The 57671-nt window shown below is 59.0% G+C and carries 48 protein-coding genes and 1 riboswitch (2 of these 49 cut by a window edge); of the genes, 34 read left to right on the top strand and 14 right to left on the bottom strand.

The window, feature by feature from the left end; translation table 11 throughout:
• Nucleotides 1-84, bottom strand: partial view of a hypothetical protein gene (locus tag GXP70_RS29585; RefSeq protein ID WP_192043364.1) — the 5' portion only. It extends 63 nt beyond the left edge of the window; the window shows 84 of its 147 coding nt (coding positions 1-84); it begins with the start codon at nucleotides 82-84; its stop codon lies off the left edge, out of view.
• Between the two features lie 289 nt (nucleotides 85-373).
• Here GXP70_RS29585 and GXP70_RS17360 point away from each other — a divergent pair, with 289 nt between their 5' ends.
• The 13 genes from GXP70_RS17360 (at nucleotide 374) to GXP70_RS17300 (ending at nucleotide 15906) form a co-directional block, all read left to right on the top strand.
• Complete coding sequence (locus GXP70_RS17360; protein WP_162357995.1) at nucleotides 374-1438, top strand: Gfo/Idh/MocA family protein; 1065 nt, start codon at nucleotides 374-376, stop codon at nucleotides 1436-1438.
• A gap of 164 nt (nucleotides 1439-1602) precedes the next feature.
• Nucleotides 1603-2709: a Gfo/Idh/MocA family protein gene (locus GXP70_RS17355; RefSeq protein WP_162357994.1), complete on the top strand. Its 1107-nt coding sequence runs from the start codon at nucleotides 1603-1605 to the stop codon at nucleotides 2707-2709.
• Nucleotides 2710-2899: 190 nt separating this feature from the next.
• Nucleotides 2900-3703, top strand: a complete 804-nt coding sequence (locus GXP70_RS17350; RefSeq protein WP_162357993.1) for a sugar phosphate isomerase/epimerase family protein — start codon at nucleotides 2900-2902, stop codon at nucleotides 3701-3703.
• A gap of 23 nt (nucleotides 3704-3726) precedes the next feature.
• On the top strand, nucleotides 3727-5175 hold the full coding sequence (locus GXP70_RS17345; protein WP_162357992.1) for a sulfatase family protein: 1449 nt from the start codon (nucleotides 3727-3729) through the stop codon (nucleotides 5173-5175).
• On the top strand, nucleotides 5168-6166 hold the full coding sequence (locus GXP70_RS17340; RefSeq protein WP_162357991.1) for a Gfo/Idh/MocA family protein: 999 nt from the start codon (nucleotides 5168-5170) through the stop codon (nucleotides 6164-6166). Before GXP70_RS17345 ends, GXP70_RS17340 begins: the two co-directional genes overlap by 8 nt.
• Before the next feature lie 31 nt (nucleotides 6167-6197).
• Nucleotides 6198-6758 (top strand): adenylyl-sulfate kinase, encoded by a 561-nt coding sequence (cysC, locus tag GXP70_RS17335; RefSeq protein WP_162357990.1) that lies wholly within the window; start codon nucleotides 6198-6200, stop codon nucleotides 6756-6758.
• A gap of 1 nt (nucleotide 6759) precedes the next feature.
• Nucleotides 6760-8184 carry a sulfatase family protein gene (locus GXP70_RS17330; RefSeq protein WP_162357989.1) on the top strand — a complete coding sequence of 475 codons (1425 nt, stop codon included), beginning with the start codon at nucleotides 6760-6762 and terminating at the stop codon, nucleotides 8182-8184.
• A 69-nt stretch (nucleotides 8185-8253) separates the two neighbouring features.
• Nucleotides 8254-9138: an AraC family transcriptional regulator gene (locus GXP70_RS17325; RefSeq protein ID WP_162357988.1), complete on the top strand. Its 885-nt coding sequence runs from the start codon at nucleotides 8254-8256 to the stop codon at nucleotides 9136-9138.
• 19 nt (nucleotides 9139-9157) lie between these two features.
• Nucleotides 9158-10588: a sulfatase family protein gene (locus GXP70_RS17320; RefSeq protein ID WP_162357987.1), complete on the top strand. Its 1431-nt coding sequence runs from the start codon at nucleotides 9158-9160 to the stop codon at nucleotides 10586-10588.
• A 983-nt stretch (nucleotides 10589-11571) separates the two neighbouring features.
• The gene (locus tag GXP70_RS17315) at nucleotides 11572-11847 is read left to right on the top strand and encodes a YqkE family protein (RefSeq protein WP_162357986.1); all 276 of its coding nucleotides are present in this window, start codon (nucleotides 11572-11574) and stop codon (nucleotides 11845-11847) included.
• Between the two features lie 835 nt (nucleotides 11848-12682).
• A complete protein-coding gene (gene abc-f, locus GXP70_RS17310; protein WP_162357985.1) occupies nucleotides 12683-14521 on the top strand; it encodes a ribosomal protection-like ABC-F family protein in 1839 nt (612 codons plus the stop codon).
• A 138-nt stretch (nucleotides 14522-14659) separates the two neighbouring features.
• The gene (locus GXP70_RS17305) at nucleotides 14660-15385 is read left to right on the top strand and encodes an alpha/beta hydrolase family protein (RefSeq protein WP_162357984.1); all 726 of its coding nucleotides are present in this window, start codon (nucleotides 14660-14662) and stop codon (nucleotides 15383-15385) included.
• 122 nt (nucleotides 15386-15507) lie between these two features.
• Nucleotides 15508-15906 (top strand): GNAT family N-acetyltransferase, encoded by a 399-nt coding sequence (locus tag GXP70_RS17300; RefSeq protein ID WP_162357983.1) that lies wholly within the window; start codon nucleotides 15508-15510, stop codon nucleotides 15904-15906.
• A 205-nt stretch (nucleotides 15907-16111) separates the two neighbouring features.
• Here GXP70_RS17300 and GXP70_RS17295 read toward each other — a convergent pair whose 3' ends face one another.
• The 4 genes from GXP70_RS17295 to GXP70_RS17280 all read right to left on the bottom strand — a co-directional run bounded on the left by GXP70_RS17295 (nucleotide 16112) and on the right by GXP70_RS17280 (nucleotide 21448).
• Complete coding sequence (locus tag GXP70_RS17295; RefSeq protein WP_225442456.1) at nucleotides 16112-16927, bottom strand: 3'-5' exonuclease; 816 nt, start codon at nucleotides 16925-16927, stop codon at nucleotides 16112-16114.
• A 321-nt stretch (nucleotides 16928-17248) separates the two neighbouring features.
• Nucleotides 17249-19390: a molybdopterin oxidoreductase family protein gene (locus GXP70_RS17290; protein ID WP_162357982.1), complete on the bottom strand. Its 2142-nt coding sequence runs from the start codon at nucleotides 19388-19390 to the stop codon at nucleotides 17249-17251.
• Nucleotides 19391-19423: 33 nt separating this feature from the next.
• On the bottom strand, nucleotides 19424-20668 hold the full coding sequence (locus GXP70_RS17285) for a nitrate/nitrite transporter (RefSeq protein WP_404822260.1): 1245 nt from the start codon (nucleotides 20666-20668) through the stop codon (nucleotides 19424-19426).
• Between the two features lie 210 nt (nucleotides 20669-20878).
• The gene (locus tag GXP70_RS17280) at nucleotides 20879-21448 is read right to left on the bottom strand and encodes an ANTAR domain-containing response regulator (protein ID WP_225442455.1); all 570 of its coding nucleotides are present in this window, start codon (nucleotides 21446-21448) and stop codon (nucleotides 20879-20881) included.
• 308 nt (nucleotides 21449-21756) lie between these two features.
• Here GXP70_RS17280 and nirB point away from each other — a divergent pair, with 308 nt between their 5' ends.
• The 5 genes from nirB (at nucleotide 21757) to GXP70_RS17255 (ending at nucleotide 28054) form a co-directional block, all read left to right on the top strand.
• Nucleotides 21757-24249 carry a nitrite reductase large subunit NirB gene (gene nirB / locus GXP70_RS17275; protein ID WP_162357981.1) on the top strand — a complete coding sequence of 831 codons (2493 nt, stop codon included), beginning with the start codon at nucleotides 21757-21759 and terminating at the stop codon, nucleotides 24247-24249.
• Complete coding sequence (gene nirD, locus GXP70_RS17270; protein ID WP_162357980.1) at nucleotides 24246-24578, top strand: nitrite reductase small subunit NirD; 333 nt, start codon at nucleotides 24246-24248, stop codon at nucleotides 24576-24578. Before nirB ends, nirD begins: the two co-directional genes overlap by 4 nt.
• A gap of 15 nt (nucleotides 24579-24593) precedes the next feature.
• Nucleotides 24594-25427 carry a uroporphyrinogen-III synthase gene (locus GXP70_RS17265; RefSeq protein ID WP_162357979.1) on the top strand — a complete coding sequence of 278 codons (834 nt, stop codon included), beginning with the start codon at nucleotides 24594-24596 and terminating at the stop codon, nucleotides 25425-25427.
• 540 nt (nucleotides 25428-25967) lie between these two features.
• The gene (locus tag GXP70_RS17260) at nucleotides 25968-26858 is read left to right on the top strand and encodes a permease (protein WP_263864139.1); all 891 of its coding nucleotides are present in this window, start codon (nucleotides 25968-25970) and stop codon (nucleotides 26856-26858) included.
• Nucleotides 26855-28054 carry a TIGR03943 family putative permease subunit gene (locus GXP70_RS17255; protein WP_162357977.1) on the top strand — a complete coding sequence of 400 codons (1200 nt, stop codon included), beginning with the start codon at nucleotides 26855-26857 and terminating at the stop codon, nucleotides 28052-28054. Before GXP70_RS17260 ends, GXP70_RS17255 begins: the two co-directional genes overlap by 4 nt.
• A gap of 13 nt (nucleotides 28055-28067) precedes the next feature.
• Here GXP70_RS17255 and GXP70_RS17250 read toward each other — a convergent pair whose 3' ends face one another.
• The 4 genes from GXP70_RS17250 to GXP70_RS17235 all read right to left on the bottom strand — a co-directional run bounded on the left by GXP70_RS17250 (nucleotide 28068) and on the right by GXP70_RS17235 (nucleotide 30479).
• The gene (locus GXP70_RS17250; protein ID WP_162357976.1) at nucleotides 28068-28280 is read right to left on the bottom strand and encodes a hypothetical protein; all 213 of its coding nucleotides are present in this window, start codon (nucleotides 28278-28280) and stop codon (nucleotides 28068-28070) included.
• 210 nt (nucleotides 28281-28490) lie between these two features.
• A complete protein-coding gene (locus GXP70_RS17245; RefSeq protein ID WP_162357975.1) occupies nucleotides 28491-29009 on the bottom strand; it encodes a C40 family peptidase in 519 nt (172 codons plus the stop codon).
• Nucleotides 29010-29261: 252 nt separating this feature from the next.
• The gene (locus GXP70_RS17240; protein ID WP_162357974.1) at nucleotides 29262-29726 is read right to left on the bottom strand and encodes a cupin domain-containing protein; all 465 of its coding nucleotides are present in this window, start codon (nucleotides 29724-29726) and stop codon (nucleotides 29262-29264) included.
• A 195-nt stretch (nucleotides 29727-29921) separates the two neighbouring features.
• Entirely contained in the window at nucleotides 29922-30479 is a 558-nt protein-coding gene (locus GXP70_RS17235; protein WP_162357973.1) for a superoxide dismutase family protein, read from the bottom strand.
• Between the two features lie 171 nt (nucleotides 30480-30650).
• Between GXP70_RS17235 and GXP70_RS17230 the strand changes: the two genes are divergently transcribed.
• The 5 genes from GXP70_RS17230 (at nucleotide 30651) to GXP70_RS17210 (ending at nucleotide 35597) form a co-directional block, all read left to right on the top strand.
• Complete coding sequence (locus GXP70_RS17230; RefSeq protein ID WP_162357972.1) at nucleotides 30651-31625, top strand: Gfo/Idh/MocA family protein; 975 nt, start codon at nucleotides 30651-30653, stop codon at nucleotides 31623-31625.
• 187 nt (nucleotides 31626-31812) lie between these two features.
• Nucleotides 31813-32250, top strand: a complete 438-nt coding sequence (locus tag GXP70_RS17225) for a DUF2203 domain-containing protein (protein ID WP_225442454.1) — start codon at nucleotides 31813-31815, stop codon at nucleotides 32248-32250.
• A gap of 203 nt (nucleotides 32251-32453) precedes the next feature.
• Nucleotides 32454-33677, top strand: a complete 1224-nt coding sequence (locus GXP70_RS17220; protein ID WP_162357971.1) for a glucosaminidase domain-containing protein — start codon at nucleotides 32454-32456, stop codon at nucleotides 33675-33677.
• 98 nt (nucleotides 33678-33775) lie between these two features.
• Nucleotides 33776-33872, top strand: a riboswitch (purine riboswitch).
• Nucleotides 33873-33987: 115 nt separating this feature from the next.
• Nucleotides 33988-34971, top strand: a complete 984-nt coding sequence (locus GXP70_RS17215; protein WP_162357970.1) for an EamA family transporter — start codon at nucleotides 33988-33990, stop codon at nucleotides 34969-34971.
• 80 nt (nucleotides 34972-35051) lie between these two features.
• Nucleotides 35052-35597, top strand: a complete 546-nt coding sequence (locus GXP70_RS17210; RefSeq protein ID WP_162357969.1) for a DUF1697 domain-containing protein — start codon at nucleotides 35052-35054, stop codon at nucleotides 35595-35597.
• Between the two features lie 235 nt (nucleotides 35598-35832).
• On the opposite strand, the gene GXP70_RS29580 is transcribed toward GXP70_RS17210, so the two are convergent.
• The gene (locus tag GXP70_RS29580) at nucleotides 35833-36003 is read right to left on the bottom strand and encodes a hypothetical protein (RefSeq protein WP_192043363.1); all 171 of its coding nucleotides are present in this window, start codon (nucleotides 36001-36003) and stop codon (nucleotides 35833-35835) included.
• Nucleotides 36004-36228: 225 nt separating this feature from the next.
• Between GXP70_RS29580 and GXP70_RS17205 the strand changes: the two genes are divergently transcribed.
• Nucleotides 36229-36933: an SDR family oxidoreductase gene (locus tag GXP70_RS17205; protein WP_162357968.1), complete on the top strand. Its 705-nt coding sequence runs from the start codon at nucleotides 36229-36231 to the stop codon at nucleotides 36931-36933.
• Nucleotides 36934-37120: 187 nt separating this feature from the next.
• Here the strand turns inward: GXP70_RS17205 and GXP70_RS17200 are convergent, their stop codons facing one another.
• The 3 genes from GXP70_RS17200 to GXP70_RS17190 all read right to left on the bottom strand — a co-directional run bounded on the left by GXP70_RS17200 (nucleotide 37121) and on the right by GXP70_RS17190 (nucleotide 39776).
• Complete coding sequence (locus GXP70_RS17200; protein WP_162357967.1) at nucleotides 37121-38587, bottom strand: DHA2 family efflux MFS transporter permease subunit; 1467 nt, start codon at nucleotides 38585-38587, stop codon at nucleotides 37121-37123.
• A gap of 91 nt (nucleotides 38588-38678) precedes the next feature.
• The gene (locus GXP70_RS17195; RefSeq protein ID WP_162357966.1) at nucleotides 38679-39323 is read right to left on the bottom strand and encodes a thymidine kinase; all 645 of its coding nucleotides are present in this window, start codon (nucleotides 39321-39323) and stop codon (nucleotides 38679-38681) included.
• Between the two features lie 165 nt (nucleotides 39324-39488).
• Nucleotides 39489-39776 (bottom strand): hypothetical protein, encoded by a 288-nt coding sequence (locus GXP70_RS17190; RefSeq protein ID WP_162357965.1) that lies wholly within the window; start codon nucleotides 39774-39776, stop codon nucleotides 39489-39491.
• Nucleotides 39777-39999: 223 nt separating this feature from the next.
• Between GXP70_RS17190 and GXP70_RS17185 the strand changes: the two genes are divergently transcribed.
• The 8 genes from GXP70_RS17185 to GXP70_RS17150 all read left to right on the top strand — a co-directional run bounded on the left by GXP70_RS17185 (nucleotide 40000) and on the right by GXP70_RS17150 (nucleotide 51317).
• Nucleotides 40000-41100 (top strand): threonine aldolase family protein, encoded by a 1101-nt coding sequence (locus GXP70_RS17185; RefSeq protein WP_162357964.1) that lies wholly within the window; start codon nucleotides 40000-40002, stop codon nucleotides 41098-41100.
• A 730-nt stretch (nucleotides 41101-41830) separates the two neighbouring features.
• On the top strand, nucleotides 41831-43156 hold the full coding sequence (locus GXP70_RS17180; protein ID WP_162357963.1) for an FxLYD domain-containing protein: 1326 nt from the start codon (nucleotides 41831-41833) through the stop codon (nucleotides 43154-43156).
• 12 nt (nucleotides 43157-43168) lie between these two features.
• Entirely contained in the window at nucleotides 43169-44317 is a 1149-nt protein-coding gene (locus GXP70_RS17175) for a S1C family serine protease (protein WP_162357962.1), read from the top strand.
• A 174-nt stretch (nucleotides 44318-44491) separates the two neighbouring features.
• On the top strand, nucleotides 44492-46045 hold the full coding sequence (locus GXP70_RS17170) for a spore germination protein (protein WP_225442453.1): 1554 nt from the start codon (nucleotides 44492-44494) through the stop codon (nucleotides 46043-46045).
• Nucleotides 46042-47163 carry a GerAB/ArcD/ProY family transporter gene (locus tag GXP70_RS17165; RefSeq protein ID WP_162357961.1) on the top strand — a complete coding sequence of 374 codons (1122 nt, stop codon included), beginning with the start codon at nucleotides 46042-46044 and terminating at the stop codon, nucleotides 47161-47163. The genes GXP70_RS17170 and GXP70_RS17165 overlap by 4 nt, the downstream gene beginning before the upstream one ends.
• Nucleotides 47160-48284 (top strand): Ger(x)C family spore germination protein, encoded by a 1125-nt coding sequence (locus GXP70_RS17160; RefSeq protein WP_225442872.1) that lies wholly within the window; start codon nucleotides 47160-47162, stop codon nucleotides 48282-48284. Before GXP70_RS17165 ends, GXP70_RS17160 begins: the two co-directional genes overlap by 4 nt.
• 176 nt (nucleotides 48285-48460) lie before the next feature.
• Nucleotides 48461-49270, top strand: coding sequence for a DUF2935 domain-containing protein (locus tag GXP70_RS17155; protein ID WP_404822362.1), 810 nt, complete (start codon nucleotides 48461-48463; stop codon nucleotides 49268-49270).
• A 490-nt stretch (nucleotides 49271-49760) separates the two neighbouring features.
• Nucleotides 49761-51317 carry an ABC-F family ATP-binding cassette domain-containing protein gene (locus tag GXP70_RS17150; RefSeq protein ID WP_162357958.1) on the top strand — a complete coding sequence of 519 codons (1557 nt, stop codon included), beginning with the start codon at nucleotides 49761-49763 and terminating at the stop codon, nucleotides 51315-51317.
• A 209-nt stretch (nucleotides 51318-51526) separates the two neighbouring features.
• On the opposite strand, the gene GXP70_RS17145 is transcribed toward GXP70_RS17150, so the two are convergent.
• Complete coding sequence (locus GXP70_RS17145; RefSeq protein WP_162357957.1) at nucleotides 51527-52387, bottom strand: helix-turn-helix domain-containing protein; 861 nt, start codon at nucleotides 52385-52387, stop codon at nucleotides 51527-51529.
• 156 nt (nucleotides 52388-52543) lie between these two features.
• Between GXP70_RS17145 and GXP70_RS17140 the strand changes: the two genes are divergently transcribed.
• On the top strand, nucleotides 52544-55360 hold the full coding sequence (locus tag GXP70_RS17140) for an alpha-L-rhamnosidase-related protein (RefSeq protein ID WP_162357956.1): 2817 nt from the start codon (nucleotides 52544-52546) through the stop codon (nucleotides 55358-55360).
• Nucleotides 55361-55436: 76 nt separating this feature from the next.
• Nucleotides 55437-57671, top strand: the 5' portion of a protein-coding gene (locus GXP70_RS17135; RefSeq protein WP_162357955.1) for a glycoside hydrolase family 95 protein. The gene runs 183 nt beyond the window's last position; the window shows 2235 of its 2418 coding nt (coding positions 1-2235); its start codon is at nucleotides 55437-55439; the stop codon falls past the right edge of the window.

Here is a 57671-nt window from a genome sequence, read left to right as displayed (position 1 = left end):
TGCCGCGTCGTTCTCCGCCTGACTGTCCTTCGCCCGCATTCCCTTCATTTTATCCGGAATCGCTTGATTGTCATGCCGTCCCATATCGATCCCTCCTTACGTTCGAATCTTGGCGCGCGGCGCCCTCGCCGCATGCCTGTTTAGGTTGCCCAGCAACGGTGCAGGGACATGCAGGCAATGCCCGAAGCGCCCAAAATGGTCCAAATCGGAGAAATCGTTGTCCAGATCAGCCATGAAACGCATGTTCAGGACCGCTATGATGAGGGTAGAAAGCGTTTACCATTGGATGAAATCGATCATCATCGTCGAAACAGAGCGCAGGCATAGGTTTCATCGACACATTCGAAGTTCAAATACGTGATGGAGGCTGATTATGAACGAAACCATCGGCATAGGGATTCTGGGTTTTGCCCATGGCCATGTGAACGCCTACTGCGAAGATTGGCAGCAGACGGACCGGGGCGTCCGCGTTGTCGCGGGCTGGGACCATGATTCCGCAAGGCTGGCGCAAGCCGTAGAGGCCTACGGCCTGGAAGGTTACGGCGACGCGGAAGCGCTGCTCGCCCGCGAAGACGTGCAAGCCGTCGTCGTCTCTTCGGAAACGTCGCGGCACGCGGAGCTGGTGGAGCTTGCCGCCGCAGCCGGCAAAGCGATCATCCTGCAGAAGCCGCTCGCGCTCAACATGGCCGAAGCGGACCGCATCGTCGGCGCCGTCGCGAAGCATGGCGTGCCGTTCACGCTCGCTTGGCAAATGCGGGTCGATCCGCAGAACGTACAGATGAAAGCGTGGCTGGAGGACGGTACGCTCGGCCAGGTATTCATGGTACGCCGCCGCCACGGCCTGAACGTGGGGCTGAACGCGGATTTCGCGAACAGCTGGCATGTCGATCCGGCCAGCAACCGCGACATCTGGGCGGATGACACCTCGCATCCGGCCGATTTTCTTCACTGGCTGCTCGGCGAGCCCGAGAGCGTGACGGCGGAGATCGCCTCGCTCTACAATCCGCGCATTCCGAACGACAACGGGATCGCGATTTACCGTTACGCGGACGGCCCGATTGCCGAGGTCAGCTGCTCGTTCACGTGCCACGCCATTCAGAATACAACGGAAATCATCGGCGAACGCGGCACGATCGTACAGAACTACGGTGACGCGCCGAGCTGCAACGCGCCGAGGCCGGACGCCGGCGCGGGTCTGCGCCGGTTCGATGCGGCGGCCAATGCATGGGTGGACAGCGACCTCGCATCGCCGTCCGGTCATTACCAACGCATCCGCGGGCTTGCCGAGCCGCTGGCGGCGTTCCTGCGCGGCGAGCGCGGGCCGATCGCGACGGCGGAGGAAGGCAGAACGTCGCTGCGCATGGTGCTGGCCACGTACGTGTCTTCGCGCGAAGGCCGCCGGGTCGCGTTGAACGATCCCGCCGTTAACGACGTGTAGGTTCGATCAACATCGGGATTTTGGGATAGATCAGAATCCTGAACAAGACCAGGCAGGCTCAGGAACAGGCTTAACGTCAGAATCAGGTACGACTTATTAAGGTAGACAGTTATGTTCGGTCTTCATTCTGCAAGGCTCAAATTCATAATCGGGAGTGATAGGAAATGGCAGTTAAAATCGGATTGGTCGGCTTGAACGGAATCGGGAATTTGCATGCCGCTTGTTATCAGGAAGAAGAGCTGGCGGATTTGGTCGCCGTGTGCGACGTCGTGAAGGAACGCGCCGACGCCACCGCGGAGAAGTACGGCGTGAAAGCCTATTACAGCTTGAAAGACATGATCGAGAACGAGCCCGACATTGAAGTCGTCGATATTACGACGGGCGGCATCGATAACGGCAGCTGGCATTTCGAGCCGGCCATGGAAGCGATCGGTTACGGCAAGCACGTGCTCGTCGAGAAGCCGCTCTGCCACGATATCCGCGAGGCGAGAGAGCTCGTCGCGTTCGCGGAGAAGCAGCGCGTCTACCTCGGCTGCAACCTGAACCACTTCTTCACGGAGCCGGCGGAGAAAGCGAAGCAGTACGTCGACAACGGCGACATCGGCGAGCTCGTGTACTGCATGGCCAAGATGGGCTTCAACGGCGGGGTGGACAACTACGGCTTGGCCGGCAGCCCGAAAGTGAAAGGTCATCCGTATTTCCATATGAAGGCGTTCCTGACGCATCCGTTCAGCGTCATCCGCCACTTCTGCGGCGACATTACGCATATCCAAACGTTCTCCGACCGGCCGGGCTTCCGCCGCAGCGCGGGGGATGTCATGGTCTCGATCAACAGCATCCACATGAAATTCGCGAACGGAGGCGTCGGCTACCTGCTTAGCCAGCGCGGCGACGCGGCGTACGGCCTTGGCGGCTGGTGGAGCCTCGAGATGGCCGGTTCGAAGGGCACGTTCTGCATCGAGAACTGCGTCGAGAAGGTATCTTACTGGAAAGCCGAGAAAGGCATTCCGGCCATCAGCCAACAGCCGGAGCCGGTCGTTACCGATTTCGGCACGACGGATTTCAACCGCACGTTCAACAACCGGCTGCACGCGTTCCTGGAGGACGTCTCCAACCGCGTGCCGCTCGATCAATTGCGCGCCAACGGCCGCGATGCGCTGGCCGTGCTGGAATATACGTTCGCGGTCATCGAATCGTACGAAAGCGGCGGCGAGCTCGTTCGTCCGCATCCGCTGCCGCCGCTGCACGGCGACCCGCTGTTCATGAAATAATCAACCGCTGGAGGCGCGTTAGCAAGCCGTTCCGGTAACGGTGCGGTTTGCTTCCGGCCGACATCGGTGCGGCTTCGAATGGCCGATATCAATGCGATCTGGCCATGCTGGGCGGTCTGCCGCCTTAATTCATCCCTATTTCGAGCATCAATCAGCATTCATTTCTTGCCATTACAGGAGGTTATCGTTCATGATTTCATTAGGCGTCAATTCCGTCTTGTTCAAAAACTACGATTTCGCCGAAGCGGCCCGCCTCATCGCGGCTTGCGGTTACGACGGCGTCGAAATATCCGCGATTCAAGGCATGTGCGAGCATCTCGACCTGAGCCGCTGGGAAGAGCAGAAGGACGAATTGCAGCGCATCGTGCAGGAGAACGGCTTGAAGTTCCTGTCCATGGAAGTCGCTTCGCTCAGCGACGAGCGCCTCATTCCGGCATTCAAGGCCGCTGCCGCGATCGGCATTCCGGTCGTCAACGTCGGCCCCGGCGGCAAATCCGGCGTCGAGGAAGACCTCGCGAAGTCCATCTCGGAGCTCGCGCGGCTGTCCGGCATCGCCGCCTCGTACGGCGTCACGCTCTGCGTGAAAGCCCATGTCGGCAACGCGATCTACAATACGCCGACAACGCTGGCCGCGATGGAGCAGATCGCTTCGCCTGCCTTCGGCATCGACATGGATCCGAGCCACGTTCACCGCTCCGGCGAGAACGCCGAAGAAGCGCTGCCGGCCGTTCTGAGCCGCGTGAAGCATGTTCATATCCGCGACTGCAAAGGCCGCGAGCAAGGTCCGGGTCCGATCCAGCTGCAAGCTTGCGGACGCGGCGACATCGATCTGTACGGCTATTGCGCCGCCATGGTGGAAGGCGGTTATGACGGCCCGGTCGTGCTCGAAGTCATCGGCGCGACGCCGGAGCATACGATCGAGCAAGTGACCGCAGTCGCGGCCGAATCCTACGGCTACCTGAACGCCTGCCTCAAAAAATTAGGAGCGCGCTAATCGCCGCCAAGGAGGAACTCCCGATGTCCGCTAAAAAACCGAATCTGATTCTGTTCGGCATCGACAGTCTGCGCCGCGACCATATGAGCGGTTACGGCTACAGCAAGCTGACGACGCCTTATATCGATAAACTTGCTTCCGAGGGCGTGCTGTTCGAGCAGCATTTCAGCCCGAGCATTCCGACGACGCCGGCTTACGCGTCCATGCTTACCGGCATGGACGTGTTCGGCACCGACGTCGTGGCGCTGCGCCACGAAGGCCCGCTCGGCGGCCATGTCAAGACGCTGGCCGAAGTGCTGGAAGAGAACGGCTACAACACGACCTGCGTCGGCTTCACGGGCAACCCGTCGGCGCGCGGCTTCCAGACCTACCTGAACTACGAATCGTGGGTGCCGGACGAGACGACGGGCAGGGCGCCGAAGGCCGAGAACCTGAACGACGTCGCGATTCCGGAGCTGGAGCGCCTTGCGGCCGACGATAAGCCGTTCTTCCTCTTCATGCGCCACATGGACCCGCATTCGCCGTATTTGCCGCCTGCGCCGTTCGAGCGCATGTTCTACGGCAACGACGAGAAGGATCCCGGCAATGCATCGATGGAGCCGGTGTACAACTTCAGGCCGTTCGGTGATTTCCTGAAGTCGTGGATCGGCGAAGACGTCACCGACCAAGAATACGTCAGCGCGCAATACGACGGCGCCGTGGCGTATATGGATATTTGCATGCAGACGATTTTCACGAAGCTGCAGCAGATGGGCATCGAAGAGGAAACGCTGGTCGTCATTACGGCCGACCACGGCGAGACGCTGTACGAGCACGACTGCTTCTTCGACCATCACGGTCTCTACGATTGCACGCTCGTGGTGCCGCTCATCTTCAAATTCCCGGGCCGCGTGCCTGCAGGCAAACGCGTCGAGAGCGTCAGCGTTATCGCCGACATCATGCCGACCGTGCTCGACCTGCTGGACGTCGACACGGGCACGGCCTACGACGGCCGCAACTTGGTGCCGATGATGCAAGGGCGGACCGCTCCGTCGGAAGAGCTGACCGAGCTGTATATCACGGAATGCACGTGGATGCGCAAACACGGCTGGCGGACGCCGGAGTGGAAGCTGATCGTCGCGCTGGAGCCGGATTTCCACGGCAAGCCGGAAGTCGAATTGTACAATTTGATCCGCGATCCGGAGGAGAACGTCAACCTGGCCGAGCAGGAGCCGGAGATGGTCGAATTGCTGCGCGGACGGATGCTGGCTTACATCGCGAAGCGCGAAACGCAGGTGGACCGGACGAATCCGATCTACACGAACACGAACTGGAACGGCCAGAACCGGTACTTCGAATCATCGGAAGACGCCTACAATTCGCTCTACATCGGTTCGATCGTCAACGCCCGTTCGCTGCAGGCGAAAGACAAGGCGAAGGAGCAGGCCGAATCGGCCGAGGAGCAGGAGAAAGAGACGGTCAGCAATGATTAAGGTTGCGGTCGTCGGCGTCAATAATATCGGCAAAATCCATTGCGAGGCCTATCGCCGTCATCCCGATACCGAGCTTGCGGCGGTATGCGACCTGATGCCGGAGCGAGCGGAGGCGGCGGGCCGCCTCCACGGCGTTCCGTCGTATAGCGATCTGCGGGAACTGCTGGCCCGCGAAAGCGTCGATGTCGTGATCGTGGCGACAGCCGGCGTCGAGAAGGGCAGCCATCACTACGAGCCGGCCATGATCGCGCTGGAAGCGGGCAAGGCCGTATTCGTCGAGAAGCCGCTCTCGAACAACATTGACGAAGCGCGCAGGATGGTGGCGTTCGCGCGGGAGCGCAATCTCGTGCTTGCGTGCAACCTCAACCACCGGTTCACGCCGGCGGCTGCCAAAGCGAGAGAGCTGGTCGATGCCGGGAAGCTCGGCACGCTGCTCTTCCTCAATATGCGGCTGACGATCCAGAATCCGCAGGAGGACACGGAATGGCTGCATATGCGCGCGCTGCATCCGCATTCGATCGACGTCATGCGTTATTTCGCGGGCGACATCAAGTGCGTGCAGGCGTTCATGACGAAGGCGCCTGGCCGTTCGTCGTGGTCGACGGCTTCGGTCAACGTGCAGTTCGCTTCGGGCGCGGTCGGCCATTTGACGGGCAGCTACGACATGTCGATGCGCCACCCGATCGAGTTCTGCGAAGTCGCAGGGCACGAAGGGCGGATCATCGTGGACAACGTTTACGAAAGCATGACCTATTATCCGCATCATTCCGATGAGCTGACGGTCGTGCGCAATTCGATTTTCGGCGGAATGAACGGGTTCGACGACACGTTCGGCAGGCGGATCGGCTGTTTCATCGACGAGCTCAAGGCGGGCGTGAAGCCGGAGCGGATCACCGCGTCAGGGGCGGACGCGCTTGCGGCCCAGGAAGTCATCGAGGCTGCGATCCGGTCGCAGCAGCTTGGGGGCGCTCCCGTTACAGTCCCTTCGTAGGGATGCTTCAGGAGAGATGGAGGAGAACATAATGAACAACAGTCATGGCGCGGTACTTTGGTTCACCGGCTTGTCGGGCGCCGGCAAGACGACGACGGCGGAGGCCGTCCTGCAGAAGCTGCGCGAGCGCGGACGCCGCGCGGAGCTGCTCGACGGCGACGAGCTGCGGACCGTCATTTGCAAAGGGCTCGGCTTCAGCATGGAAGACCGGTTCGAGAACGTGCGGCGGATCGCCTATGTCGCCAATCTGCTGTCGCGCAACGGCGTCGACGTGCTGGTCTCGGCGATCAGTCCGTACCGCGCGATGCGGGAATACGCGCAGCAGCAAATCCCGAATTTCGTCGAAATCTATGTCAACTGTCCGCTCCACGTCTGCGAAATGCGGGACGTGAAGGGGCTGTACGCGAAGGCGCGTTCCGGCGAGATCAAGCATTTCACCGGCGTTTCGGACCCCTACGAGGAGCCGCTTCAGCCGAACATCGCGCTGAATACGTCGAGCATGCCGCTGGACGAGAACGTGCAGACGGTGCTGGCTTATCTGGACCAGATGAAGCACCGTTTCCACCATCTGCCGGGAAAGGATGCGATATAGGGTGAAAATCATTCTGATCTCGCTCGATACGCTCCGGGCTTCGCGGATGAGCGGCTACGGCTACGGCAAAAGAACCAGTCCCCATATGGACCGGATCGCGAAGGACGGCGTTCTCTTCGAGCGCGCCTTCGCGGCGGATATTCCGACGGAGGTGGCGCATACGGGCGTCTTCACGGGCAAGATCGGCCTGACGACCGGCGTCATCTCCCACGGTTCCGACTTGACGCAGCTGCCGAAATCGGTGGAGTGGCTGCCGAACCTGCTTCGCACCGCCGGCTTCACGACGGGAGCGGTCGATAACCTGTACCAGCTGAAGGAATGGTTCGCCCGCGGCTTCAATTACTATATCAACACCGTCGGCGGCAATCGCTGGATCGACGGCAGCACGATCAACAAGCTCGCGCTGCCGTGGATCGAACAGCACAAGGACGAATCGTTCTTCCTGTTCCTGCATTACTGGGACGCGCATACGCCGTATTTGCCTCCTGCTTCGTACGTATCGGAATTCTATGACATGTCCAAGGACCCGTACGATCCGGCGAATCGGAGCATGGAGCCCGCCTACAACCATACGGCGTATCCGTTCTTCAAGCATCATCATTACGATCTCGTCGGCCGCGTGACGGATACCGATTATTACGACGCGCTGTACGATGCGGAAATTCGTTATTTGGACGATCGCTTGAAGGAACTCGACGATCATTTAGCGAAGCTAGGTATACAGGAAGAAACGCTCCTCGTGCTGTTCGGCGATCACGGCGAAAGCTTGACCGAGCATGATATCTATTGGGATCATTGCGGTCTCTACGAGCCGACGGTCCATGTGCCGCTCATCATGCGCTGGCCGGGACGGATTCCAGCCGGCAGACGCGTGCCGGGACTCGTGCAGCAGGCGGATCTGCTGCCGACGCTGCTCGAGGCCGTGCGCCGGGAGAAGCCGGCGGGCATCGCCGGGAACAAGCTGGCCGATCCGGCCGGGCTGGACGGCAGCAGCCTGTGGAGCGCGATCGAAGGCGCGGCGGACGGCACGCGCGATACGGTTTACTTGAGCGAATGCGCCTGGCAGGCGGCGCGCGCCATTCGGAACGATCGCTACAAGCTGATCGTCACGTACGATTCCGGTCCATTCCGCAGGCCGCCGCGCGAGCTGTACGATCTGAAGGAGGATCCGCGGGAGACCGTCAACCTGGCCGACGCCAAGCCGGAAATTGCGGACGCGCTGCAGAGCCGGCTGGAGGACTACGTGGCGGCGAAGCTGGACGGCAGACCCGATCCGATGCAGGAGCAGCTGCGGCTCAGGGGATTACCATTCCGCAGACGCATCGAGCAAATCCTGAACGGCGTCGGATTGACGTGGGAGGAATGGGAGCGCAATCCGGACCGTGCCGTATTCGATCTTGCGACCGCCGGCTCGGACGGACATTAACTCCGGTACGGCTTCCATGGAATAAGGTTCATAAATCGCATGTCAGACAGGATTCAGGGGTGGCCGAACATGAGAGAAACGATATTGTCCAGCAACAGCTACATGAAATCGGAGTTTCCGTTCTGGATCACGCGAACGTCGCAAGGCAACATTCAAGAGCACGGCCATGAATTCGTCGAGCTGGTGTACGTCGTTCGCGGGAATGGAACCCATCTGTTCCAGGGCTCGCGCTACGAGCTGCACGCCGGCGACGTGTTCATCATCAATCCGGGCGAAACGCATGCGTACGAAGTGGCTCCTGGCGGGCAGATGGAGATCGTCAACTGCCTGTTCATGCCTTCGTTCATCCCGGATGCGCTGCTGGCCGAGCTGGAGATTACCGATTCCATGGATTATTTCTACGTCCATCCTTTTCTAACCCACGACATGCGGTTCAATCACCATCTGAACTTGAACGGCCAGGAAGCGTCCCACGTGCTGGGGCTGCTGGAAGGGATGATCCGGGAAATCAACGCCCGTTCGACCGGACATAAGACGATCATTCGCCTGCAGCTCATCGAGCTGCTCGTGCTGCTGTCGCGCTATTACACGCTTATGCCGCCGCATCGCGCCCATCCGTCACCACGACAGCTGGACCGCGAGCTGACGGCCAAGCGGATCTATGGCTACCTGGAACGGAATTACGAGAAGAAAATCACGCTGCAATCGTTGTCGCTGCTGTTCAATTCCAGCATCCGGCAGCTGAACCGGCTCATGCGCGAGGAGTACGACCGCAGCGTATTCGAGGTGCTTCACGAGGTGCGCATCGAGCGGGCAAAGCATCTGCTGCTGGAGACGGACGAGAAGGTGATCGTCGTCGCGACGATGGTCGGCTACGAGGATCAGTCGTTCTTCAATCGCTTGTTCGTTCGGCATGTCGGCTGCTCGCCGAGCCAATTCCGTTCAACCGGCTGAAGAAAGGGGAACTTCCACCGTGAATGTCAGGAAACCGAACATCCTGCTGATAACCGCCGATCAGCTGCGTTACGACTGCATCGGCAGCAGCGGCCAATATCCCGTGCATACGCCGAATCTCGACCGGCTTGCGGAACAAAGCACTTTGTTCTCGCAAGCCTATTCCCATATCCCCGTCTGCAGCCCGGCCCGGCAGTCGCTGCTGCACGGCAGACGCCCGGAGACGTTCGGCGCGCTGTGGAATTACAACGCCTTCCTGCCGGTGGGCTGCCTGCAGCCGAACCAATACACGTGGACCAAGCAGCTGGCGGAGAACGGCTACCAGTCGGTGTTCCTCGGCAAATGGGGCGTCAATCCGGAGCAGGATCCGACGGCGTTCGGCTTCGACGCCTACGTCAGCGAAGGCGATTACGCCGCATTCCGGAAGAGCCGGTATCCGGACGTCGTCTATACGAACGGCTTCTTGGGCGAGACGAATCCGATTCCGCTCGAGGATGCGGAGACGCACTGGTTCGCCGGGCGGGCGATCGAGGCGATGGAGCGGATGAACGCGGAAGGCGAGCCTTGGCATATCGCGCTCCATTTCTCGGAGCCGCATTTGCCTTGCCGGCCTGCGGGACGCTTCGCGGAGCTGTACGATCCCGCGGACGTTCCGGAGTGGGAGGGTTTCCGCGAGACGTTCCGGAACAAGCCTTACATCCAGCACCAGCAGCTGCTCAGCTGGGGCATCGAAGCATACGGCTGGGAAGACTGGGCGCCGATCGTGGCCCGGTATTACGGCATAATCAGCCAATTGGACGAGGCGATCGGCAGCGTGCTTGCGGCGCTTGAACGATCCGGCGCGGCGGACAATACCATCGTCGTCTTCACGGCGGACCATGGGGATATGTGCGGCTCGCATCGGATGATGGATAAGCATTACATCCTGTACGACGACGTCGTTCACGTGCCGTTCATGATCCGTCAGCCCGACGGGCGGCAGGCAGGTACGCGTTGCCCGCAATTCGTCTATAATCTCCTGGACTTGGGGCCGACCTTGCTGGAGCTGGCCGGCATTGAAGCCGGGGAGCGCGCGGTGTTCCACGGCCAATCGCTGCTGCCGCTGCTTTCCGGCGGTACGGAGGCCGAAGCGGTAACGGCCGATGCTTGGCGCGATGCCGTCGTCGCTTCGTACAACGGCCAGCAGTTCGGCTTGTTCACGCAGCGCATGATTCGCACGAAAGCGTGGAAGTACGTATGGAATCTGACGGATATGGACGAGCTGTACGATCTGGAACGCGATCCGGCGGAGCTGGACAACGCGATCGGCAGGCCGGATCTGGCCGAGCTGACGGCCGATTTGCGGCTTCGCTTGTACGAGCGGCTGAAGGCGGACGGCGATCCGGCCGTCGGCAACGAATGGACGCGGCGACAGCTGCTCACGGGGGCGATCAGCGCATCGCGGAAGTGAATGGGTTATGCGGGGCGGCATGCCGCAGCGCGGTACTGGGCACTCTCCTAGCGTTGCGCACGAGAACTACCAAAGGCAGTATCGCCTGGTCGATCGATCAAGGGTAGAGTGTCGAGCAAGTCTAAGAGGACTTCTCGGCACTTTCATTATTTAAATAGGTTTCGTCTCATCGGAGAGCGTTTCGATTGAAACGAACGGAGGGACAACATCAAGTTCGGTTACTCGAAGCCTTTATAATTGACGGCGCCATTAAACCTGGTCTGGTCAAAAAACAAGGTTTTTTAACGGTTGTTGACTAACACTGGGCTAGCTCCAACATTGCATGCGTGTACAAGAATTATAGCCGCCGTCATGCAAGAATCCTGCCTCGCAGGAGGCGAACCGCCCTGAAAAGCTGCCGTCAGGCAGGAATTCGGCGCCGCAGGAGGCGAACCACCTGGAAAAGCTGCCGTTAGGCAGGAATTCGGCCTCGCAAGCGGCGACCAGCCCGGAAATGTTGCCGTCCCGGCAGGAATTAGGTCTCGCAATCGGCGACCAGTCCGGAAATGTTGCCATCACGGCAGGAATTCGGCCTTGCAATCGGCAACCAGCCCTGAAAAGTTGCCGTCCCGGCAGGAATTTGGTCTCGCAATCGGCGACCAGCCCGGAAAAGTTGCCGTCACGGCAGAAATTCGGCCTCGCAATCGGCAACCAGCCCGGAAAAGTTGCCGTCACGGCAGAAATTCGGCCTCGCAATTGGCGACCAGCCCGGAAATGCTGCCGTCACGGCAGGAATTCGGTCTCTCGCACAGCGACCAGCCCGGAAATGCTGTCGCCGCCATACAAATTCGGCGCCGCAGGAGGCGAATCGCCCGAATACTCTCGCCCGTCAAAGACCGACGCAATGCGAGAAGCGCGCCGAATTCGCCGGCTGACCGCAACTGCCGCTTGGCATGCCGCCGCCGGCCTTGCTATAATGATGACATTCCAATCGAGGTGATCGTATGGCGAAGAAAGATCGACAGCGCGCGGCAGCGGCCCAGACGAACGCGCAGCCGAAGGAAGAGAAGGCGGCGACGCTGAAGGACTTGCTGCGGCCGGATGTACTGGATAAGCTGAAGGCGACGGCGCAGGATTTGAAGTCCGCGGAAGAGAAGCGCAGAGAGGATCTTCGGCAGCAGCAGGAAGAAGCCCGGAAAGCGGAACAGAAGCGGCTGGATAACGACTTCGAATATTTGCTGAACAACAGTAAGATGGATTGGCGTTCGAACAAAGGCTGACCGGACGTTCTCCGGCGAAACCCCTTGCCTGCTCCAGCAGGCAAGGGGTTTTTGCATGGAATTAATCGCCTCGCGCGCAAAACGTCCAAGCAATCGAACTGCGGTGGCATACGCTACTACCTGATCGTTATGCCATCATGATTACTGGATCCGAAAACTTCCCAGATTGCCAGCTGCGCAACTCGATTGCAATATCGATCTTGGTCGTCGGTACCCCGAACCTGGCCGCGCAGCAAAACTTGTCGTCGGGCACGGCAGGGCTGACGCGCGTGGAATTCGCCGGTGTCTACGGGGTACTCCGACCAATTTCGGGCAAGGTATTGCCAAACGGCTATTGGATCATGTTATAATGGTCGCAACTTAACCGTATCGGAGGTATCCAATTAGACATCATGTGGACTTAATTCCCTGTCGATCATGATTTTCGAATAATGACGAACAGAGATGCTTTGCCTGTGCGCGAAGCGGAATGGGTTACGTGTGTCTAATGGGAGATACTCCCGCTGTCATCCGGCGCGATATCGGCGTCCGCTTGAATTCGACTTGCCGAAGAGGCGCGATTCGCGGAAGGCCGATTTCTTGAACGCGCGGAACCGGCATGAGGACGGCTTCTGCCGTTTCCAGCTAGCGGAGACAGTGCTATTCACGTCTATCCGATTTCGTTTGCTGCGAGCCGCGGGCACTGCCTGCGGCTTTTTTGTGTTGCAAGGGCAGCGACGCCGAGCGGACCGGAACTTCCCGGCCGCCTCTCGTCAAGCCGGCAGCGCTCTGTGCGGAGTTCGATTATCATCGCCCTTGTCAGTTATTCAACTACAAATCGGAGTGGTGATCGGATATGACATTACTGACCCTACGCAATCTCAGCAAACAATTCGGCGAGCAGGCCGTCCTGCGGAAAGTCGACGCGGATATCGCGGCAGGCGAGCGGATCGGGCTCGTCGGGATGAACGGCGCGGGCAAGACGACGCTGGCCAATCTGATCTTCGGCGCCATGCAGCCGGACGGAGGGACGCTCGCTTACCATGCGGCAGGCCTGCGGATCGGGTATTTGCGCCAATCGACCTCGTATACGGTGCATTCGTTGAGCGCCATGCCGGAGCTGGAGGACGAGACGGAAGGAAGCCGGCGTTTCCTGGAAATATCGAGCCATCTCGGCTTGCGGAACGTGAAGGGATGGGAGGAGGCAAGGTTCTCCGGCTTAAGCGGCGGCGAGAAGACAAAGCTGGCCATCGCGCATATATGGGCGTCCAAACCGGATATTCTGCTGCTCGACGAACCGACGAACCATCTGGATTTTCAAGGCGTCGACTGGCTGATCGGGGAGCTTCGGTCGTTCGGCGGCACGACGATCGTCATTTCGCACGACCGCTACTTCCTGGACGCGGCGGTCGACAGAATCATCGAGCTGCAAGACGGCGAATCGGTCGATTATGCCGGCAATTACACGTACTATCGCGAGGAGAAGGAGCGCCGCTTCGCCACCCAGCTGCACCGGTTCGAAGAGCGGCAGAAATACGAGCGGAAGATCGAGGCCGAGATCAACCGGCTCAAGAACTGGTCGGCCAAGGCGCACCGCGAGGCCGGCAAGACGGGCAAAATGGCGGAAATGCGCGGAGTGAAGGAGTTTTACCGCAGCAAAGCCAAGAACATGGATAAACAGATCAAATCGCGTATCCACCGGCTGGAGAAAATCGAGCTCGAGGGCGTAAAGAAGCCGAAGGAAGAGGCGAAGGTAACGTTCGGCTGGGACAGTCCCGGCAAACGCGGCCGGCGGATCGTCGAAGCGTCCCGTATCGGCAAAAGCTTCGGCGAACGGACGCTGTTCCGCGACAGCTCCTTCTACTTGCAGCGCGGCGAGAAGATCGGGCTGATCGGACCGAACGGCGCGGGCAAAACGACGCTGATCGAGATGATCACCGGACGCCAGCCGGTAGAGGCCGGCGATCTGTGGATCAGTCCGACGGCGCGAATCGCGTATCTGACGCAGGACGTGACCGATCTGGAAGGCAGCCGCACGGTGCTTGAACGATTGCGGGACGCGTATGCGATGCGGGACGACGTCGGCCACGCGCGAACGCTGCTGGCGAACATGGGCTTCGACGAAGCGATGCTCGGCAAGCCGATCGGGCAGCTCAGCCTGGGCGAACGGACGCGCATCAAGCTGGCGGAGCTCATCTTGCAGGAGCAGGACGTGCTCATTCTCGACGAGCCGACCAACCACCTGGACCTGGCAAGCCGCGAACAGCTGGAGCAGACGCTGGCATCGTACGGCGGCACGCTGATTATCGTCTCGCACGACCGGTATTTGATCGAGAAGCTTTGCAATAAGCTGCTGGTCGTCGGGGATGGCGCGATACGGCGATGGGAGAGCGGGTTCCGCGACTATATCGAACATCGGGAGCGGCAAGAGCGCGACGAGCGGGAAGAGGCGCCCGCCGATGCGAAAGCAGACGTGAGCGGCGAGGAAGGCGATCCCGCGGAAACGGCGCAGCCGAAGGCCAGCAAACGCCAGCTGAAACAGCAGCGAGAGGAAGAGCTGATGCTCGTCACGACGCGCATCGCCCTGCTGCTTGGCGAAATCAGCACGTTGAAGCCGACGGACAGCCAATACGCCGCATTGGATATGGAGCTGCGCGAGCAATTGGCGAAGAAGAAGGCGCTGAACGTCTTGTGAAAATCTGAAACGCGGACGGCTGGCGGCGAATACGATGGAGTAACCGTTTGCAGCGTGAATGGCACCGTATTCAATGCGCATACTAGGTGCACGGCGCCAAGCATACGCTTCGGCAAGACGACAGGGCGGTGATTCAACGTGCAGCCACAGACAGACGTTACTTTCGGATGGGATATTTATTTGCTTGCGGGCGTCGGTTCATCCAGAACGATTTTCTTGGAATGCATGAACGATTTACAGCGCAGGTTCGAGCAGTCCGGCATGATTTCGCGCATTCGCGCCCTGTATCCGTACGGCGATCATACGCGCAACTTATACGCGCAGCTGCTCATGGTGCGGAAGGATCTGTACCGTCTGCGCAAAGCGGTGCAGTCGGGCGCGAAAGCGGCGGTCGAACAAATCCGGAACCTGTCCGCCGGCCGGCCCGTCCTGCTCATCGGCCATAGCGGAGGCGGCGTGGCGGCTTATCAGGCTGCGGTCATGCTGGGCCAGGAAGGGATCGTCCCGGATTGGCGCGTCGTGCAGATCGGCTCGCCTAAGCTGCCGATCCGCGAGGAGCACGCCGATAAAGTGCATTATATCGTTTCGGTGGACGGCAAAGGGTTTTGCGCGGATTACATTACGCGTCTCGGCAGCTGGGGCGGCATCAGCCGAAACCGATGGGGCGTCCCGTTCTGGAACCGGATGAAATTTGCGCCGAAGCATATTATTCCGGTTCAGACCATCGGCGGCCATCAGCACTATTTTCGCAAAGAGGAACCTTTCGTGCATCCGGAGCGCGGCTCGAACCTCGGGCTCGTCACCGACACGATCTGGAACCGCGTGGCAAGCCATTTGGAATCCGCGGCTTCGAGCCTGTTCTAGCCTTTCTAATCTTGACGCGGACTAGAGCGGTCTACTGGAAATCCTCGGAATTGGTACTTTCCGTTAGGCCATGCCATCGGCTATGATAAGTGAAACCAACTTATCCTACGAGGTGTGAAATCATGGCTATCTTGTACCGAATCAATTGTCCGCTTCAAGCCGCCGACGTCGCGGATGTGTTCCGAAGCGCGGGGATGAGGCGTCCCGTCGACGACCTTGACCGCATTGGCCGCATGATCGAGCATGCCGATATTACCGTGACCGCCTGGGACGAGGACCGATTAGTCGGCATCGCCCGCGCCATTACGGATTACGCGTACTGCTGCTATTTGTCGGACCTGGCGGTTTGCAAGGAATATCAATCGTCCGGCATCGGGACGGCGCTTGTGAATCGGCTGCGGGAACAGCTGGGCGAAGAAGTGACGCTGCTGCTGCTTTCGGCGCCGGGCGCGATGGAGTATTATCCGCGCATCGGCTTTGAACGGGTGGAGAATGCGTTCCTGATTCATCGAGTCAGATGATCCTGTGCGGGACGGATGCTTACAAATCAGCATAAATAGCGTAACGCAAACTAAACCCGCCGTTGGAGTCGTAGGCGGGTTTAGTTGCGTTGCTGCCGAAAAACCTAGCGGTTCACGACAGCTGCAAAGGGCTGCATATCCAAGCGTCGTTCATTCGAAGCCATTCATTCGATGTCGTGCATTCGATGTCGTGCATTCGATGTCGTTAACTCGACGGATCGGTCGCGTGTTCGGGCGCCGGCGCCGCTGGGCGCGGTTTGCTCGGCGACTTGGCCATCTCGGCGTCGAAGTATGCTTCGAGCTCGGCCATTTTGCGTTCGTCGTCGGTGGCGATTTTGCCGGTCAGCACATGCTCCACGATAAGCGGCCACGTCGGCTTCACTTTCTGGGCGGCGATGATGCGGATGGCGTTCTTCACGAGCTTGCGTTCCTTGGCGTTGGAGTACACGTCGACGTATTGCTGGATCCGGCCGAAATCGAGCTTGTCGAACACGGCGCGGAAGATATCCGCGGTCATGCGCGCGTCATCGAGCGCCCGGTGCGCCTGATTGTCCTCGGCCGTAATGCCGAGATCCGCCAGCGCGTTCTCTACGCTGACATCGTTGGTGACGCCTTTATACCGGATGTAGCCTTTCAGCAGATCGTAGTAATGGACGCCGAGCCAATACGCGTCGTCAAGACCGTGCATCCGCGTGTCGAACACGATGCGCTTCATGTCCTCTCCGCCCCACGTAATGATCAGGAATTGCTCGCTTGGGCCAAGCCAGCTCAAGAAGTCGCCGATGACCTTCGGGAACCCGTCCGCGGCATCGATGCCCTCCTGGGGAATGCCCGTTTTCTTCTGAATGAAATCGTTCAGCTTGGCAAAATAAACCGGTTTGACCAGCGCCGTAAACCGGCCGGTCTGCCGAAGCTCCGCATCCAGCCGGACCGCGCCGATTTCAATGACCTCCATCGGCAGGTCGCTGGCGAATTTTCTTCCGTTGAATTCAATATCGAGTACGATGTAGTCCAATTCCATATCCTCCGCTCTCCAGATGCTGCATTCCATTCTAACAGAAGGGTGGGGCTCTTGGCTAATCATGCGGTAAAATCATTGAATTTGTCGCCGCCCATGCTTTCTCTGGCGGCCAAAGCCGCATGTTTTATGGAGCAAGGGGTCAGGGCTTCATTCGCTTGAGACGTCTGATGTACGATGCAGACGTACAAAAAGAATGGTACGTATCGTACACTCCCTATAGGGTGTACCAATACGCACCATTCGACGCGGCCATTATGGATCCGCTGCCATAGGCGGAAGCAGCCGCACAGTTTCGGCAGAGCGGGCTCATTTCTTCCGAGCTTATGCTTCTTGACCGACGCGCTCCAGCCGGACCGCGCATACTTTGAACTCCGGCATCCGGCTGATTGGACTTAACGCATCGTTCGTCAACAGATTGATGGAATGCTCGCCGCCCCAATGGAAGGGGACGAACACGCTTGTGGGGTGGATATCGGCCGTCACCTTCACGTCGAAGACGAGCGAGCCTCTTCGCGTAGTCAGCCGCAGGCGGTCCCCCGGACGAAGCAGGATCCGTTCGGCCGCATGCGGGTGAATCTCGGCTACCGGGACAGCCGCTTTCTTCAGTAAAGCCGCTGTCCTTCTAGTTTGCGCGCCGCTTAAGTAATGGTTGCCCAGCCGCCCCGTTGTCAAGATGAACGGATAATCGCGGTCCGTCGTCTCCGCGGGCTCCATCGGCGTAATGGGATGCAGCTTGGCGCGTCCGTCAGCGTGCAGGAATGCGCCGTTCTCGAACATGCGCGGCGTACCGGGATGGTCTGGCGACGGGCATGGCCAGAACAGACCCTTCTCCTCCTTCAGCCTCGTATAAGACATGCCGCCGTAATCGGCGATTCCGCCGGCCGAAGCAAGGCGCAGCTCGTCGAAGATGGCCTCTGGCGAAGCGTACGCGGCGTACCGTCCTCTACCGAGCTTCTCGGCCAGCATGCCAATGATTTTATAATCCTCAAGCGCCTCGCCCGGCGTCTCGAACGCTTTCGGACGATGGAAGACGCGGCCTTCCAGATTAGTCAGCGTTCCTTCGGCTTCGAGGAAAGAGGAGGACGGCAGCAGCCAGTGCGCATAGTCGGCTGTTTCCGTTGCGAACATATCGATGATGACGAGCAATTCGAGCTTCTGCAGCGCTTCGGCTACGCGAGCGCTATTCGGACTGGAGACGAGCGGATTGGAGCCGAGCACGATCATCGCTTTGATCTCGCCGTCAAGTATTTTGCCATATAGCTCATAGGCCGAGACGCCTTTGCCGGGCAGTTCGTCCGGGTCGATGCCCCACACGGATGCGACATGACGCCGCGCGGCCGGATCTTCGATCAATCGGTAACCGGGCAGCTGATCGGCTTTCTGCCCATGCTCGCGGCCGCCTTGACCGTTCGCTTGGCCGGTAATCGGACCAAATCCGCAGCCGGGCCTGCCGATCTTGCCGGTGACAAGGCAGAGGTTGATATAGCTGAGCGTATGTTCAACCCCGTTCACTTGCTGCTCCAGACCGCGCGCCGTGAAGATCAAGCCGGTCTCAGCCTGAGCAAAGCCGCGAGCCACGGTGCGAATAACTTCCTTCGGTATGCCGGTATAATGCGAGACGTTATCCGGCGAGAAGGCGCGCACCGCCTCGCGGACATCTGCGAATCCGCTCGTATGCGCCTCGACATACCGCGAGTCATGCAAGCCTTCCTCAAGGATGACATGCATCAGCCCGCTCGCGAAGACGGAGTCGAAGCCGGGCTGCAAGTTAATATGGATATCCGCGATCTTGGAGGTCATCGTTCGGCGAGGATCGATGGTCACGATGATGGCGCCTTGCTTCTTCGCTTCGAGCAAGTAAGGGACCATCGTCGGCTGGCATTCGGCAATGTTGGTGCCTGCCAGAATGACGTACTTCGCCTTCGGAATCTCGTCGAGCGCTGCGTTCAAGCCCCGATCCGCGCCAAAAGCGCGCAGCTGTGCAGCGGCTGCCGAAGACATGCAGTACCGCCCGTTGTAATCGATATGCTTGGTGCGCAGCGCGGCGCGGGCGAATTTGCCGAGCAAATAACAAACCTCGTTCGTTAGCGACCCGCCGCCGAACACGGATACCGCATCGTTCCCGTATTGCTGCTGAATCGCCTTCATGCGGGCCGCGATATCATCCAGTGCATGATCCCAGCTCGCCGATTGCCACGAAGCGCGCGCATGCTCATCGGGAGCAACGCGCCGCATCGGCGAAAGCAGACGGTCCGGGTGGACGACATGACCGAGCGCATTCAGTCCTTTCTGGCATAACCGGCCGGTTGCGACCGGGAAGAGCTGGCTCGGCTTTATTTCCCAACCGATCTCATTATCGGCGCGGATGAGATCCATCCCGCACTGCATGCTGCAATAGCAGCAGTGCGAGTATAGCCGATCTGCCTGCGAAGAGGCAGCGGCAGCGAGCGGCGGCAGCGCCATCGTAATTCCCCCTTTATGCTTACGGCGAGCTATCTATGACGCAATTGTCGATCCTCCGGCATCTGCATGAGCAGCTTTGCGCCCCACGGAGAACCATGTCCGCTTCCATGTCCCTTGCGCAGCCGCGATGAGCCCGATGCATACCAGCGCGCCCCCGCTCAGAATCAGAAAGCCCGGCGTGTACGAGCCGGTCGACAGCTTCAAGCTGCCCAGCACGTTCGGCAGGAAGTAACCGCCTAAGCCGCCGGCAGCGCCGACGATGCCGGTGACGATGCCGAGCTCGTTCTTAAAGCGCTGCGGCACAAGCTGGAAGACGGAACCGTTACCCATGCCGAGCGCCATCATTCCAATGAACAGCAGCGGAAGAATGAGATAGAGCGGAGGAAGGGAAGCGATGCAGGCCATCATCAGCGCAGCCGCGCCATAAAGCGCGAACAGCATGCGGATGCCGCCGAACTTATCCGCCAGCCAGCCCCCGACCGGGCGGAAGAAGCTGCCGGCGATCACGCAGACGGTCGTAAAATCAGCCGCGTGCACGGGGCTCAATCCATACTGCGTATTGAAGAAAATCGTAAGATAGCCCGACATGCCGACGAATCCGCCGAAGGTGACGCCGTATAAAAGGCAGAACATCCACGTATCGCGTTGCTTCAGCACCGCGCCGTAGTCGGAGAGCTTGCGCGGCGCCGGCTGATTCGGGCTGTCCTTGGCGAAGAGGGTGAACGCGACGAACGCCGCCGCGATCGGGATCAGCGCGAGACCGAAGACGACGTGCCAGGATCCGAAATGCTCCGCAATCCGATTGGCGAATAGCGTGGCGAACACGGTTCCGCTGTTCCCGGCGCCGGCGATGCCCATCGCAAGGCCTTGATAGTGCGGCGGATACCAGCGGCTCGCGAGCGGCAGCGCCGCGGCGAACGAAGCGCCGGCAATGCCGAGCAGCAGCGCGACGATGTACAGCTCGCTAAGCGAATCGGCGAGCTTCCAGCCCCAGACGAGGGGGATGACCGTTAGCAGCATCCCGATTTGTCCGGTGCGTTTCGGCCCGATGACATCCGTCATGTAGCCGAGCCCAAGCCGTAGAATAGAACCTCCGAGTACCGGGAGCGCGACCAGGTTCGCCTTTTGCGCAGCGTCCATCTGGTAATCGTTCATAATAATGACGGACAGCGGTCCGAGCAGCACCCAAATCATGAAGCTCGTGTCAAAGTACAGAAATGCGCTTGCAAGCGTAGGGGTATGCCCGCTCTTCAAAAAGCTCTCTCGATTCAGCGTCATAAACAGTCAAGCTCCTCTCCAAATCGTAAGATTAAGAACATAAAAAGGCCGCACTGCAGTCGTCATACCTGCAATACGGCCTCATCGCCACTGGCAGCACGCCTTTGTGCATGCCGACTATTTCATGATCAAGACTCACATCTTTGTGAGCTTAGTTGCATTATATGCACGCTAAAATCTTGATGTCAATATAGCTAACATAATATTTTGCTAGCCATGGATCAACTGATACACCTTAACGATCGAAGCGGCAATATCGCCGATCCGTTTCCGTTCATTCATCGCCTGCTTGCGCAGAAAATCATACGCTTCGGCTTCGGATATGCCCTTGACCTCACATAGGACGGCCTTCGCTTGGTCAATCCACTTCCGTTCCTCGAGTCGCATAAGCAGCTGCTCGCGCTCTTCCAACCAATGCTTGCGCTGCTGAAAGATGCGAAGGCCCCATTGCAGGGCGAGCTTCATTTCATGCACCGTCATAGAAGGAAATATGACGCCGTCCGGCGCATAGCCCCAGTCCGCCTGCTGATGCGCGGCCTCCTCCGAACATAGCCAGTAGACGGGCAGCCGTCTCATGCCTATGATCGCTGTCTGCCAATCGACCAGATCGGCATGCGGGACGTGCAGGACGACGGCATCCGCCGTGTGAATATGACGCTGGATTTCGCTGGTTGCTGCTGCTCGGTACAGCTTATGGCAGCTTTGCTGAAGAGGATGGGGAGACGGGATGGCGCGCGTTCCCGGTTCGATAAGAAGAATGGTTGTCGGAATAACAATCACCTCGCGAAGATGGCATTCATGCCAGACATTTAGATGTACAGTGGAATTATGTAATCTAATATAACATCAAATGCAGGTTTAGTCGATGAGTAAATGGGTGATATCTTGTGAATCGAATCGGTTTGTCCTTTTATAGATTTCATGTGTTAACTTTATTGACATATCGTTCTCTGGCAGCTATACTAAACCCAAGAATACGAATGGAATGGCACAATGGCGTGCCGCTTCCTAAGGCAATGGAGCCTATCCTGCTCTTCATCATGACAGCGGGGTAGGCTTTTATGTTTGTATACGAGGAGTGGAAAGCGATGAAACAACGATTGGTGATGGTCGGCAACGGGATGGCCGGCGTGTCGTTCGTAGAGCAGTTGCTGAAGCTGAACCCGAATCGGTACGACATTACGATTATCGGCGCCGAGCCGTATCCGAACTACAACCGGATTATGCTCTCGTCCGTACTCGCCGGCGATTCGAGCATGCAGGATATTATATTGAACGATTGGGATTGGTACCGCGACAATCGCATCACGCTTCATGCGGGCGAGAGCGTAACGGCAATCGATTCGGCGGCGAAGCAGATCGTCACGGATAAAGGCGCCGTCATTCCGTATGATGAGCTGGTGCTGGCGACAGGCTCGCTTCCGTATATGCTTTCGCTGCCCGGGGCGGATAAAGAAGGTGTCATCGCGTTCCGCGATATTAAAGATTGCGAGACGATGATCGAAACGGCGAAGCGCTACCGCAAAGCGATCGTTATCGGCGGAGGGCTGCTTGGTCTGGAAGCGGCGAGCGGCTTGATTCATCTGAATATGGAAGTCAGCGTCGTTCACAAACACGGTCACATTATGGAACGCCAGCTCGATTGGGCAGCCTCGCGCATGCTGCAAGATGAGCTGGAACGGCAAGGGATGCGATTCTTGCTGCAAAAGCAGTCGAATGCCATTCTCGGCGATGCCAGGGTGAGCGGACTTCGTTTTCAGGACGGCACGGAGGAAGCGGCCGATCTGATCGTGATGGCGGTCGGCATTCGGCCGAACGTTCGGCTTGCGCGGGTAAGCGGCATCGAAGTGAATCGCGGCATCGTCGTAGACGATTATATGCAGACGAGCGCAGCGAATATCTATGCCGTCGGCGAGTGCGCGGAGCATAGAGAAACGACCTATGGACTTGTCGCCCCTCTGTATGAGCAAGGCGCTGTCCTCGCGAAGAAGCTTGCGGGCATCGCGGTCGACGGCTACAAGGGGTCCGTGGTTTCCACGAAATTGAAGGTTTCCGGCGTACATGTATTTTCGGCGGGACGCTATGCGGACGGTCCGGGGACGAAGGCGCTTCGCGTGCAGGACGACCTTGAAGGCGTCTATAAGAAAATCGTGTTCGAGCACGGCAAAGTGGTCGGCGCGGTGCTGTTCGGAGACACGTCCGAGAGCTCCAAAGTGTATTCGGCGATTCGGAGCGGCGAGGATTATTCGGGCCGCGAGAAAGAAATTTTGTTCGGCGGGGCAGGTTCCCCTGGCGGCGGCGGGCGAAGCGCCAGCCCGATCGACCTCGCGGCCGCGATGAACGGCGACGAGATCGTCTGCGGCTGTAACGGCGTGGCGAAAGAGACCATTGTCGCCGCTATTACGGAACGAGGCTGCGTCAGCATCGGCGAAATCAAAGCCTGCACCAAAGCATCGGGCAGCTGCGGCGCGTGCAAGCCGGTCGTGGAGGCGTTACTGGCGGCGACGATCGGCTCGGAGCAGGTCGCGCCGGTGAAGGAAGGGATTTGCGGATGTACCCCGCTCACGCGGGACGATGTTGTCGAGGCCATTCGCCGGATGAGGCTCAGGACAACGAAAGAAGTGATGCATGTCCTTGAATGGAGCAATCCGGAGGGGTGCTCCAAGTGCCGCCCTGCGCTTAATTATTACATTGGCATGCTCTATCCGAAGGAGCATGAGGATGAGCCGGAATCCCGGTTCGTGAACGAGCGCAACCACGCCAATATCCAGAAGGACGGAACATTCTCGGTCGTTCCCCGGATTTATGGCGGCGTGACAACGCCGGAGGACTTGAAGAAGATCGCAGCGGTCGCAGAGAAGTATCATGTGCCTCTTGTGAAGATCACCGGCGGTCAGCGGATCGACCTGCTCGGCGTGAAGAAGGAAGACCTCCCGAACATGTGGAAGGATCTCGACATGCCGTCAGGTTATGCGTACGGCAAAGCGCTGCGGACGGTCAAAACATGCGTCGGCAATACATTTTGCCGCTTCGGCACGCAGGATGCGATCAAGATGGGCATCGACATGGAGAAGAAATTCGAACGGTTGAACACGCCGCATAAGGTAAAGCTCGCTGTCTCCGGCTGTCCCCGCAACTGCGCGGAAGCGACGATCAAGGATCTCGGCGTTGTCGCGATCGATGGCGGCTGGGAGCTCTATGTTGCCGGCAACGGCGGGATGCGCGTGCGGGCGGCGGATTTGCTCACGAAAGTGAAAACGGAGGATGAGGTGCTGGAATGGACCGGCGCTTACTTGCAGTATTACCGGGAGACGGCGAACTTCGGCGAACGGACGAGTGAATGGTCGATTCGCGTAGGGCTTGAGACGATCAAGAAGGCGCTTGCGAATCAAGAGGACCGTGACGCGCTGAACGAACGAATCCATGTCGCGCTTGGCCAGACGCGGGACCCGTGGAAGCAAATCGTGGAGAACGACGATCTCCGCAATGCGTTCGAGGCGCTTACTGCGCCGTTATCGATAGAAGCGGCTGCCAGCAATGAGTCGGGTGCAGCGCATAACGAAGGGGGCGGCCAAGCATGAATGAGTACGTCATCGGGCATGTGTCCCAATTTAGTGAGCGCAGAGGCCGGATCGTTCGTATAGGCGAGCTCGAGCTTGCCTTGTTCAAGCAATCCGACGGCACCGTGACCGCGATCGAGAATCGATGTCCGCACAAGGGCGGCAAGTTGTCGGAAGGCATGGTGTGCGGCAGTCACGTCTATTGTCCGCTTCACGACTGGAAGATCGACCTGAATGACGGGCTGGTGCAGGCGCCGGATGACGGCTGCGTGCAGCGGTTTCCGGTCTTCATCGACGAGCATGAGAACGTGATTCTGCGGATGGCGTTAAGCAAGACGAAAGTATCGTAGAGGGGGCGCGCGAGTATGGCGAGGTTGGATAACAAAATCATAGCGGTAACCGGTACCCGCCAATCCGATGTGCTAAGCCGCATGATCGGCAATTTCGGCGGCACGGCCGTCATCCGTCCTGCGCAAGGCACCGTGTTTATCGACGATTCGCAGATCGAGCCGCAGCTGCGGTCGCTAATTGATCGACCGGCTGATTGGCTCGTTCTCACGACGGGAGCCGGGACGGATGCGCTCATCCAGGCAGCGGAAAACCTCGGCTTAGCTGAGCCGTTCCTCGCTGCGCTTGGCCGGATGAAGCTTGCGGCACGCGGATACAAGACGGTCAATGCGCTTCGCAAGCTTGGCCTTGTACACGAAGCGCGCGATGATGACGGTACGACGGCCGGACTGCTGCGAGCGCTCGACGACGGTTACGATCTGCGGGGAAGCCGCGTTGCGCTTCAGCTGTACGGAGATCCGGCGCCGAAGCTAACTGCAGAGCTGGCGCGGCGAGGGGCCGTATGCGAGGAACTGCTGCCCTATCGGCATATACCGCCCGTCGATGAGGTCATCGAGCAGCTGCTGCAGGAGATCATCCACGGAAGGATAGATGCCGTCGCTTTGACGAGCACGGTCCAGGTTCGTTTTGTAATGGGATGCGCGGAGAGGCTGGGCGTGGCAGAAGCGGTTCGCGATGCATTCGCAGCCCGCGTTCTCCCTGTCGCGATCGGCAAAGTGACCGCGGAAGCGATGCGGGAAGAGGGCGTCTCGCGCGTCTTGTATCCGGAGGAAGAGCGAATGGGCAATATGCTTGTCGCGATGAGCAAGTACTACAACGAAGCCGGGGAGCGTCTGCTTGCCGCCAATTAGTTCAGGAGAACCGCTGCTGCAGCGGTTCTTTTGCATGCAGCCGACGGAACGTCCGCGCTGCGTTGGATTTATCCCGTTCATCTACCGGATACGCAGGCGTTCCGCTGAGAAACGAATGTCTCCGGGAAAAGGACCTCTTCCTCCGCTTCGCAGTGGAAGTTGAGGTCCTTTCGCTTAATAAACGGGCTGTTCCCATGGCATGCGATCGCTTGCGGGACAGCCTCTTCGGGCTGCCCTGGAACGTTTGACGCCGTATGTGCCGGGAGGATCGTCGACCTTAGGGGTTGAGGACAGAGGTTCCGCTATTTTGGCGAAATCAGCCTTTTGGGGTAAACGGTCGGACGCGGCGGCGCCGACGCAGAACCGTCATTGGATTTCGGCGGAAGAATGATAGATAATGAGGGAACAGATAGATAGGGGACGTAGATTATATACGCATGCACGAAACGAGCCGCGTCGCCGGAAGGACTTCGCCGGCCGTTTCGCCCAGGGAGGTAAGCCGTGGTTACATTTCTACAACTGAATACGATTTTTCTCAGCATGATCATGGAAGCCATTCCGTTCATCCTGCTCGGCGTGATCGTCTCCGGGCTCATTCAGACGTTTCTGTCGGAACGCTGGATCGCCCGTGTCATGCCGCGCAACCGGTTCGCGGCGTCCTTGCTCGGCTGCGGCGTCGGGCTGCTGTTTCCCGCCTGCGAATGCGGCATCGTGCCGATCACGCGGAGGCTGCTGCGCAAAGGCGTGCCTCTGCACGCTGGCATCGCGTTCATGCTGACGGGCCCGATCATCAATCCCGTCGTGCTGTTCGCGACGTATATCGCGTTCGGCAACGACTGGCGCATGGTGCTCGTGCGCGGGGGAGCGGCCGTGGTCGTCGCCTACGCGACGGCGATTATCCTGTCGTACCTGTATCCGAAGCTGCCGATGCGGCTGCGGGAGGATGCGGAGCTGGGCACTGCCGCGCTGGAAACGGCTGCGGCTTCGGAACAGCCGACGATTCCGCGTGTCAGCATGCCGATGTACCGGCGCTTGTACGATGTGATGCTGCACGCGATCGACGAGTTTTTCTCCGTTGGCAAATATCTGGTGCTCGGCGCATTCATTGCGGCATCCATGCAGACGTTCATTCCGACGTCGTCGCTCATGAAGCTCGGCGGCAATCCCGTCGCAGCCTCGCTCGTCATGATCTGCCTGGCATTCGTCATGTCGCTCTGCTCGGAAGCGGATGCGTTCATCGCATCGTCGTTCCGCAGCACGTTCTCCGTCGGCGCGCTGTCGGCGTTCCTCGTGTTCGGACCGATGATCGATATCAAGAATACCTTGATGCTGCTCGGCGTGTTCCGCGGCAGATTCGTGCTCGTCTTGATCGGGCTCATCGTCGTCTGCACGCTCGGCGTATCGCTGCTGGTTGGGAGGCTGCTGGGATGATACGACTCTATTTGTTGGCGGGATTCGCGTGCCTGTTCCTGATGATGAACATGAACGGCAACTTGAACAAGTACATCAATATGAAGTATGCGTACTTGTCCCGGAGCGCCATCGCGCTGCTCGTCGTCTTGTTCGCGTTCGAGTTTATCCGGTTGTACGCCAAGGAGAAGGACGCGGGCAAGCGAAAGGCGAAGCTGGAGGCGGAACGGCAGTCTGCGGAAGCCGAAGGCAGCGCGCTGCTCGCCGCGCTTCAGGCATCCGAAGGCGGCGAAGATGCAAGCGAGGGGCATCGGCATGATGCGCAAGCGATTGGGGATCATGCGGCGCACGGGCACCACCATCACGGGCAGCATGAGCATGGTTATGCCGAAGCAAGCCATGGCGGCTATGTTCATGAAGATTACCATGATCATGCTCGACATAGCCGCGAACACGGTCACCATGACCATCATGATCATCACGACCATCGCGAACACGGTCACAACCACGTTCACGGCGAACACGATCACGACGGTCACGGCCATAATCACGATCACGGCCACGATCATCATCACGATCATCACGGTCACTCGCATGAGCAGCCGATCCGCTGGAAACGGTATCTAGGCTACGGCATTCTTATCTTTCCGCTGCTGACGGGATTCTTCCTGCCTGTGCAGACGCTTGATTCCAGCTTCGTGAAGGCCAAGGGATTCTCGTTTCCGGATTTCAACGTCTCGGCCGACAATCCCGGGTTTCACCAGTTCCTGAAGCCGGACACGAGCGTGTTCTACGGCAAGCAAGGGTATGCCAAGGTATCGAAGAAGGAATTGAACGAATTCACGGGCGCGAAAGATTTGGAGCTCTCCGATGCCAATTTCTTGAAGGGGCTCGAGGCGCTGTACAATTATCCCGACGCGTTCATCGGCCGCGAGATCGGTTTCGACGGGTTTATCTATAAAGGCCAGCAGGTCGAGGGCAACGCATACTTCGTCTTCCGCTTCGGCTTTATCCACTGCGTCGCGGATTCCGGCGTGTTCGGCATGCTCGTCCGCTTCCCGGAAGGGCAGGCGTTCCAGAATGATCAGTGGGTGCACGTGACCGGCAAGCTCAGTTCGGAATTCTATCAGCCGTTCAAGCAGACGCTGCCCGTGCTGGAAGTGAAAGCTTGGAACGATATCGACAAGCCGAAGGATCCATACGTCTACCGCGCTTAATCGATAAGCTTGTCTATCCCATATTGCGTCGATCCAATACTGCGCTAATCCAAAATCGCATGAGCAGCCAACGGCAAGAAGCCGCGTTTCCGATCGGGAAGCGCGGCTTCTTGCCGTTGCATGAAGCATTCAGATCGCCGACCATGTTGACGCCCGGCAGGGGGGAGCGGTCGATGCCGTAATGATCCGGTCTCTTCAACAAGCCGCAGCCGATATCCAATATCATCGCGTGTCCCTCCCTGAAGCGAATCATGCTCTCCCACCAGTGTATGGGATACCGTCGAATCGGGCGTATACGCGTGCCTATCCAGGCGAAAAACGCGCAGAAGCGATCGGCCTCTGCGCGCGGTATTGCGATGATGGACAGCAGGCGCGACTGGAAACAGCCGGTTTGGGCGTTGAACCGAACGGTTACAGAACGCTTCGAACCGAATGGCTATAGTACGCGGCGCGCCGTCACGAATTTGCGGTCCCAGGTGCTTCCTTTAAAGGTAGAGATCGTCACGCCGATGCCGACGCGGTACGTGTGCAGCAGCTTGCCGTTGCCGATGTACAGGCTGACGTGGTTAATGACGCCGTCGCCGTTCGTATCCGAGAAGACCAGATCGCCGGCCTTCAGGTTGCTCTTGGATACTTTCACGCCGACCTTGGATTGCTGCTTGGACGAGCGCGGCAGACTGATCCCGTTCTTCTTGAAAATGTATTGGATAAAGGACGAGCAGTCGAATGCGCTGGTGATGCCGGCTTTCGCGCCGAATTTATAAGGAACGCCCATATATTTCTCGCCGGTGGCCGTTATCTTCTTCGCGAGCGTCGAAGATGAAGTCGCGGCATGCGTCGTCTGCGGCGCGATCGTCATCGCCGCGCCCGTGAAAGCGATCGTCATTCCTAATGTAAGGGCTGCCAGCTTCTTGGCGATACCTTTGCCCGTTCTCTTCGTTGTCGTGCTGTTCATTTCGAAGTCCTCCTGATCGTTGGTTGTTAGTTGCCATGGACTTGGTCTCTGAAACTACTATAACACGCCTAAATCTAGTTAAATTTACCTATGTAAAAGGAAACCCTTATTTATCAAGCGCTGAAGCAGGTTTGTTAGAAAATAATGAGAAAAGACTCATGAAGCAGGGATTGACAATGAGAAAAAGCCAACCAGGAATATCCTGATCGGCTTTTAATTGGGCCGTCACCCAGATACGCGGCCGCGGCCGCCTTATTTCGCGATCAATTTGAAATCGTCGTAATGAAACCCCGGCGCCACGACGCAGGAGACGAGCACGGGCTCGTCGCCGAGCGGCTTGGCCTTCTGCCAGACGTTCGCGGGCACGAGCGCTTGCGGGCGCTGTCCGGCGGCGATATCGGGACCGATGACGATTTCTTCCGTGACGCCCGGATCCGCTCCGGTTCCGCCGAGCGACAGCAGCAGCGGGCTGCCCGAATGCCAAAGCCATAGCTCGTCGGACAGGACGGTATGCCATTCGGAGCACTCATGCGGATGAAGCACGAAATAAATCGACGTCGCCGAGAAACGCGGACCGGAGTACGCGCCGCCGAGCACGTCCTGCGGAATTTCGAACGACGCCTTCCACAATTCTTTATACCAGCCGCCTTCCGGGTGCGGCTTCAGATCAAGCATGTTGACCAAAGGGGATAATTCCATTGTCGCGGTACGGTTCATTTTGCGGGCAAGCTCCTTCATGGCAGTAGTGGTTTCGCTCAGACTCGCTGTGTCTCTCTCTCTCTCTCTCTCTCTCTCTCTCATTCGTCTCTCGATTTAACTCTATCAATGTAAAGGATTTTGACCGAATTGTAAACGGAAGAAGCCGTGGCACTTGATACCATGCCGCGGCTTTCGGATATGGATGCGATTCTCTTATTGAATGACCCCGCAGGCGATCCGGTCGCCGGAGTTGCCGGATGGATCGGTCACGTAATCGTCCATCTTGTCGTGAATGACAAGCGCGGTTCCGCCTTCCTTAAGAAGCGAATTCGGCTGGCCCTTCGCGAGCGTGACGACCTTCGTTTCGAACTCGGCTTTGGCGTTGCCGCCGGCATCGGCTTTCAAATTCGGCAGATCGCCGTTGTGGAACCCTTTCGGATTGTTGAAGCCGTGCAGCCTGGCCGCAGGATTGAAATGGCTGCCGGCGGTCGTGAAGCCTGGCGCTTCGCATTTGCCCGTCTCATGGAAGTGCAGCCCGTGCTCGCCTGGCGCAAGCTTGGACGCTTCCACGCGCACGAGCACCGCGTTCTCCTTCTGGGTGAGCACGGCGGAGCCGATCGCTTCGCCTTTCGCATCGATGATCTTCACCGTCACTTGCGGCGCCTGCTTGTCGTGATGGTCGCTGGCCAGCGCTTGCAGCGGATTTGCGGCCGCAAGTCCGAAGAGCAGCGCGGAAGCCGCCGCTCCTTTAAGCAATGTTGCCTTGTTCATGTTCGTAAACCCTCCTGTATGCAGCATTAAAGCAATCGCGCTTCCTGTTTATCATTGCCTCCGAATCCAGTCGGCAAACATGCGATTTTGGCGTGATATTGGATTGGTTGCGCTTGCATTGTATGCTACTTTAGGAAGGCAAGAGTTATTATCCATCAGGAGGCGAAGCAGTTGAACGCAATTCGCATAGGATTTATCGGTACGGGGGGCATTGCCGGCTGGCATGCACGCCAACTTCAGGAACTGCCGGAGGCGACGATTACGGCTTTGGCGGATACAAGCGCCGCGAGCTTAAGCAGATTTATCGAGAACCACGGACTGTCCGGCGTGCAGACGTACTCGGACTATCATGAACTGCTGGATTCCGGCGCGGTTGACGCCGTTGTCATTTGTTCGCCGCACACGCTGCATTTTCAGCAGGCGGGCGACGCGCTCCGCAAAGGCCTGCACGTCTTGATCGAGAAGCCGATGACATGTTCCTCCGAGGAAGCGGAGCAGCTGATCCAGATCGCGGAACAATCGGGCAAAATCATGCAAGTGTCTTACCAGCGCCATTTCCAGCCGGAGTTCCTGTATATTCGCGATGCGATCGCAAGCGGCGTCATCGGCAAGCTGACGTCGGTTACGGCGTCGCTGTACCAGGAATGGCAAGTCGGCACGGTCGGCTCGTGGCGTCAGGATCCTTCGCTGTCCGGCGGCGGCTTCCTGATGGATTCCGGCAGCCACATCATCGACGTGCTGCTGTGGACGACAGGCCTTACGCCGGTCGAAGTGAAGCCGCAGCTTCAAACGAACGGCACGCCGGTCGAGATCGATACGTTCACGTCGATCCGCTTCGCGGAAGGCGCCATCGCGGGCTTGAATCTCGTGGGCAATTCCCCGTGCTGGCATGAAACGTTCGTCTTCTGCGGCGAGACCGGCGGCATCTTCTTCGACAACGGCAAGATCACGCTGCGCCGCCAAGGCCAGGAGCATGTGACCCCGGAATTGCCGCAGGCGACGACGAACCAGGACAAGAGCTTCATCGACGCGATCCTGGGCCGCCACGAAGTGCTTGTGCCGGGCGAATTCGCGCTCAAAGTCGTGAAGCTGTCGGAAATGATTTACCAAGCGGCCGGCTATGCGCCGATCCCAGCCAAGGTCTAGGACATACATGCCGAAACGGTCATCCCTGGCCGTTTTTCACGAAGGATCGACGGCCGAAGCAGCCCCGTAGCGGGATGCTTCGGCTTTTTTGCTGCACGGAGGAAGGCGGCGTTGATCCCGCGCTGCGGGGGGGCGGGCTAAATGGCATTTTGCGCCGGGATTTAGTACACTGGTCGTGGAGGAGTGGATGAACGCAATGAAGCCGGTATTGTTTACATTAGAAGAAGCGAATTTGCTGCTGCCTCGGCTGCAGGAAGAATTAATCAAGCTCCAGCTGCTCGTGCAGCAATTCGAGATGAAGTTCGAAATGCTTCAACAATTGAAGGACAATCGCCGGAGCGGATCGCGGCCTGCGGGCGGCGGAAGCGACGATCCATTCTTCGAGCTGGAAAGCCAGCTGGAGTTCATGCGGATGGAAGTGGAGCTGGCCGTCGGCAATTTCGAACGCAAGGGCGTCTTGCTCAAAATGATCAATCCGGGACTGATCGATTTCCCCTCGATGCTCAATGGTGAGGAAATTCTAATTTGCTGGAAGCAAGGCGAGGAGCGCGCATCCCATTATCATGGGTACGACGACGGTTTCAGCGGGCGGAAACGCTTTCCCGACGCGGGTTTGACAAATTGACGGCAGTTTTAAAAACAGATTGGAATTTTCTCATTTAAGGGGCCCGAGCGATCGGGCTTCTTTTTATTTCGTCAGAAGCGGCATGTCCGTCGACAAAACTTCATACGATTCTTACAGAAGCTTTGACATGCTTTTCAAAAGACAGCCTTTACAATCTAACCTATATCGGAAAGGCCCTTAAAATCCAAGGAAGAGGTGTATTCATGTCTCGGATTATCCAATGGAATGCAGCGGTCTATATGATTAGCGCGGCGCTTCTGGCGTCCTTGCTCTTCGCTTCCAACGTTTCGATCCATGAGTGGAATAAGTCTTCAGCCGATAAGAGCTTTCCGCAATGGCAGATCAAGAAGCAGTCGCTCGCGCCTGCTCTGCTGACGGGGCCGACGCTCCCGACCATGCCGAAATCGTCGTTCCAGCCCGTCACGGCCATCCCCGAATCCTCGTCCATCACTGCCCCGGCTGCGCCTTCAGTTCCTTCCATACATAGCGATTCGGTTCCTGTTCCCCCATCCGTTCAGGTTCCCGCATCGGCCCAGGTTCCCGTAACCGCCCAAGTTCCCTCGTCCGTTCAAGCCGGCGTAACCGGCCCGGCTTCCGTATCCGATCAAGCCGGCGCATCGCCTGCCGCGCAATCCGTCCCCGGCACGAATCCGGTCTATCAAGTAACCGCGTATTACCTCAATGTCCGCGCCATGCCGAATGCCGACTCGGACATTATCCGCTCGTTGAAGCAGGGCACTGCCATTCATGTGCGGCAAGCGACCGATAATGGATGGCTGGCGCTCGAAGGCGGCGGTTACGTGCATGGCCGCTACGTCGTGCCTTGGCCGGAAGCGGATAAGGCCGCGGCTCCTTCAACGGATGCCGCGCAGAAGAAAGGCGTCGTCAAAATCGCTTCGGCCGCAACGTCGGTGTCGGCGTCCAAGGCCGGCGCCGTGGCCAAAACGGCCGCTATCTCGGCCGCCGTATCGGATCGAGGCGGGGACCCGTTCAAGCCGACTTCGAAAATCAAGTCCTCTTCGGGGCTTACGAAAGCCCATATTGCGGCATTGCTCGAAGGAACGAAGCTGCAAGGATACGGTCTCGAGGATGTCATTCTCGGCGTCGAGGAGGAATACGGCATTAACGCGTTCTTCACGATCGCGGTGATGAAGCTCGAGAGCGGGAACGGCAAGAGCACGCTGTCCCGGACGAAGAACAATCTGTTCGGTCTGAACGCGGTAACCGGCAACGCGCATAAGAAGGCGTTCAGCTTCAAGAGCAAAGGGGACAGCATTCGGAAATTCGGCCAGCTGATCAACGACAACTATGTCGAGCGGGGATTGACGACGGTCGAGAAAATCGGGCGCAAGTACTGTCCGGCCAACAGACTATGGGCAGGGCATGTCCAGAAGATCATGCGAAGCGATTTCGGCAAATTAGCGTGAGCGGAGCTATCGAATTCCAGTCGCAATCCAGTCGAATTCCAGTCGCAAACCCGTTGACAGGAACGCGTCGTTCATGTAAGATTTCGTGAGGCGAGCTTCGCAGCAGCCTCGCCGACATTCGTATAGCTCCGCATCAGGGCGGGGGTTTCTACAGGAAGCCGTAACTTCCTAACTACGAATATGGAATGATCTTCGGATGATTTCATATTTGTGGTTAGGAAGTTTTTTTATGCCTTGCGGTAAGCGGGATCGTTCGAATGGGGCAATGGAACGTTAAATGCAGAGAGACAACGGAGAGGTGACATACGGGATGAAATTCGAATTGAAATACGCGGCGGCCGTCTTCCTGGGCGCCGTCAGTTACGGCATCTTATCGACCATCGTCGTGAAGGCTTACGGCGAAGGCTATCGATTGGGCGAAGTCGTGGGCTCGCAGCTGCTGGTCGGCTTCGTGCTCTCTTGGCTGCTCGCCATGTATAAACAGAGCAAAGCGAAGCGAAAGGCGCGGGGCGTTCATGAAGCGGCAGACAGGGCCGGCTCGGATGCCGGCAATGCCGGGAAACGGGCCGGATTGACGTGGAAGCAGCGGCTGGTGCTGATGTCAGCGGGGGTGCCGACGGCATTGACCGGGCTGCTGTATTACCAATCGCTGCGCTATGTTCCGAATTCGCTGGCCATTATTCTGTTATTCCAATTCACGTGGATGGGCGTGCTGATTCATGCCATCAGGCTGCGCCAACGGCCGAGCAACGTCATGCTGGCGACGCTGGCCGTGTTGTTCGTCGGAACGCTGCTCGCCGCCGGCGTGCTGGATCAAAGCTCGGGCCATGTCGATGCGCTCGGTATCGCGTTTGGCCTGCTTGCGGCCGTCAGCTATTCGTTGTTCGTATTGTTCAGCGGCAAGGCGGTTCCTTCCGCCGACCCGGCATTTCGCAGCGCCTGGATGATTACGGGCGGTATGATCGTCGTCTTCATCCTGTTCCCGCCGGCGTTTCTATGGAATGGACTGATTTGGGGTCATCTGCTGTTGTTCGGCCTGCTGCTCGGCATGTTCGGCGCCTTTATCCCTCCGGTGCTGTTCGCTTCCGGCGTGCCGCATATCGGCGAAGGGATGGCCACGATTCTCGGCGCTTCGGAGCTGCCGGTTGCCGTGATGCTGTCGGCGGTCGTCCTGCACGAGCAAGTCAGCGCATTGCAATGGGGAGGCGTCGTGCTCGTGCTGCTCGGCGTCGCGATTCCGGAGCTGGTCAAGCGGCTGCCGGCTCGGCATGAACGATCGCGGCATCGCGCGTAAGGCTCGATCTGGCGTCCGTTGTCTTCCGGCGAACGGCACGGTATAGTAAAGTTATTCCAGGGACGAAAAGGGTGGCTGCGGTGACGACGTATATTGCGCTTATTCGAGGCATCAACGTAGGCGGGAAGAACAAGCTGACCATGGCGGATTTGAAGCGGGAGCTGACGTCGGCCGGTCTTGAGGGAGTTCAGACGTATATCCAAAGCGGCAATATCGTCCTGCGTTCGGCTAGCGGCGCGGATCAGGTGCGGCAAGTCATCGAAGCCGCGATTACGAGGATGTCGGGGATCGTCGCCAATGTGTTGATTCGCACGGAAGCCGAGCTGAACGAGATCATAGCTCGCAACCCGTATACGGAGGAAGCGCGATCGGAAGGCAAAAGCGTTCACTTGACGGTGCTCGATGCGCCGTTGACGGACAAGCAGCTGGATAAGCTGAAGGGCGGGATCTCGCCGCTCGACCGTTATCATGCCGACGGATCCGCCGTGTACTGCCATTACGGTCTGAGCGTGCGGGACTCCAAGCTGGCCGCTAATTTCGCCAAGCTGGGCGACGGCGCGACGACGCGCAATTGGAACACGGTACTGAAATTGCAAGCGATGGCCGAGACGATGAACTCGGACTAATGACGCGGGTTGAATATGGACTAATGACACGCTATGCAAACAAACAAGAAGCCTTCCGGCAGCGGAAGGCTTCTTGTATATGCCGTTAGCCGCCTTGCGGCGCGAGTTGGCGAGACGATTCATCACGGCTGCCTGCGGCGCCGCGCCGAATGCCGCCTCCGGCTGAGCCGGCGGCGGCATGGCAGCGGAACGAGCCGGACGCCGCGCGTTAAACGGCGATTCGTCCGAATATCGGTTATTCTTCGTCTTCGTTTTGCGCAGCAAAGTTCGAAGCGTTGTTGTGCTCGAACGCTTCAGCCGCTTCTTCGGCGGAGAATTCGGTGTCTTCTTGGCCCGGCACAGGCAATTTGTTCAGCTCCGAGGATTGTACTTCGGATTTGGACACTTGGTTTTGCGGATTGTTCATGGTGTACACCTCCTCATGGAATGTTTTGGATGCGCAAGGCAACAAAAACTAGCGTACCCATGAAAGGCTGCGCTTTATACGTCTTCACGAATTCTTTATTCGAATCGACCGTATTTCTGCGGCAGAACGGCAGCCGGTCTTCCTCCAATTCCATCCAATTGGCTTCTTGCGAAATGAAAGCGTTATAATAGAGAGGGACTACTTTCGGAGAGGGGTAAGGAACTGATGAGAATTGTCATTACCGGCGCAAGCCGAGGTCTGGGGTATGAGCTGACCGTTGCAGCCGCCAAGCGCGGTCATACGATTGCCGCGGGCGTACGCGACCGCTCCGCGGCCGAGACGCGTTTCGCGCGGCTGGATGCGGAGCTGCGCGAGCGCATCGAGCTGTTCGAGCTCGACGTCACGAGCAAGGAGTCCGTTCGCGGCCTGGCGGACGAATTGCAGCAGCGGGGAGCGACTGTCGATGCGCTCGTGAACAACGCCGCGATCCTGCTCGGACGCGACGATACCATTGAATCGCTGAATTTCGACGACGTTGCGGAATCGTTCGAGACGAATCTGTTCGGTCCGATCAAAATGATTCAGGCGATGCTGCCGCTGCTCCGCAAAGCGAGCATGCCGACCATCCTGAACATCTCTTCCGAAGCCGGCGCTTACGCCACCGTGTACGGCGGCGACTACCCGTACGGGCTGTCGAAATCGGCGCTGACCTACCTGTCGGAGAAGCTGCGCAAAGAACTCGAGCCGCAAGGCTTCCAGGTGCTGTCCGTTCATCCCGGCTGGATCAGGACGGACATGGGCGGCGAGCAGGCGCCGGGCGATCCGGTCGAGACGGCGGATAAGCTGCTCAAGCTTCTGGAGCGCGTCCGTCCGCTGAAGCTGATGCGTCACGGCTACGTGAATCCGGAGGGAAGCGAGCTGCCGATCTGAGCTCGCGTGCGCCAAGAACCCCGACGGGCGGTCATCGTACTGTGTCGTCGCGCGGGACGGCGGTCAACCGATATTGCGATTGCCTGCCCCGTCAATTGCGCCAAGACGCGGGCAAGAAGCGTTTCGGATGGAAGTCCGAAACGCTTCTTGCCGTTAGGCGCGGTCATGCGCAGATAGGCGCCGGTTATCAGCCCATGTCCACCGCGTGGGCCGTCGGCGTTTGCGCGCCTTCGGTCTTCGGACGGCGGAGCGTCGCGGCGCAGAGCAGACCGAACACGGCGAGACAGACGAGCACGAGATACGCATCGTGGAACGCATGCGACATCGCATCGGGAATCGGCTTGTCTCCGCCGCTCACGTAATGGGCGGTGCGGTTGGCGATGATCGTCGTCAGGCCGGCGACCGAGAAGGACGTGACGACCTGCTGCGCGGCGCTCGTAAGCGACGTGACGCGGCTGACGAGGTTGCTCGGCGCCGATTGGATCAGATGCGTATTAAGCGCGAGGAACGACAAGCCCATGCCCATGCCGAGCATCGCGCGCGGAATCAGGAACTGGACGGCGCTGTCCGACGGATCGATGCGCGAGATCAGGTAGGCGCCGACGCCGACGATCGTCAGGCCGACCAGCACGAGCGGGCGCGCGCCGATCCGGTCGTACAGCCTGCCGCCGATCGGCATGAACACGCCGGCCGCGATGGCTTGCGGCAGCGTCCACATGCCTGCATCGAAGGCGGACATGCCCATCAGCTTCTGCATGAAGAACGGCACGGAGAAGATGATGCCGAACATGACGAACTGCAGCACCCATTGCACGAGAATGCCGCGGGTGAACAGGGAGGAGCGGAAGACGCGCAGCTCGAGCAGCGGCTCTCCTTTGCGCAGCAGCTCGACGGCGACGAAGCCGATAAGCGCCACGAAGCCGACGATCAAGCCGATGATCGTTTTGTCGGATGTCCAGCTGGTAGAGCCTTCGCTCAAGCCGTACGACAGGCCGGCGAACGCCAGCGGTCCGAGGATGACGCCGAGCGTATCGAAGGAGGTCGACGCTTTCTTCGGCAGGTTCGGCAGCAGCCATGCGCACAGGATGACGCCGACGATGCCGACGGGGATGTTGATCAGGAAGATCCATTCCCATCTGACGTAATCGACCAGATAGCCGGCGATAATCGGGCCAAGGGCGGGCGCGAGCAGGATCGGCATCCCCATCAAGCCCATGATCGAGCCCGCCTTATCCGGCGGGCTGAGTTTATAGGTCATGGCGAAGGCGATCGGGCTGACCATCCCGCCGCCGAGGCCTTGGAGCACGCGGTACAGGATGAGCTGGTCGACGGATTGCGACGTCGCGCACAGGATGGAGCCGAGCGTGAACAAGATGAGCGAGATGATGAAAATCTGCTTGGAGCCGAAACGGTCCGTCATCCAGCCGGCGAGGGGAATGACGGCCGCTTGCGCCAGCGCGTAGCCGGTGATCGTCCACTGCACCGTCTCCAGCTTGCTGTGGAAATCGTCGACCAGCTTGGGAACGGCGACGTTGACGGCCGTGCTGTCCAGGATGACCATGAAGATCCCCACGATTATGGCGATAAGCGGACCTGCGAGCTGACGCATGGACGTGAACGGAAGAACGGGGGAATTGACGCGTTGAGCGGACATAACAGCCTCCTAAATTTCTATTTCCTTCCACTTTAAGTCGCCGCGGAGCGGAAGTCAAAAGAAATCTGGATGAACATTTTCAAAGATTTGTTTACGATTCCGGCTGCGTGTCCCGATCCGGACGGCCCGTCGGTTCGAGCGATGTATCCACGACCTGGAAAGCTTGATTGTAGCAGCGTCTGCAGACCGGTTTGTAGTCCTCGTTGCCCCCGATTTGAATCTGGTCGCCGGTGTTTACAGGCTTGCCCCCCTGGAACCGGATGACCATCGTCGCCTTGCGGTCGCAGTACCAGCAGATCGTCTTGATTTCTTCGATCTTGTCCGCGTGCACGAGCAGATTGTAGCTGCCCTCGAAGAGCCGGTTCTGAAAATCGTTCTTCAGTCCGAAGGCCATGACGGGAATGTTCAATTCGTCGACGACCCGCGTCAGCGCCAGAATATGATGCTTCTTCAGAAACTGCGCTTCGTCGACGAGCACGCAGTAGATTTGTTTGGGTCCCGACGAGGTCAGGCGGGATTTGACGCTCGCGTACAGATCGGTGCCGTCTTCGACCGGAATCGCTTCGCGCTCGAAGCCGACGCGCGACCCGACCAGCTGCGACGCGCCTCTGCCGCTGAAGGCCGGCGAATAGATGAGCACCCGCTTGCCTTGTTCCTCGTAATTATGGGCGACCTTGATAATTTCGAACGATTTGCCGCTGTTCATCGTGCCGTATTTATAATAAAGCTGTGCCAATCGAATCTCTCCTCAGCGATGATGTCTTTACAGGTTTAACATATTTGCAGGACGCTGACAAGGCGCCGGCGGCATCGGACGGCGGCTGCCGCCGCCCTCCCGAGGGCGGGGAGGAAACACAACGAAAACAGCTGCCGGGCATGCCGGCAGCTGTCCTGTATCCGATTACAGTTTGTTCTTCAGGTCCATCACGTATTTAACGACAATCCCGAATGCGGCGATGTAGTAAGCCGTTTCCATGATCCAGCCCGTATGGTCCAAGACGGTGAAGCCGGCAAGCATGAACATTGGCAGAACCAGCATCACGAGATCCTTAAGATACGTCGTGATCAAATCGCTGGAGAACGTGCTCGCTTTCAGCGATTTGTAGAGTCCGAGCAAGAAGTTCAATCCCATGGCTCCCATAACGATCCACATCGAGTACAGCATCCAGTCGGTAAGCGCAACTGTCATTTGAAATCACCTCCCCCGCGGGAAGAGTAATTGCATGTGATATCATATGTCCGAAGCGCGCGGGTTGTACTGGGAAAGCGCTGATTTTGTCGGCGAGGCGGGAGTCCGCGACGGCTGCCCATGCATAACGGCGTCCCCATTGGAAAATCATACCTGACACGCGCGCGCGGCGATCGTGATCGTGTATAATGCTACGAATCAACTGAACGAAGGAGCATAACGAGTGAACAAGCATACGCAGACATTGCAGCAGGCGTTCAATGAAGCGCCTTATCCGGTCGGCGGGCACGGCAAGCGTAACGCCGGTGTCTTGTTGGAAGCCTTCCGGAACGTCGCGGCGGAGACGGACAGCGATACATACGGCTCGGGCGCGATCATCGAGCAATTTCAAGCGGAAATGGCGGATTTCCTCGGGAAGCCGTCGGCCGTGTTCTTCCCGAGCGGGACGATGGCGCAGCAAATCGCCCTGCGGATCTGGAGCGACCGGAGCGGCAAGACCAAGGTCGCCTATCATCCGCTCTGCCATATGGAGATTCATGAACAGAACGGCCTGCGGGAGCTCCACCGGCTGGAACCGGTGCTGCTTGCTGACATGACGTCGCTAATTGCGCTGGCGGACGTACAAGGCTTGCCGGACGACGTCGCCTGCCTGCTGCTCGAGCTGCCGCAGCGGGAGATCGGCGGCCAGCTGCCGGCGTTCGAAGAGCTTGAAGCGATCGCGGCCCATTGCCGCGGGCGGGGCATCAAGCTTCATCTGGACGGCGCGCGCCTGTTCGAGGTGCTGGCCTATTACGGCAGGAGCGCCGCGGAAATCTGCGCGTTGTTCGACAGCGTGTACGTGTCATTCTACAAAGGCATCGGCGGCATTGCGGGCGCGATTCTGGCCGGCGACGCGGATTTCGCGGCGGAATCGAAAGTATGGAAACGCCGGCATGGCGGCGATCTGATCAGCTTGTACCCTTACATTATCCCGGCAAGGCACTATTTCAAGGAACGGCTGCCGAAGATGGAGCAGTACTACCGCGACGCGGTCGAACTGGCAGCCTTCTATAACGGCTGCGGCGGCGCCGTCTCGACGAGGCCGGCGGTACCGGTATCCAATATGTTTCACGTTCATCTGCAGGCGCCCAAAGAAACGGCGGAGCGCGCGATGATTCGCATCGCGGAGCAGACGGGCGTCGGCTTGGCGCATCATGTCAATGCCGTTTCCGACGATGCGTGCTACTACGAGGTCAGCCTGGGAGACCGCTATCCCGGCGTTCCGAAGAAGAAGCTGGAAGAAGCGTTCCGGCTGCTGGAGCAGCTGTTGAATAAGCAAGCATGAAGCATCCTGCGATTATGGCTTGACATGGATTAGGCCTGCAGACATAGGCTGCGGGCGCAGATTGGCAGGAAACCGATATGCTGCTTCGAGCGGGCTTGTGCCAATAGGCGCCCCGGAGCACGAACAGATCCTGTTGCCGGTTCGCCGGCATGGCACGGATTGCCGTAACCGTTTCGAACCGGCCGGCTTCATGACGGCAGGTTCACGGTGCGTCTTCACGGTGCGTCCGCCGATGCAAGGAAGCGGACAGGAAATGACAGGAGATCCGCTATTCGCTGCTTGATGACGTTTTTTCGTGCGCTCGCGGACAGGAGATCCGTTAAATCGGCTGATTAGCCTGATTTCGAAGTTATTCAGGCGCATTAACGGATCCTGTGTCCGTGCGCTGCCCCAAAAGCCCGATTTCGCCAAAATAGCGGAACCTCTGTCCGCTAGACTTGGAGGGAGATCTTCTCCGTACCATTCATGCGGCATATGCGGCATTGCACCGCAAACCAAGAGAGATCATCGAGCGAAGCTTCGCGGAAGCCCAAGAGCTCCACGGGTTTCGTTATTGCCGTATGTTTCTTCGCGTTCTAGGCCTGCAGACATAGACTGCAGGCCTTTTTGCACCTTTAAACCTAATGTTTTCATAAAGAATCGGCATGTGCGAACAGGAAATTTTGCCCGGTTGTCGAATTCAAGGAGGTCTGTTTAACAATATTGGCTAACGCGTCATGGGGGAAGAGAGATGTTCTGTACACAATGCGGAGGTACCATTGCCGCTTCGAGCCGGTTTTGCAACCATTGCGGAGCGAAGGTTCCGGAAGAATCAGCCTCGCCGGCCGCACCGGCCGCGCCTGCTGCGGAGGCGGAATGGCAGGCGGGGATGCAAGAGACGGCCGCTGCCGCGGCGGTCGAATACCGTCGGGAGCACGACCTGGTCGAGGCCGGAGCAGTCGGCGTTCATCGGCTGCCGGCGCCGCCGCTGACGAATCCCGAGGCGATCCTGCCGGCCCAGCAGGCGAAGAAGCGCGCGCGTTCTTGGACGTATTTGCTCCCGATCAGTTCGCTGCTGATCGTGGCGATCGCCGGCGCGGGCGATTACTTGTATCAGCAGCAGCAGTCGCAGAGGGCGAACGAGCTGCTGCACGCCGGCGAAGCGCTTGCGTTGAAGGGGAAATACGCCGAGGCCAAGACGAAGTTCGAGCAAGCGCTTGCCCTGCGTCCCGAACATGCGGTGCTGCTGAACGACAGCGCGCTGCTCGCCGATGTCATGAAGCTGGACGCGAGCCTGCAGGCTGCGGATACCGAAGCGCAGAAGAAGCAGTATGAACCGGCGATCAGAGACATTCGCGACTTGCGGGCAACGATCGCCGCAAGGGACGGGGCCGTCTACAAGAAGCTCGGTTCGCAGGCAGCGGCCAAAGAAGAAGCATTCGTCGTCGGCCAGGTCAAGGACGGCATCGCCGCGCAGAAAACGGTGAACGAGCTGCTTCCGCTGCTCGATACGTTGAAGCCGTATTCCGGCTCCGACGCGAAGAACGCGCTCAAGGACGTGAAACAGAAGATCGTCGATATCTCGTACGAACAGTCGTCGTCGGCTTTGCAGAGCCGGAACTTCGAGAAGGCGTTGTCGATCGTGGAAGGGGCGCTCAAGCAGGATGAGCAGAACGGGAAGCTGCTCGGCTTGAAGAAGACGATCGAAGCGAAGCGCCAAGCGTTCGAGGACGCGGAGCGGCAGCGCATCCAGCAAGCGATCGAAGCTTCCACGCGGGAAGACATGAACAACCGGACGAACGGGGTGCAGCTCGTCTCCATCCATGCCGGACTCGATGCGTACGGTTATTTCGCGATTCAGGGCGAAGTGAAGAACGCGGCGACGCGTCCGATCAGTTCCGTGACGGTCTATTACGATCTGAAGGACGCGAACGGCAGCGTGCTCTATTCCGATACGGTCTACGCGACGCCTTACTATCTGGCCGTCGGCGACAAGGCAAGCTTCAGCAACAGCTATTATTATGACGGTTCCATGTACTCCGTGACGGTCACGCGCATGGAATGGCAGCTGATTTAGGGGGAACGCGCAATGAAACCATGGCTATCGATTACGTTATCGGCGGCGATTCTCGCAGCTGGCGGTACGTCGTTGTATGCGCTGCATGACCGATGGAACGATCCGGTCGTAGAAGGGGCTTCCGCGCTCGGCAAGCCGGGCGCGGCCGAGAAGCCGGCTGCCGTCAAGCAGGATTTGAAGGTGGTCATACAGGACGACCAGAAGAAAGTCGTTGCCGTCGAAGTGGCCACCGGCGCCGGTGACGCGACCGGATCGGGATTCATTTATAACGATAAGGGCGACATCGTCACGAACGCGCATGTCGTAGACGGAGCGGAAGCGATCAAGGTCAAAGCCTCCGACGGCAGTCTCTATGCCGGCCGATTAATCGGCGTAAGTCCCGAGAAGGACATCGCCCTCATTCGCGCGGACGGATTATCGGGACGGGAGCCCCTGGCCGTCGATGCGGAAGCGAAGATCGACATCGGCGACGAGGTCATCGCCTTCGGCAGTCCGCTCGGCCTCGACAATACGGTGACGACGGGCATCATCAGCGGCTTGGACCGCGATTTCGACATCGGCGAGACGAGCTACAAGGGGCTCTATCAAATCTCCGCTCCGATCACGCACGGCAACAGCGGCGGCCCGCTCGTGCTGAAGACAAGCGGGAAAGTCATCGGCATCAATACGGCCGGCGAAGACCAGGGCACGATCGGCTTCAGCATCCCGATCGGCCAAGCGCAGCCGATGATCGAGAGCTGGAGCCTGCATCCCGACTTGGCGCTGGCTGCTCGGACGGCCGGTTCCGGCGATGCCGCGGAGGACGGCGGCGATTTCACGTACGCCGAGATGTCGAGCGGGGCGGAGGAGACGGTACGGAGCTTCTACGAAGCGCTGGACAGCGGCGATTATGTCACGGCTTACAGCCTGCTCGGAAGCGATTGGCAGACGAAGACGTCGTATGATTCATTCCGCAAAGGCTACTTGCATACGCTGAGCGTCGGCGTCAAGAGCGTGAAGGTCGCCTCGGCCGATTCGGCGTCCGCGCAGCTTGCCGTCATTATCGAAGCCTACGAGAACAAGAACGGCGAGACCGTTCTCAGCTCCTACAGCGTGCAGTACACCGTCAAGCCCGAGAACGGCGTGCTGAAAATCATCACGGGCAAAGGAAAGAAACTATAGCGGCGTCTTAACCGGCTTGAATAGCCAGCAAGATGCGCACAAGCGGAGCAGCCCGGCGCGGGCTGCTCCCGCTGCTATCCGGCCGGAAGTCCGCTGCCGGCTTATTCGCGCGCATAAAGCAAGGCGCAGATTGGCAAAATGAAGGAACTGACACCATTGGAAGGGGAGGCCAACATGACCATTTTCCGCCGCATGTTCAAGCTGATCAGCGCAAGCGCGAATTCAAATCGATCGGCGAGCGGCGGGGCCATGGACCAGCGGGGATCGCTGTCATCCGACCTGAAGAGCAATTTGGCGATGCTCCGGCAAGTGTTCAGCCTCGCGCCGGATATCGTCGTGCGCACGTTTCGCTACCAGCGCACCGACAGGCAAGCCGCCTTGATCTTCTTCTCCGGCTTGTCGGACAAGAATTCGATCAATAACAATATTCTCCGGGAGCTGATCCTGCTCCAGCCTGACGGCAGCCCCGAGAGCTTCCTGCCGGTAACGGTGGGCAAGCTCATATTCTGCACCTCCTGGGCGCAGCTGGAGAAAGCCGTCTTGGACGGGCGGAGCGTCCTGCTCATCGACGGCATGGAGAAAGGGTACGAGCTGGACACGCAGGGCTGGCCGCAGCGGGCGATCACCGACTCTCAGATCGAAGCTTCGCTCAAGGGCGCCCATCAGGCATTCGTCGAAACCGACGAAGCGAATATCGCCTTGATTCGGCGTTACTTGCCGACCCGCGAGCTTAAAATCAAGGAGTATTTCATCGGCTCCAGGGCGCCTTGCCGCATATCGGTTCTCTATCTGGAGGATGTGACCGAGCCCGAGTTTATCCAAACGATCGATGAGCGGCTGCTCGCGCTTGACGTGGACTGCATCATCAATACGGGCGAGCTTGCGGAGCTGATCGACGACCACTCGTTCTATATGTTTCCGCAATATATCACGACGGAGAGGCCGGATAACGCGGCTTCCCAGCTGCTTCAAGGACGAGCATGCGTCGTCGTCGACCGCTCTTCCAGCGTTTTGATCGCGCCAGTCAATTTCATCTCGTTCTTCCATGCGATCGACGATTACGGCGTTCGGTGGCCGATCGCGAGCTTTCTTCGTATCCTTCGGTTCTTCGCGTGCCTGATCGCCATTTTCTTGCCGGGGCTTTACATTGCGGCCATTTCGTTCAACTACGAGATCATCCCGCTCGACTTGATTCTCTCGATCGGGCAGTTCCGCGCCTCGGTGCCGTTCCCGCCTTTCATCGAGGCGCTGATCATGGAAGTGACGCTCGAAATGCTGCGTGAAGCCGGCGTTCGGCTGCCGCAGCCCGTCGCGCAAACCGTCGGCATCGTCGGGGGCATCGTCATCGGCCAAGCGGCCGTGCAGGCCGGGATCGTCAGCAATCTGATGGTCGTGGTCGTCGCGACGACGGCCGTCGCTTCTTTCATCCTGCCGAATTACGATATGGCGGCCGCTATTCGGCTCTTGCGGTTTCCGACGATGATTATGGCCTCGCTGTTCGGCATCGTGGGCTTGATCGTCTGCTTCATGCTCATCGCGGCCAGGCTTATCAGCATACGTTCGCTGGGCGAATCATACAGCTCGCCGATCGCGCCCATGCGCATCAGGGATTGGAAAGACCTGTTCATCCGGGTGCCGTTATGGATGATGGTCAATCGGCCGAGAAGCGTCCGTTCGATCCAGAAACGGCGAATCGGCCCGGACAACCAAGGAGGCGAAGGGGGATGAACGGCACTTCCGTCCTGCAGCCGGACAGCAAGCAGAACCGTATCACGATCACGCAATTCGTCCTGCTCATCCACAGCATGCAGCTTGGCGTCGGGGCGCTGTCGCTGCCTTCGGACATGGCGAGAATCAGCGGCACGGACGGCTGGATCGCGCTGTTCTTCGGCTGGGCGGGCGCGCTGCTGGCCAGCTTGATCATCGTTCAGATCATGAAGAAATATCCGAAGGGCACGATCATCGAGCTGATCTCGCATTTCTTCGGCAAATGGAGCGCGCGGCTGGCCATGATTTTCTTCGGCGTTTACGGGGCCATCTATGCGTATTTGATTCTTAATCGGATGGTTCTGCTCATTCAAAGCTGGATTATGCAGCAAACCCCGACGTACGTCCTCATGTTGCTGTTCATGCCGCCTGCCTACTTGATCGTGAAAGGAGGCGTGCGCATCATGGGCCGGTATTCGGAAATCATCGTGTTCAGCTCGATATGGATGCTGGGCGTCCTGCTGGTGATGATGCTGAATGAAGCGAATTGGCTGCATTTGCTTCCCGTGCTGAAAGAGGGCTGGATGCCCGTCATTCATACGGTCCCCACGACGATCCTGTCCTTCCTCGGCTTTGAACTGGTGTTCTTCATTTACCCGCACCTGGACAAGAAGCAGTACGCGAGCCTGGGTGTCGTCATCGCGAACACGTACACGCTGCTCATTTATTTATTCGTTACGATCGTTTGCTACGTCATCTATAGTCCGGATCAGATCACGCAGTATAACGATGCCGTCATCTCCGTCGTCAAAATCGTCGAATATCGCTTCCTGGAGCGGTTCGATATTATTATGCTGACCTGGTACTTGCTCATTATATCCAAGACATGGATTCCCGCGTTGTACATATCGGTCAGCTGTACAAAGCGGCTGCTGGTATTCGGCAAACCGCAGCTGTATGTCGCCCTTTTCCTCATCGGCATGTGCGTAATGACGCGAATCGAGAAAATGGGCTGGATGGAGAACACGGCGGCGCTGAAATGGTTGAACGGCTACGGCATCGTGGTCGCGTTCATCGTACCGGTCTGCCTGTGGGGCATCGTGTCGGTTATGGCGAGGTTCAAGAGGTGGCAAGTATGAAGCGGGCCGTCATGGCGCTTACGGCGATCGCGATGCTCTTCGTGCTTCCCGGATGCAAGGACCGCCTCAGCCTGGAAGATATTACGCTCGTGCTGATGCTGGGCATCGATCTGGACGAGAACAATAATCTCGTGATCTATTCGTCAAGTCCGGTATTCAGCAAGGAAGCGAAGGAGAAGAACGAAACGACGCAAGTCAACGCGAACACGTTTCGCGATTCCCGGGGGGATTTCGAAGCCCGCGTATCCGCGCTGGTCGCCACGGGCAAGCTGCAAAACGTACTGATCGGCAAAAAAGTGCTTGAGCAGCCCGGATGGACCAAGCTGCTCGACTTGTTCTACCGCGACTCCAAAACGCGCGTCAACGCGCGGCTCGTCGTCGTCGAAGGATCGGTCGCCGATATCATGTATTTCGTGCCGCCGAACAAACGCAGGCTGTCGCTTGCCATCGCCAAGCTGTTGGATACGGCGTATAGCCGGAATTTGATCGAATTGACGACGCTGTGGGAATTCCACCGGCTGCTGTACGAGCGCGGACGGACGCCGGATATGACGGTGCTGCGCAAAAACAGCCGCGAAGTCGTCGCCGACAAAACGGCGCTGCTCGATCATCAGGGCAACTACGTCACGACGATCGACTTGCGGGAAGCCGAGCTGCTTCAAATCTTGCAAGACGACAAAAAAGGGGACTTGTCCCTGACGATCATCCTGCCGGAGGAACAGAAGAATCCGAAATCGGCGATCAAATTCGGAAGCATCAGCTTCTTCGTTCTAGATGTCGATCGGAAGGTTCGGACGGGGTATAAAGACGGCAAAATGCAATTCGATCTTGATTTCGCGCTGTCGCTCCGACTGACGGAGCGATTGTTCGCATTCGACTTGATGAACGATATGGATCGGCTGCAAGCGCAAATCGACAAGGAGCTCAAAGCTCATATGGACGCCTTGGTCGCCAAGTTTCAGAAGAACAAGGTGGACCCGATCGGCCTTGGGCTGCATGCGAGAGCCTATCAATACCGTTCGTGGAAGAAGGTGCAGGACGAATGGGGCGAAGCGTTCGGTAATGCCGACATCAACGTTCACGTGCATACCCGGGTCGCCGACATGGGCGAGATCCGGTAAAGACCGCCGCCGCAGGCCTGAAATTCTAACGCGAATGCGAATGCAAATGCGAATGCAAATGCAAATGCAAATGCAAATGCAAATGCAAATGCGATTGCTGACGCATACGCATACGTACTTTACGCTGTCCCGGCCGCATAAGCTAAACGGGTGGATTCAACCGTGAAAGGTGGCGGCTGCGCGTGAACGGGAAGGACGCCGTATTATTCGAGCACCGGTTTTGGCTGCAGATCCTCGGGGACCATTGCCGGTTCATTCTGAACGCGCTGGCCCCTTCGGAGACGAAGGACATCGACATTGCGAAGCAGTTCATCCTGGCGTTCGACGAACTGCTGGTCCGCGCGAGAAACGCGCAGACGGACGCAGAGAGCGCGAACGTGACGGCCGAAGCGTACCCGCTGACGGAAGAGCTGCGGAATTTCAAGCTTTATCTGCTGGAGCGGATGCTGCTCGGGCGGCTTGTCTTCGGACTGACGCCGTCGTTCATCAACCATATGGTCAACGAGCTGGAGGAGTATGTACGCATTCTCGATGCGCTGAAGGAAGGAAAGCCGGTGCCCGTTTTCGGCGCGCTGCATCACGATCTGCTGTGGCTGACGGATGCGGCGTTCCATGCCGCGACGATTACGGGCGACCTTGACCCGGTCGAGAAACGGCTGCAGGATCGCAGCCGGACGTTCCGGAAGCATTTCGAAGATCTGTACTTGAAGAGCATCGAGCTGGCCGGTTACATGCGCACGCAGCTGCATGACTTTCCGGCGTTCCGGCGGTTTCATAAGGACGTGGATCTGGAGATGAACCTGTTCCGCAGCTTCCTGGCGGAACTGGAATCGTGGGAGCTGACGGACGAGGTGCTCGACAGCCTGACGCCGCTCGTGCCCGATCACATGCTGCGGGAAGAATGCTATTACTTGGGTAAACTCGCGGCGCTCGGACTCGTGCCGGCCCCGAACTGCGACCCGGACCGGCCGAGAGTCGGTTCCTGACGCGCCAACCGCGCGAGACACGCATAAGAAGGATGAGGCGGCCGTTTGACGGCCGGGTCTGCCCGCGGGCAGACCTTTTTTATCGTAGCGGGATCGATGGGGGGATCGTCCCAATCGCTCGGGCAGGTTAGGCTCGGCGGCAGAACGGCCATCGATGCAAGGGAGCGGACAGGAGATCCTTTATTTCGCCCGACATGCCAACATTCCTTGCTTCTCGGAGGCAATAACGGATCCTGTGTCCGAGCGCCAACCCGAAACGCCGGTTTCCATTCGAATAACGGATCCTCTGTCCGTGGCCTATAGAGGTTGTCTACTTCGGCGATGCGAGTTGTCGATTCGAATACGTTCTAGACAGTCTGGCGGCCGTTTGACGGCCGTCTTTTTGCGCAATTGCGTAAACGTTGCGGGATGCGGCGATTAATCATTGAGTTGTCCGGGGCGGAACGCTATAATATAACGAGGAAAAAGTCCAACAGAAAAGGTGTCATCGATGAGTATATTAAACGTAGAACGGCTCAGCCACGGCTTCGGCGACCGGGCGATCTTCAACGACGTCTCGTTCCGTCTGCTGAAAGGCGAGCATATCGGATTGATCGGCGCGAACGGCGAAGGCAAGTCCACTTTCATGAACATCATTACGGGCAAGCTTCAACCGGACGACGGCAAAGTGGAATGGTCGAAGCGGATGCGCGTCGGCTACTTGGACCAGCACGCGGTGCTGCAGCGCGGCCTGTCGATTCGCGACGTGCTGAAGGGCGCGTTCCAATACCTGTTCGACATGGAGCAGGAAATGAACGACATGTACGGCCGCATGGGCGAAGTGACGCCGGAAGAGCTGGAACAAATGCTGGAGGACGTCGGCACGATCCAGGACACGCTGACGAATCAGGATTTCTACATGATCGACGCCAAGATCGAAGAGACCGCGCGCGGCCTCGGCTTGACGGACATCGGCCTCGATAAGGACGTCACCGATCTGAGCGGCGGTCAGCGGACGAAGGTCCTGCTCGCGAAGCTGCTGCTGGAGAAGCCGGACATCCTGCTCCTCGACGAGCCGACCAACTATCTCGACGAACAGCATATCACCTGGTTGAAGCGCTACCTGCAGGAGTACGAGAATGCGTTCATTCTCATCTCCCATGACATTCCGTTCCTGAACAGCGTCATCAACCTGATCTACCATATGGAGAATCAAGAGCTGAACCGCTATGTCGGCGACTACGAGCATTTCCAGCAGGTGTACGAGATGAAGAAGCAGCAGCTGGAGTCGGCGTTCAAGCGCCAGCAGCAGGAAATCGCGGATTTGAAGGATTTCGTAGCGCGCAACAAAGCAAGCGTCGCGACGCGGAACATGGCGATGTCCCGTCAGAAGAAGCTTGACAAGATGGACGTCATCGAGCTGGCGAAGGAGAAGCCGAAACCGCAGTTCGGCTTCAAGGAAGGCCGGACGTCGGGCAAGCTGATCTTCGAGACGAACCAGCTGGTCATCGGCTACGATTCGCCGTTGTCGCGTCCGCTCGACCTGCGCATGGAACGCGGTCAGAAAATCGCCCTCGTCGGCGCGAACGGCATCGGGAAGACGACGCTGCTGCGCAGCATTCTCGGCGAGATCACGCCGATCTCCGGCACGGTACAGCGCGGCGAGCATCAACTGGTGGGATATTTCGAACAGGAAATCAAGGATGCCAATTACAACACGTGCATCGACGAAGTATGGAATGAATTCCCTTCGCTCAACCAGTTCGAAGTCCGCGCGGCGCTGGCGCGCTGCGGCTTGACGACGAAGCATATCGAGAGCAAGATCGCGGTGCTGAGCGGTGGCGAGAAGGCGAAAGTGCGCTTGTGCAAGCTGATCAACCGCGAGACGAACCTGCTCGTGCTCGACGAGCCGACGAACCACTTGGACGTCGACGCGAAGGACGAGCTGAAGCGCGCGCTGCAAGCGTACAAGGGCAGCATCCTGCTGATCTCCCACGAACCCGAGTTTTACCGTGACGTCGTGACCGACACGTGGAACTGCGAGACGTGGACGACGAAGGTGTTTTAAATCGCGTAAGCTGTAAATCGTATAGTATGTAATGAAACAGCCTGCTTCGCTGGGACGGTATGACCGTTGTGCGGGGCAGGTTTTTTTGAGGCCATATATTTAGGCTCTAGGTGAGACAGGTGATGGTCGGTTGCTGTGTTAGTAAATAGATTGGATCGCCTGCTTAAACGAAGACGGGTAGAAGCCAGCGGCATGAGCCTGCTTCACGTTCACCGCCTCGCCCGCCGGTACGCCGACGGCGTGCACCCCGCGAGCTGCTTGAACACGCGGTTGAAGCTCTTCAAATCCTTGTAACCCGCCTGCTCGGCGATGGCCGATACGCTCATGCCGGTCGTCTCCAGCCATTCGCAGCTGCGGCTGATGCGCTGCTGCTGCACGTATGCCAGGAACGTCTGGCCGGTGGTCCGCTTGAACAGCCGGCGAAAATGCCGCTCGCCGATGCCGGCCGCGGCGGCGGCTTGCGCCAGCGTGACGCCGCTGTCCGTGCAATGCCGGTCCAGCCAGGTCATGGCGCTCAGCATTTGCGCGTGCGCGGAATCGGCATTCGATGCGGCGCCGGGCTTGCGCTCGAACAGCTTGACGTGCAGCAGCAGCACCAAGGCGGTGAGCGCCGTTTTGCAGCCGGGCAATTGGCCGGCGTACTCTTGGAACATGCTGCGGAAGAGGCCGCCGATTTCCTCGGCTTGGTCCTTGAACGCGAACCACGGCTTCTCCGTTCCGCCGCTTGTCGGCGCGGCTGGCACAAGCAGTCCGTGAAGCGACTGCAGCTGCTTCAAATATTCCGCGTCGATCGCGCAATTGTAGACGACGAGCTGCGGCGCCGGCGGCTGGCCGGACGGACGGAAGATATGCGACGTGCCGACGGGCAGGTAGAACACGTCCCCGCGATGGACGCGCACCAGCTCATCCTCGATATAATGGAAGCCCGTGCCTTCCTCCACATAAATGATCTCCACGAAATCATGCGTATGCTGCCCGATATAGAAGCCTTCCTCCGTCCGGCTGACATAGATCGGCAGCTTGTCGGTGTAGAGCATTTTACCTTCCAGCATCAGTTTCGCCGGCTGCATGGGTACGGTCTCCTTCTGTAGCGGATGAGGTCCGGAATTGCCCTGTCTTTTGTCCGGAATAGCCCCATTCGATGATCGTTACATTCAGTATAATGAAGTGGAACCGGAAGTAAAGCCGAAGGAATAACGATGCGATAGAGGGAGCGTGCGGCATTCGTGAACATCAGATATGAAAGCGCCAATAAACAAGAAGCGAAGGCGATTTGGTACAACGACGACGGGCAGGAGCGCAACGCGTTCGCGCGGTTCAGACTAACGCTGGAGCTGGCGGACAAGCCGGAGGAGGCGCTGCTGCATCTGTTCGCCGATACGACGTACCAGCTGTTCGTCAACGGCGAATTCGTCCGGAACGGCGGCGTGAGGTTCGATCCGGCCCATCCGGTGTACGATACCCATGATTTGAGCGAATGGCTCGTCCCGGGCCGCAATGTCATCGCCGTACAGGTCAATTACGTGGGTCATAAAACGTTCATCACGATGAAATCACAGGCCGGTTTCAAGGCGTGGGGCGGCATTCGAATCGCCGGCGGCGAGGAATCAGACGTGACGACGGGGTATGCGGCATGGAAAGCCGAACCGGCGAAAGCGTACCGCTACGCGGCCAAATCGAGCTTGTTCCTGAAGGCGGGCGACTGCTACGATCAGCGTCTGGACGAGCCGGGCTGGACGGAAGCGGACTACGACGACGCCGGTTGGGCGCCGGGAGTCGAGCTGTCGAACCAGGCCGCATGGGGCCGACCGGAGCCGCGCGCGATCCCGTTCATGTCCGGGGAACCGGTCGCCGCCGAGCGGGTGCTTCACGTGCTGCCGCTGGAGCAGGACGAAGACGTCTATTCGTTCAGCGTCCCGATGCCGCATGTCAACGAAATTCACGAGCCGAACCTGACGAGCGCGTTCATGGCGGTGACGACATGGATCTATGCGCCGGAAGAGAAGTGGGCGACGGTCGGCCTGTTCTACCAGAAAACATGGCTGAACGGCGAGCCGATTGCGGCCGGCCTGTACTCCCCGAATAAAAGCATGCGGCTCAACCATCGCGTCCTGCTCCGCAAAGGCTGGAATCACTATTTCGCCGAGACGGGCGCGCTTCAAGATATGCATCATCATTATGTCGCTTTGCCGAAGGGAGGCGGCTTCGTCGTCTCGGCGGACCGGGATCCGGCGACGGGCATCGCGTTCAGACGTTCGCCGGTCGTCTCGGAGGCGTTGTTCGAGCGGGAGCTCCGCGGCATCGACCTGCCGTACCGAGCGGACGAAGCGCTGACCGGCGTCGGCGGCTGGGTCGCGGTCGGCTATGACGAGCAGGGGCAAAGCCCGACGATGGCAAGCGGCTGGGATACGTACGGCGAGCCGATCGACAAGCTGGAGCCGGCGGACTTGGAGAACGCGGCATTCCCGCTGGAACGCTACCCCGCAGGCTTCTCGCTGCTCATCGATCTGGGCATGACGCGGCTCGTGTCGCCGCGAATCGTGCTTGAGGGCGCCGGCGGCGCGGTGGTCGATCTGACGTACGGCGAGCATTTGAACGGAGACGGCAAGCATTTGCGACATTATCATTGGTACGGACTCGGCGATCGGGCTTACGGCGACGCGGAGCAAAATCTGCTCGATTGGCGGTTGACGCAGCCGAGAGGCTGCCGCTATGTGCAGCTCACCGTCCGGCATCCCCGGCGGGATGTCGCGCTTCGGGAGCTGGATCTGCGGTCGGCAAGCTATCCGGTGGAAGAGAAAGGACGCTTCAGCTGCTCCGATCCGCTGCTCGATCAGATATGGGCGATGGGCGTGCGCACGGAAGCCGTCAACATGGAGGATGCGTACACGGACTGCGTTACTCGCGAGCGCGGCCAGTACATTCGCGATACGATCATTCAATACCATAACAATTTGGCCGTCTTCGGCGATCAGGCCTTGATGCGCCGCTGCCTGGAGCTGATGGGGCAGTCGCCGGACGAGACGCGCAAATTCCGCGCGGTGTACCCGAATACCGGCGATTATACCATATCGGATTTCGCGCTGAATGCGCTGGAGGGCTTCTATGCCTACTACGCGCAGACGGGTGACAGCGGATTGATTGCACGATATTGGGGCGCGATGATGCGCAACTTGTCTTGGTTCCATGAGCTGGCGGACGAACGGGACGACCTGCTGCTGGATGCGGAGTGGGACGTCAAACGCGGCATTAAAGCCCACTACGGCGGTTTCCATGGCGATCTCGGCATTAAGGAAGGGTATATGGCGATTACCGGCATTCACTGCGTGTTCAGCATCACGTACCTGATCGCCTTGCAGAACGCCGCCAAGCTTGCGGCCGCCATCGGCCAAGACGACGACCGCGCCGAGCTGGAACGGCGGATCGCGATACTGACGCCGGCCATCCAGACGAAGTTCTGGGACGAGGCGAAAGGCTGCTACAGCGATAACCTGGACCGCAGTTCCCATTCGGCGCATGCCAGCCTGTTCGCGGCGCGAGCGGGCATCGTCACGGACGCGCAGCTGCCATCCGTGAAGTGGCATGTCGCGCATTCGCTTCGTTCTCTGTTCGTGAACGGCTACGGGCCCGAGAACGGCGTCTATGCATCGCCAAGCTTCTCGTTCTATATTTTCGAAGGGCTCTATTGCCTCGGACTCGCGGAAACCGCGGAAAATATGATGCGTCAAGGCTGGGGCTGGTTCCTCCAGCAAGGCTTGAAGCAGACGCCGGAATATTTCGATCTGTCGAACAGCTTATGCCATGCCTGGTCGTCCTGTCCGACGTATTTTCTCTCGCGGCATGTGCTCGGCATCCAGCTTCCGCAAGAAGGCGCGCGGGAAGTCGTCATTCGCGTGACGGCCTCGGGCGTGACGGAAGCCGAAGGCGCCGTTCCGCTCGCGGACGGACTCGTCGAGGTCAAATGGCATACGGATGCGGACGGGATGCGCGTGTTCGATTACGTCCGCGTGCCGGAATCGTACCAAGCCGTCATCGCGGGTTAAATCCCTTGACCGTCCTCCTCCAAGCGGCTACAGTTAATTGAAGGCCAATATGCAAAATATGGAGGAGGAACACCGGGTGGAGCTCAGGTATGGAAGGCCCGCGCGCGTATGGACGGAGGCGCTGCCGGTCGGCAACGGCCGGCTTGGCGCCATGGTATACGGCGGCGTGGAGCGCGAAGACATTCAGTTGAACGAAGATACGCTGTGGTCGGGGCATCCCCGCGACGGCAGCAATCCCCGCGCCAGAGAAGTGCTTCCGCAGGTGCGGCGTCTGATCGAGGAAGAGCGCTTCGCCGAAGCGGATCGGCTGTGCAAGGAAATGATGGGCCCGTATACGCAGGCGTACATGCCGCTCGGCCATTTGAGGCTGACATTCGAGCATGGCGGCGCGCATGCGGGCTATTCGCGCGCGCTCGATCTGGAGCGCGCGGTGACGACCGTGACCTATGCGATCGGCTCCGTCGTCTATACCCGCGAATTGTTCGCTTCGCATCCGGACGGCGTTATCGCGCTTCGCCTGCGCGCGAGCGAAGCCGGCAAGCTCAGCTTCCATGCCCGGCTGGACAGTCCGCTCCGGTACCGGACGCGAACGGAATCGGACCGTTACGCGATACGCGGCGTCGCGCCCGAACATGCGGCACCCAGCTATTACAGCGTGGACGAGCCGCTCGTCTACGGCGATCCGTACACGTCCGAGGCGATCTCGTTCGATGGCTGCCTGAAGGCCGCGGTTAGCGGCGTGGACGGCTTCTCGTGGGCGGACGGCGACGGGCTGCATGTCATCGGCGCGACGGAAGCCGTTCTGTATTGGAGCGCCGCGACAAGCTTCGACGGGTACGATCGGATGCCGCGCAGCGAAGGGAAGGAGCCTGGCCCGATCGCGGCCGGCGCCGTGGAAGCCGCTTGGGCGATGCCTTACGAGACGCTGCTGGAGCGCCATATCGCCGATTACGGCGCCTTGTTCGGCCGCGTTTCGTTGAAGCTGGGGGCTTCCGCCGCACCGGCGGGCATGGCTGCCGATGAGCGGATCGCCGTGTATGGCGCGAAGGATCCCGGACTGGTCGAGCTGCTGTTCCAATACGGACGTTACCTGATGATCGCCAGCTCGCGCCCGGGCACGCAGCCGGCGAATTTGCAGGGCATCTGGAATCAGGAGACCCGCCCGCCGTGGAGCAGCAATTATACGGTCAATATCAATACGCAGATGAATTACTGGCCGGCCGAGAACTGCAATTTGGCGGAATGCCATCTGCCGCTGCTTGCGTTCGTCGAGCAGCTGGCCGAGAAGGGCAAGCGGACGGCTTCCGTCAATTACGGCACGCGCGGCTGGACGACGCATCATAACACCGATTTGTGGGCGCAGACCGACCCGGTCGGCGATTACGGCCACGGGGATCCGATCTGGGTAAGCTGGCCGATGGGCGGCGTCTGGCTGTGCCAGCATTTATGGGAGCATTACGCATTCGGCGGCGATCTGGCTTACCTGCGCGGCCGGGCGTATCCCGTGATGAAGGAAGCCGCGCTGTTCTGCCTCGATTGGCTGGTCGAAGACGGCGCAGGCCGGCTGGTGACGATGCCTTCGACGTCGCCGGAGCATAAATTCCGCACGGCCGAAGGCGGGCTTGCCGCCGTGTCGAGCGCGTCGGCGATGGATCTCGAGCTGATCTGGGATTTATTCACGAACTGTATGGAAGCCGCGTCCATCCTGGGCGAGGACGGGGATTTCGCGGCGGAGCTCGCTAGCTCGCGGGAGCGGCTGCTGCCTCTCGCAATCGGCAAGCATGGCCAGCTTCAAGAGTGGACGAGCGGGGATTTCGGAGACGAAGACGTTCATCACCGCCATGTGTCGCATCTGTTCGGCGTCTATCCGGGCCGTCAGCTGACGGCGGAAGCCGCGCCGGCGTTGTTCGAAGCGGCCAAGCAGTCGTTGGAGCGCCGGGGCGACGGCGGGACGGGCTGGAGCCTCGGCTGGAAAATCTCCCTCTGGGCTCGTTTCGGCGACGGGAACCGCGCGCTCGGCTTGATCGGTAACTTGCTGAAGCTCGTCCGGGAGGACGAGCCGGACAATTACCATTCCGGCGGCGTCTATCCGAACCTGTTCGACGCGCATCCGCCGTTCCAGATCGACGGCAATTTCGCGGCGTCGGCCGGCATTGCCGAGATGCTGCTGCAATCCCACCAAGGCGAGCTTCGGCTGCTGCCTTCGCTGCCCGACGCCTGGCCGGAGGGCCGGGTTAGCGGCTTGCGCGCCCGTGGCGGCTTCGAGGTCAGCCTGCGCTGGTCGGCCGGCCGTTTGGCCGAAGCCGAGCTG

Source organism: Paenibacillus lycopersici, assembly GCF_010119935.1.
Classification (GTDB): domain Bacteria; phylum Bacillota; class Bacilli; order Paenibacillales; family Paenibacillaceae; genus Paenibacillus_Z; species Paenibacillus_Z lycopersici.
Note: the sequence above shows the minus strand (reverse complement) of the source record. Positions and strands in the feature narration are given on the sequence as shown.

Excerpts from the sequence above, each read along its gene's own strand:
- GXP70_RS17360 (WP_162357995.1), top strand. The coding sequence starts at position 374 with ATGAACGAAACCATCGGCATAGGGATTCTGGGTTTTGCCCATGGCCAT.
- GXP70_RS17355 (WP_162357994.1), top strand. The coding sequence starts at position 1,603 with ATGGCAGTTAAAATCGGATTGGTCGGCTTGAACGGAATCGGGAATTTG.
- GXP70_RS17350 (WP_162357993.1), top strand. The coding sequence starts at position 2,900 with ATGATTTCATTAGGCGTCAATTCCGTCTTGTTCAAAAACTACGATTTC.
- GXP70_RS17345 (WP_162357992.1), top strand. The coding sequence starts at position 3,727 with ATGTCCGCTAAAAAACCGAATCTGATTCTGTTCGGCATCGACAGTCTG.
- GXP70_RS17340 (WP_162357991.1), top strand. The coding sequence starts at position 5,168 with ATGATTAAGGTTGCGGTCGTCGGCGTCAATAATATCGGCAAAATCCAT.
- cysC (WP_162357990.1), top strand. The coding sequence starts at position 6,198 with ATGAACAACAGTCATGGCGCGGTACTTTGGTTCACCGGCTTGTCGGGC.
- GXP70_RS17325 (WP_162357988.1), top strand. The coding sequence starts at position 8,254 with ATGAGAGAAACGATATTGTCCAGCAACAGCTACATGAAATCGGAGTTT.
- GXP70_RS17315 (WP_162357986.1), top strand. The coding sequence starts at position 11,572 with ATGGCGAAGAAAGATCGACAGCGCGCGGCAGCGGCCCAGACGAACGCG.
- abc-f (WP_162357985.1), top strand. The coding sequence starts at position 12,683 with ATGACATTACTGACCCTACGCAATCTCAGCAAACAATTCGGCGAGCAG.
- GXP70_RS17300 (WP_162357983.1), top strand. The coding sequence starts at position 15,508 with ATGGCTATCTTGTACCGAATCAATTGTCCGCTTCAAGCCGCCGACGTC.
- GXP70_RS17295 (WP_225442456.1), bottom strand. The coding sequence starts at position 16,927 with ATGGAATTGGACTACATCGTACTCGATATTGAATTCAACGGAAGAAAA.
- GXP70_RS17290 (WP_162357982.1), bottom strand. The coding sequence starts at position 19,390 with ATGGCGCTGCCGCCGCTCGCTGCCGCTGCCTCTTCGCAGGCAGATCGG.
- GXP70_RS17285 (WP_404822260.1), bottom strand. The coding sequence starts at position 20,668 with ATGACGCTGAATCGAGAGAGCTTTTTGAAGAGCGGGCATACCCCTACG.
- nirB (WP_162357981.1), top strand. The coding sequence starts at position 21,757 with ATGAAACAACGATTGGTGATGGTCGGCAACGGGATGGCCGGCGTGTCG.
- nirD (WP_162357980.1), top strand. The coding sequence starts at position 24,246 with ATGAATGAGTACGTCATCGGGCATGTGTCCCAATTTAGTGAGCGCAGA.
- GXP70_RS17265 (WP_162357979.1), top strand. The coding sequence starts at position 24,594 with ATGGCGAGGTTGGATAACAAAATCATAGCGGTAACCGGTACCCGCCAA.
- GXP70_RS17260 (WP_263864139.1), top strand. The coding sequence starts at position 25,968 with ATGATCATGGAAGCCATTCCGTTCATCCTGCTCGGCGTGATCGTCTCC.
- GXP70_RS17255 (WP_162357977.1), top strand. The coding sequence starts at position 26,855 with ATGATACGACTCTATTTGTTGGCGGGATTCGCGTGCCTGTTCCTGATG.
- GXP70_RS17250 (WP_162357976.1), bottom strand. The coding sequence starts at position 28,280 with ATGATATTGGATATCGGCTGCGGCTTGTTGAAGAGACCGGATCATTAC.
- GXP70_RS17245 (WP_162357975.1), bottom strand. The coding sequence starts at position 29,009 with ATGAACAGCACGACAACGAAGAGAACGGGCAAAGGTATCGCCAAGAAG.
- GXP70_RS17240 (WP_162357974.1), bottom strand. The coding sequence starts at position 29,726 with ATGAACCGTACCGCGACAATGGAATTATCCCCTTTGGTCAACATGCTT.
- GXP70_RS17235 (WP_162357973.1), bottom strand. The coding sequence starts at position 30,479 with ATGAACAAGGCAACATTGCTTAAAGGAGCGGCGGCTTCCGCGCTGCTC.
- GXP70_RS17225 (WP_225442454.1), top strand. The coding sequence starts at position 31,813 with ATGAACGCAATGAAGCCGGTATTGTTTACATTAGAAGAAGCGAATTTG.
- GXP70_RS17220 (WP_162357971.1), top strand. The coding sequence starts at position 32,454 with ATGTCTCGGATTATCCAATGGAATGCAGCGGTCTATATGATTAGCGCG.
- GXP70_RS17215 (WP_162357970.1), top strand. The coding sequence starts at position 33,988 with ATGAAATTCGAATTGAAATACGCGGCGGCCGTCTTCCTGGGCGCCGTC.
- GXP70_RS29580 (WP_192043363.1), bottom strand. The coding sequence starts at position 36,003 with ATGAACAATCCGCAAAACCAAGTGTCCAAATCCGAAGTACAATCCTCG.
- GXP70_RS17205 (WP_162357968.1), top strand. The coding sequence starts at position 36,229 with ATGAGAATTGTCATTACCGGCGCAAGCCGAGGTCTGGGGTATGAGCTG.
- GXP70_RS17200 (WP_162357967.1), bottom strand. The coding sequence starts at position 38,587 with ATGTCCGCTCAACGCGTCAATTCCCCCGTTCTTCCGTTCACGTCCATG.
- GXP70_RS17190 (WP_162357965.1), bottom strand. The coding sequence starts at position 39,776 with ATGACAGTTGCGCTTACCGACTGGATGCTGTACTCGATGTGGATCGTT.
- GXP70_RS17180 (WP_162357963.1), top strand. The coding sequence starts at position 41,831 with ATGTTCTGTACACAATGCGGAGGTACCATTGCCGCTTCGAGCCGGTTT.
- GXP70_RS17175 (WP_162357962.1), top strand. The coding sequence starts at position 43,169 with ATGAAACCATGGCTATCGATTACGTTATCGGCGGCGATTCTCGCAGCT.
- GXP70_RS17170 (WP_225442453.1), top strand. The coding sequence starts at position 44,492 with ATGACCATTTTCCGCCGCATGTTCAAGCTGATCAGCGCAAGCGCGAAT.
- GXP70_RS17165 (WP_162357961.1), top strand. The coding sequence starts at position 46,042 with ATGAACGGCACTTCCGTCCTGCAGCCGGACAGCAAGCAGAACCGTATC.
- GXP70_RS17160 (WP_225442872.1), top strand. The coding sequence starts at position 47,160 with ATGAAGCGGGCCGTCATGGCGCTTACGGCGATCGCGATGCTCTTCGTG.
- GXP70_RS17150 (WP_162357958.1), top strand. The coding sequence starts at position 49,761 with ATGAGTATATTAAACGTAGAACGGCTCAGCCACGGCTTCGGCGACCGG.
- GXP70_RS17145 (WP_162357957.1), bottom strand. The coding sequence starts at position 52,387 with ATGCAGCCGGCGAAACTGATGCTGGAAGGTAAAATGCTCTACACCGAC.